This is a genomic window from Psychrobacter sp. TB20-MNA-CIBAN-0197 (assembly GCF_040309765.1).
GTDB lineage: Bacteria > Pseudomonadota > Gammaproteobacteria > Pseudomonadales > Moraxellaceae > Psychrobacter > Psychrobacter submarinus.
On sequence record NZ_JBEOPC010000007.1, the window covers coordinates 1 to 57,671 of the forward strand.

Annotated in this window: 46 protein-coding genes (1 of these 46 running past the window's edge); 17 read left to right on the forward strand and 29 right to left on the reverse strand. The window is 44.3% G+C overall.

All coding sequences use genetic code 11. From position 1 onward, the window contains the following. Positions 1 to 151: 151 nt before the first annotated feature. Positions 152 to 1,708 carry a transcription antitermination factor NusB gene (locus AAEY83_RS03310; protein WP_025645302.1) on the reverse strand — a complete coding sequence of 519 codons (1,557 nt, stop codon included), beginning with the start codon at positions 1,706 to 1,708 and terminating at the stop codon, positions 152 to 154. 98 nt (positions 1,709 to 1,806) lie between these two features. Beyond that, positions 1,807 to 2,847, reverse strand: coding sequence for a methionyl-tRNA formyltransferase (fmt, locus tag AAEY83_RS03315; RefSeq protein ID WP_037059049.1), 1,041 nt, complete (start codon positions 2,845 to 2,847; stop codon positions 1,807 to 1,809). Positions 2,848 to 3,210: 363 nt separating this feature from the next. Here fmt and AAEY83_RS03320 point away from each other — a divergent pair, with 363 nt between their 5' ends. Next, complete coding sequence (locus AAEY83_RS03320; RefSeq protein ID WP_025645306.1) at positions 3,211 to 6,204, forward strand: response regulator; 2,994 nt, start codon at positions 3,211 to 3,213, stop codon at positions 6,202 to 6,204. Here the strand turns inward: AAEY83_RS03320 and AAEY83_RS03325 are convergent. From AAEY83_RS03325 to rpmH, 8 genes are all read right to left on the reverse strand, one after another. Next, entirely contained in the window at positions 6,194 to 6,868 is a 675-nt protein-coding gene (locus AAEY83_RS03325; RefSeq protein WP_025645308.1) for a riboflavin synthase, read from the reverse strand. The two genes, AAEY83_RS03320 and AAEY83_RS03325, sit on opposite strands and share 11 nt — an antisense overlap. Before the next feature lie 383 nt (positions 6,869 to 7,251). Continuing rightward, positions 7,252 to 8,301 carry a bifunctional diaminohydroxyphosphoribosylaminopyrimidine deaminase/5-amino-6-(5-phosphoribosylamino)uracil reductase RibD gene (ribD, locus tag AAEY83_RS03330; RefSeq protein WP_025645310.1) on the reverse strand — a complete coding sequence of 350 codons (1,050 nt, stop codon included), beginning with the start codon at positions 8,299 to 8,301 and terminating at the stop codon, positions 7,252 to 7,254. 161 nt (positions 8,302 to 8,462) lie between these two features. Next, on the reverse strand, positions 8,463 to 8,927 hold the full coding sequence (gene nrdR / locus AAEY83_RS03335; protein WP_025645312.1) for a transcriptional regulator NrdR: 465 nt from the start codon (positions 8,925 to 8,927) through the stop codon (positions 8,463 to 8,465). Between the two features lie 127 nt (positions 8,928 to 9,054). Then, on the reverse strand, positions 9,055 to 10,467 hold the full coding sequence (mnmE, locus tag AAEY83_RS03340) for a tRNA uridine-5-carboxymethylaminomethyl(34) synthesis GTPase MnmE (RefSeq protein ID WP_025645314.1): 1,413 nt from the start codon (positions 10,465 to 10,467) through the stop codon (positions 9,055 to 9,057). A gap of 194 nt (positions 10,468 to 10,661) precedes the next feature. Beyond that, the gene (gene yidC, locus AAEY83_RS03345) at positions 10,662 to 12,344 is read right to left on the reverse strand and encodes a membrane protein insertase YidC (RefSeq protein ID WP_025645316.1); all 1,683 of its coding nucleotides are present in this window, start codon (positions 12,342 to 12,344) and stop codon (positions 10,662 to 10,664) included. A 307-nt stretch (positions 12,345 to 12,651) separates the two neighbouring features. Then, a complete protein-coding gene (gene yidD, locus AAEY83_RS03350; protein WP_025645318.1) occupies positions 12,652 to 13,047 on the reverse strand; it encodes a membrane protein insertion efficiency factor YidD in 396 nt (131 codons plus the stop codon). 1 nt (position 13,048) lies between these two features. Next, on the reverse strand, positions 13,049 to 13,420 hold the full coding sequence (gene rnpA / locus AAEY83_RS03355) for a ribonuclease P protein component (protein WP_025645320.1): 372 nt from the start codon (positions 13,418 to 13,420) through the stop codon (positions 13,049 to 13,051). Positions 13,421 to 13,599: 179 nt separating this feature from the next. Continuing rightward, entirely contained in the window at positions 13,600 to 13,734 is a 135-nt protein-coding gene (gene rpmH, locus AAEY83_RS03360) for a 50S ribosomal protein L34 (protein WP_007394757.1), read from the reverse strand. Between the two features lie 682 nt (positions 13,735 to 14,416). On the opposite strand from rpmH, the gene dnaA reads away from it, so the two are divergent. The 5 genes from dnaA (at position 14,417) to AAEY83_RS03385 (ending at position 22,369) form a co-directional block, all read left to right on the forward strand. Then, positions 14,417 to 15,916, forward strand: a complete 1,500-nt coding sequence (gene dnaA, locus AAEY83_RS03365; RefSeq protein ID WP_025645322.1) for a chromosomal replication initiator protein DnaA — start codon at positions 14,417 to 14,419, stop codon at positions 15,914 to 15,916. 195 nt (positions 15,917 to 16,111) lie between these two features. Beyond that, positions 16,112 to 17,287 carry a DNA polymerase III subunit beta gene (dnaN, locus tag AAEY83_RS03370; RefSeq protein WP_025645323.1) on the forward strand — a complete coding sequence of 392 codons (1,176 nt, stop codon included), beginning with the start codon at positions 16,112 to 16,114 and terminating at the stop codon, positions 17,285 to 17,287. A gap of 25 nt (positions 17,288 to 17,312) precedes the next feature. Beyond that, entirely contained in the window at positions 17,313 to 18,560 is a 1,248-nt protein-coding gene (recF, locus tag AAEY83_RS03375) for a DNA replication/repair protein RecF (RefSeq protein ID WP_025645325.1), read from the forward strand. 438 nt (positions 18,561 to 18,998) lie between these two features. Further along, entirely contained in the window at positions 18,999 to 21,626 is a 2,628-nt protein-coding gene (gene gyrB, locus AAEY83_RS03380) for a DNA topoisomerase (ATP-hydrolyzing) subunit B (protein ID WP_025645327.1), read from the forward strand. A 134-nt stretch (positions 21,627 to 21,760) separates the two neighbouring features. After that, positions 21,761 to 22,369: a manganese efflux pump MntP gene (locus tag AAEY83_RS03385; protein WP_025645329.1), complete on the forward strand. Its 609-nt coding sequence runs from the start codon at positions 21,761 to 21,763 to the stop codon at positions 22,367 to 22,369. Positions 22,370 to 22,469: 100 nt separating this feature from the next. Here AAEY83_RS03385 and rlmF read toward each other — a convergent pair whose 3' ends face one another. Together rlmF and AAEY83_RS03395 are read right to left on the reverse strand one after the other, a co-directional pair. After that, positions 22,470 to 23,504 carry a 23S rRNA (adenine(1618)-N(6))-methyltransferase RlmF gene (rlmF, locus tag AAEY83_RS03390; protein ID WP_025645331.1) on the reverse strand — a complete coding sequence of 345 codons (1,035 nt, stop codon included), beginning with the start codon at positions 23,502 to 23,504 and terminating at the stop codon, positions 22,470 to 22,472. Between the two features lie 65 nt (positions 23,505 to 23,569). Beyond that, positions 23,570 to 24,232, reverse strand: a complete 663-nt coding sequence (locus tag AAEY83_RS03395) for a LysE family translocator (protein ID WP_025645333.1) — start codon at positions 24,230 to 24,232, stop codon at positions 23,570 to 23,572. Between the two features lie 199 nt (positions 24,233 to 24,431). Between AAEY83_RS03395 and AAEY83_RS03400 the strand changes: the two genes are divergently transcribed. The 3 genes from AAEY83_RS03400 (at position 24,432) to AAEY83_RS03410 (ending at position 30,335) form a co-directional block, all read left to right on the forward strand. After that, positions 24,432 to 25,229, forward strand: a complete 798-nt coding sequence (locus AAEY83_RS03400; RefSeq protein WP_025645335.1) for a crotonase/enoyl-CoA hydratase family protein — start codon at positions 24,432 to 24,434, stop codon at positions 25,227 to 25,229. A 67-nt stretch (positions 25,230 to 25,296) separates the two neighbouring features. Further along, a complete protein-coding gene (locus tag AAEY83_RS03405; protein ID WP_025645337.1) occupies positions 25,297 to 26,460 on the forward strand; it encodes a MalY/PatB family protein in 1,164 nt (387 codons plus the stop codon). A gap of 95 nt (positions 26,461 to 26,555) precedes the next feature. Continuing rightward, positions 26,556 to 30,335 (forward strand): YobI family P-loop NTPase, encoded by a 3,780-nt coding sequence (locus AAEY83_RS03410; protein WP_198013340.1) that lies wholly within the window; start codon positions 26,556 to 26,558, stop codon positions 30,333 to 30,335. A 242-nt stretch (positions 30,336 to 30,577) separates the two neighbouring features. On the opposite strand, the gene AAEY83_RS03415 is transcribed toward AAEY83_RS03410, so the two are convergent. The 4 genes from AAEY83_RS03415 to AAEY83_RS03430 all read right to left on the reverse strand — a co-directional run bounded on the left by AAEY83_RS03415 (position 30,578) and on the right by AAEY83_RS03430 (position 36,638). Then, positions 30,578 to 32,146 carry an FGGY-family carbohydrate kinase gene (locus tag AAEY83_RS03415; RefSeq protein WP_025645341.1) on the reverse strand — a complete coding sequence of 523 codons (1,569 nt, stop codon included), beginning with the start codon at positions 32,144 to 32,146 and terminating at the stop codon, positions 30,578 to 30,580. A 186-nt stretch (positions 32,147 to 32,332) separates the two neighbouring features. Beyond that, on the reverse strand, positions 32,333 to 33,979 hold the full coding sequence (locus AAEY83_RS03420) for a glycerol-3-phosphate dehydrogenase/oxidase (RefSeq protein WP_025645343.1): 1,647 nt from the start codon (positions 33,977 to 33,979) through the stop codon (positions 32,333 to 32,335). Positions 33,980 to 34,206: 227 nt separating this feature from the next. After that, positions 34,207 to 35,958: an FAD-binding oxidoreductase gene (locus tag AAEY83_RS03425; RefSeq protein WP_025645345.1), complete on the reverse strand. Its 1,752-nt coding sequence runs from the start codon at positions 35,956 to 35,958 to the stop codon at positions 34,207 to 34,209. Positions 35,959 to 36,143: 185 nt separating this feature from the next. Next, positions 36,144 to 36,638, reverse strand: a complete 495-nt coding sequence (locus AAEY83_RS03430) for a cupin domain-containing protein (protein WP_025645346.1) — start codon at positions 36,636 to 36,638, stop codon at positions 36,144 to 36,146. A 367-nt stretch (positions 36,639 to 37,005) separates the two neighbouring features. On the opposite strand from AAEY83_RS03430, the gene guaA reads away from it, so the two are divergent. After that, a complete protein-coding gene (guaA, locus tag AAEY83_RS03435; RefSeq protein ID WP_025645348.1) occupies positions 37,006 to 38,616 on the forward strand; it encodes a glutamine-hydrolyzing GMP synthase in 1,611 nt (536 codons plus the stop codon). A gap of 60 nt (positions 38,617 to 38,676) precedes the next feature. On the opposite strand, the gene AAEY83_RS03440 is transcribed toward guaA, so the two are convergent. The 7 genes from AAEY83_RS03440 to AAEY83_RS03470 form a co-directional block, all read right to left on the reverse strand. Next, positions 38,677 to 39,483 (reverse strand): hypothetical protein, encoded by an 807-nt coding sequence (locus AAEY83_RS03440; protein ID WP_025645350.1) that lies wholly within the window; start codon positions 39,481 to 39,483, stop codon positions 38,677 to 38,679. Positions 39,484 to 39,491: 8 nt separating this feature from the next. Continuing rightward, positions 39,492 to 40,022: a hypothetical protein gene (locus AAEY83_RS03445; RefSeq protein ID WP_025645352.1), complete on the reverse strand. Its 531-nt coding sequence runs from the start codon at positions 40,020 to 40,022 to the stop codon at positions 39,492 to 39,494. Then, complete coding sequence (locus tag AAEY83_RS03450; RefSeq protein WP_025645354.1) at positions 40,019 to 40,810, reverse strand: TIGR04255 family protein; 792 nt, start codon at positions 40,808 to 40,810, stop codon at positions 40,019 to 40,021. Before AAEY83_RS03450 ends, AAEY83_RS03445 begins: the two co-directional genes overlap by 4 nt. A 174-nt stretch (positions 40,811 to 40,984) precedes the next feature. Further along, a complete protein-coding gene (locus tag AAEY83_RS03455; protein WP_025645356.1) occupies positions 40,985 to 42,004 on the reverse strand; it encodes an oxidoreductase in 1,020 nt (339 codons plus the stop codon). 42 nt (positions 42,005 to 42,046) lie between these two features. Then, complete coding sequence (locus AAEY83_RS03460; protein WP_025645358.1) at positions 42,047 to 43,027, reverse strand: zinc-binding dehydrogenase; 981 nt, start codon at positions 43,025 to 43,027, stop codon at positions 42,047 to 42,049. A gap of 323 nt (positions 43,028 to 43,350) precedes the next feature. Then, positions 43,351 to 44,328, reverse strand: a complete 978-nt coding sequence (locus AAEY83_RS03465; RefSeq protein WP_025645361.1) for a zinc-binding dehydrogenase — start codon at positions 44,326 to 44,328, stop codon at positions 43,351 to 43,353. 221 nt (positions 44,329 to 44,549) lie between these two features. Further along, positions 44,550 to 44,774, reverse strand: coding sequence for a DUF2798 domain-containing protein (locus tag AAEY83_RS03470; RefSeq protein WP_025645363.1), 225 nt, complete (start codon positions 44,772 to 44,774; stop codon positions 44,550 to 44,552). A 175-nt stretch (positions 44,775 to 44,949) separates the two neighbouring features. Between AAEY83_RS03470 and AAEY83_RS03475 the strand changes: the two genes are divergently transcribed. Further along, positions 44,950 to 45,678: an aspartate/glutamate racemase family protein gene (locus AAEY83_RS03475; protein ID WP_025645364.1), complete on the forward strand. Its 729-nt coding sequence runs from the start codon at positions 44,950 to 44,952 to the stop codon at positions 45,676 to 45,678. Between the two features lie 57 nt (positions 45,679 to 45,735). Here the strand turns inward: AAEY83_RS03475 and AAEY83_RS03480 are convergent, their stop codons facing one another. Continuing rightward, complete coding sequence (locus AAEY83_RS03480) at positions 45,736 to 45,894, reverse strand: hypothetical protein (protein ID WP_156923954.1); 159 nt, start codon at positions 45,892 to 45,894, stop codon at positions 45,736 to 45,738. A 306-nt stretch (positions 45,895 to 46,200) separates the two neighbouring features. Here AAEY83_RS03480 and AAEY83_RS03485 point away from each other — a divergent pair, with 306 nt between their 5' ends. Next, positions 46,201 to 47,145, forward strand: a complete 945-nt coding sequence (locus AAEY83_RS03485; RefSeq protein WP_025645366.1) for an alpha/beta hydrolase — start codon at positions 46,201 to 46,203, stop codon at positions 47,143 to 47,145. Between the two features lie 715 nt (positions 47,146 to 47,860). On the opposite strand, the gene AAEY83_RS03490 is transcribed toward AAEY83_RS03485, so the two are convergent. The 3 genes from AAEY83_RS03490 to AAEY83_RS03500 form a co-directional block, all read right to left on the reverse strand. Then, positions 47,861 to 48,409: an acyl-CoA thioesterase gene (locus tag AAEY83_RS03490; RefSeq protein WP_025645368.1), complete on the reverse strand. Its 549-nt coding sequence runs from the start codon at positions 48,407 to 48,409 to the stop codon at positions 47,861 to 47,863. Between the two features lie 40 nt (positions 48,410 to 48,449). Beyond that, the gene (locus AAEY83_RS03495; protein WP_025645369.1) at positions 48,450 to 49,496 is read right to left on the reverse strand and encodes a YheT family hydrolase; all 1,047 of its coding nucleotides are present in this window, start codon (positions 49,494 to 49,496) and stop codon (positions 48,450 to 48,452) included. Between the two features lie 239 nt (positions 49,497 to 49,735). Then, entirely contained in the window at positions 49,736 to 50,335 is a 600-nt protein-coding gene (locus AAEY83_RS03500) for a YigZ family protein (RefSeq protein WP_025645371.1), read from the reverse strand. 91 nt (positions 50,336 to 50,426) lie between these two features. Here AAEY83_RS03500 and AAEY83_RS03505 point away from each other — a divergent pair, with 91 nt between their 5' ends. Together AAEY83_RS03505 and AAEY83_RS03510 are read left to right on the forward strand one after the other, a co-directional pair. After that, the gene (locus tag AAEY83_RS03505) at positions 50,427 to 51,131 is read left to right on the forward strand and encodes a pseudouridine synthase (protein WP_025645373.1); all 705 of its coding nucleotides are present in this window, start codon (positions 50,427 to 50,429) and stop codon (positions 51,129 to 51,131) included. A 261-nt stretch (positions 51,132 to 51,392) separates the two neighbouring features. Next, on the forward strand, positions 51,393 to 52,454 hold the full coding sequence (locus tag AAEY83_RS03510; protein WP_227501920.1) for a disulfide isomerase DsbC N-terminal domain-containing protein: 1,062 nt from the start codon (positions 51,393 to 51,395) through the stop codon (positions 52,452 to 52,454). A 145-nt stretch (positions 52,455 to 52,599) separates the two neighbouring features. Here AAEY83_RS03510 and AAEY83_RS03515 read toward each other — a convergent pair whose 3' ends face one another. Then, complete coding sequence (locus tag AAEY83_RS03515; RefSeq protein WP_025645376.1) at positions 52,600 to 53,256, reverse strand: DUF2939 domain-containing protein; 657 nt, start codon at positions 53,254 to 53,256, stop codon at positions 52,600 to 52,602. Between the two features lie 529 nt (positions 53,257 to 53,785). Here AAEY83_RS03515 and dnaJ point away from each other — a divergent pair. The 3 genes from dnaJ (at position 53,786) to AAEY83_RS03530 (ending at position 56,848) form a co-directional block, all read left to right on the forward strand. Next, positions 53,786 to 54,916 carry a molecular chaperone DnaJ gene (dnaJ, locus tag AAEY83_RS03520; protein WP_025645377.1) on the forward strand — a complete coding sequence of 377 codons (1,131 nt, stop codon included), beginning with the start codon at positions 53,786 to 53,788 and terminating at the stop codon, positions 54,914 to 54,916. Positions 54,917 to 55,101: 185 nt separating this feature from the next. Continuing rightward, positions 55,102 to 55,932: a 4-hydroxy-tetrahydrodipicolinate reductase gene (gene dapB, locus AAEY83_RS03525; RefSeq protein ID WP_025645379.1), complete on the forward strand. Its 831-nt coding sequence runs from the start codon at positions 55,102 to 55,104 to the stop codon at positions 55,930 to 55,932. Between the two features lie 55 nt (positions 55,933 to 55,987). Beyond that, positions 55,988 to 56,848: a secretin GspD/PilQ domain-containing protein gene (locus AAEY83_RS03530; protein ID WP_025645381.1), complete on the forward strand. Its 861-nt coding sequence runs from the start codon at positions 55,988 to 55,990 to the stop codon at positions 56,846 to 56,848. A gap of 229 nt (positions 56,849 to 57,077) precedes the next feature. Here the strand turns inward: AAEY83_RS03530 and AAEY83_RS03535 are convergent, their stop codons facing one another. Continuing rightward, positions 57,078 to 57,671: the 3' portion of a type III PLP-dependent enzyme gene (locus AAEY83_RS03535; RefSeq protein WP_025645383.1), read on the reverse strand. It continues 582 nt past the right edge of the window; the window shows 594 of its 1,176 coding nt (coding positions 583–1,176); the start codon falls outside the window, past its right edge; it ends in the stop codon at positions 57,078 to 57,080.

Here is a 57,671-nt window from a genome sequence, read left to right on the forward strand (position 1 = left end):
CTTACCATTTTTATCTGCAAATCGCCTAAAAAATAGTCTCTGTCAGTGCCATGGTCGAATGTTCAACACGCCCTAATTAAACTACTAATTTGCCAATGGCTTTTGTAGGCTGACGCAAATCACGATTATCCATCTGTAATTTAAAGCACGTTTACTTAGCTATTTTTTGCAACAACGCATAATAAAAGCCATCCCCGCCTGTGCTATCTATCGGCAAGCACTGACGGCCGATGTCCTGCTCAATGCCCCAATTGCTGTCATCGGTAAACTCGATAGCTGTCGCATCGTTATTTTTGCTTAAAAAATCCTGCATTTGTAGCGTGTTTTCTTGCTTCAATATCGAGCAAGTCACATAAAGTAAATAACCACCGACTTTGAGCTGTGGCCACAGATTATGCAAAATATCCGCCTGCAACGCAGCGGTTTGCTCGATGTCTTCTTCACTACGCAAAATACTGATATCAGGATGGCGACGGATGACCCCAGTCGCAGTGCACGGCGCGTCTAAAAGAATAGCGTCAAACACTGCTAACTTATCAAAGCCCTTTTCAGCCAATTGCCAACGCGTCGCATCCGCACAGACAATATCTAGATCGATACTATTATTGGCTTGCTCAAGTTTTAAGCGCTGCAAGTTATCGTGAATGCGCTCTATACGCGGTGCTTCATTATCAATAGCGACTAGCTTGATATTAGCATCGTCAGCCTTATCTTGTTTCACATGAAACAATGCTGACCCATCTTCACTATTTAATAGCTCAAGCCAGTGGGCCAGCTTACCACCGGGAGCGGCGCAAGCATCTAATAGCGTAAGCTTAGACACCGCCCTGTTCTCGCCTACACTCGCCTCAGTAGCTTCTTTATGCACAAGCGCTTGTTGGATAATAGGCGCGGCTAGCTGAGCGTATAGATCTTGAATACTCAAGCCGCCTTCAGCAAAACTAGGTAAACCGCTGACTGCTCTGCTCTGCTCTAAGCGCAGCGCTTGATGATCAATGACTGTGTTTACTCTATCCTTATTATCAGTAGCTTGTGATAGTGACAGACCTGTTTTCACCTCTACCCATTCAGCGCTGATATCGGCTTGCTGTAGCGTTTTTTGGTAGTCACTTACTGAAGCATCAACCGTATTTACTCGCAAGAACATCGGTGCAGGCTGGCGTAGACCTCGCATCAGCTCATCGTAATGCTCAGACCAATCTTGCTTAAGCTGATAGGCCAACCAGTTTGGCAGGCTGTGTTTTTTGTCGCACTTTTTACGGAACTTGCTCGGGTTCTTAGCGACTTTGCGCAAGATAGCATTGGTCAGGCCGCTTGCGTGCGCAAACTCAATCTCCTTAACCGATTCAACCGTTTCGTGGATAGCGGCATGATCAGCGACTTCTAGATACAGCAGCTGCGTCAGCCCCACTAGGATAGTCGTACGCACCTCGATCTCATCGATAGGATTATCCGCTAGGCTATCGAGCAGACGCTCAAGCGCAAACCACTGGCGCAAAGTGGTCAATAGTAGTGCATGGGCAAAGCCTTTATCGCCTTCGTACAAGCTGTTCAGTAGAGGGTCGAGTACGCTTGAGAGTGACTGACCGTTTTGGATGGCAAGCAAAGTACGAATGACACGTACGCGCACGCTACCGACCATTTTTAGATTACTTGAAGGTTTGGGAGTTTTACTATTGGGGTTAGACGCTGTTGACGGTTGTCTCATTAAGTTTTATTTCCTTGACGTTTGATTAGTAGCGTCATGTTTGGCTAGAGTTTGCCGATCTTTGTTATTGACTAGCTGTTATTACTGTTCAGCTGTTATCACTGATCAGGATTGGCGGTGAATCGATCGCCATCGTCTAATTGATTGCCATGGCAGACTTGCTCGGCGCTGACAGGCTTGCTACCGGCAAACTGTAGCTGAGTAATCGCTAGAGTCCCTGCTTGTGTTTGATCATCCTGTTTTCCACAAGCGACTAAGATAGCCTTGCGGCCAACACTAATGACAGTACCAGCAGGTTTATCTGTAGGCTGCGTCTCATTGACAGGCAAACTGGCTAGAATCTTGACTCGCTGACCCTGCAAAAAGGTATAAGTACCTGGCCAAGGATTTAACCCGCGTATCTGCCGCTCAATAGTCGCCGCCGACTGCGCCCAATCAATCTCACCTTCTGACTTGACTAATTTTTCGGCATAATTGGCCTCGGCATCATTTTGCTTGATGGCTTTGGCCTGATAACTCTCTAAGTCTTGCATGACGGTGATGATCGCCTGAGCGCCTAAGTCTGCCAGCTTGTCGTGTAAGCTTGCCGCGCTATCGTCTTCAGTAATCTCAGTGCTCACTTTATAGAGCATATCACCGGTATCAAGTCCCTTGTCCATCTGCATAATGGTAATGCCTGTCTCTTCATCCCCAGCGAGTAGCGCGCGATGAATGGGCGCAGCCCCGCGCCATCGTGGCAGTAATGACGCATGAATATTTAAGCAGCCTAAAGCCGGCGTCTTTAACACACCAATCGGTAAAATAAGTCCATAAGCGGCGACAATCATTACATCAGGCTGGTAGGTACGCAGGGTTTGCCGAGCGGCCATGCCCTCGGCGCTAGACTTCTTGAAAGTAGCAGGCTGCTCAACTACGATATCGTTATCTATAGCCACTTGCTTGACTGCCGAAGTACTGAGTTTTTGACCGCGTCCTGCTTTGCGATCGGGCTGAGTATAGACCGCAACAATCTCTATACCTAGCGACTCTTGCTGTGCAATAAGCGCCTGTAGGCTAGTCGCTGCAAATTCAGGGGTGCCAGCAAACACCACACGTCTTTTAGCTGTAGAGAGTGGTAAACCAGTATCAGCGTCATTCATCAATGTATCGTCAGTAGCAGTCATTCTTTTCCTTATAATTCTTATAGCTTTTGCCAGTACTAAGCCCTAACTATCGGCTACTGGTAAACATGATATTATAGTTTGTCATATTATAAGTGAGTTTGAGGGCTTGTGCCATGTCTGTTAGCAAGGGACTAAGCACCTTGAGCGTCATGCTGATGATTAAGATGAGGTTATCTACAAATTTCTTGCTATTATAATAGTGGTCTTAGCATAGCAAATAATAACCCTAAGGTTTTAACGCAAAAAACATGCTGCAAATTTGTAGCCCGCTCTAACTCTCAGACTCTAGTGATCACTGTATCCGCTTGCCTTTTTTTGCAAGCATAGGATTATAATCTTATGCAAAATTTTCAGTCTCTAAAACGCCTACTGCTCTTTTATACTTTGACCTTAGTGATCCTATTGTCTTCGTATTATGCAGCGCTTTATATGGAGCTTAGGCATCATAGCGAGAGACGTAGTCTGGATATTTTTAATAATTTGCAGTATGACGTGACTGAACATGCAGCGATAACCAATGACGATGTCGAAAACATACTAAAAAAGCCTTATTTCCAAGACATCAGTTATCAGCTGATTTTTATGCTGCCCTCAGGTCAGACATATATCTATAATCACACGCGCCCAAATGAGACTGCGCTTGTTGCTGTTAGTTTTCCAGCGACTACCTCCAATGCAAAAAACTTGTATCAACTAGACAACCAAACGCTCAGAGCGGATATTAGCCTTAAAGGAGGGTATCAGCTCTACCTTGTTTTGCGCCATCATATACCGGATGTCAACTGGACATCTTACCGCTATTGGCTACCGTTGATAGCCGCTCTTGTACTTTTTATAATAGCGCTACTTTATGTGCTTCGCCGTCAAGCGAACTGGCAGCAGCTGCTACTTTATACTGACACTCTAAGTGAGGATGCTAAGGAAGCCTATACCCCAGCACCTTTTCCATTAGAGAAGACTACCTCTGAATTTTTACGCTTAGGGCATGCGCTTAGCCGTATTAAGTATCAGCTGCATAATGACCATCGGCGCATCAACACCCTAAGACACCGCTTGGAGCGTTTGGTGGATGGCGCGCCGCTACCTATGCTGACGATCACCCGGCAAGGACAAATCAGTTTTTTTAACCCACGTTTTGAGCAGGTTTTTGCTACCGTTTTTCAAAGTGAAGTCAGTTATAGTTTAAGCGACTTTTTGACAGGTAGTGACAAAGCCACGCAGCAACTATTATTAGATCTTAGCGCTGAGCGCGTCACGCGTACACTACTGGTTTATGGTCTAGAGAACAACCAGCCTTATCAGCTGCATCTCTCTCCTTGGTTCGGCGCGCATGGTCAAGTTCGCGGATTTACGGCGCTGCTGAATAATGTTAATTCCTTTGTCAAGAAATGCGAAGATCTACGTCTAAAAAATCACACCCTTGAGAGTCAAGCCAAATCATCTACTGAGCTTAGATCTGTCATTGGCCATGAGCTACGTACACCGCTAAACGCTATTATTAGTACATTAGACATGGTAGACAAGGACAGTTTGACCACCGCGCAGCGCGAGACTTTAGCCATTCTCACTCAGTCTAGTCACTCTATGCTGACTATGCTGAATGATATGCTCGATATGGCCAAGATAGAGGCCGGAAAAGTAGATATCCTTAACGAATCTACTGATATCTTTAAGCTTGGACAGCAGGTTAGCGATTTGATGATAGGCAACAGCCGTCGTCGAGATATCGATATGTTGTACTATTTTGAGCCTCATTGTCCTCGCTATATCACGACCGATGGCCAGCGCCTATGCCAGATACTATTGAACCTTATGGACAATGCCGTTAAGTTTACCGATAGTGGCTATGTGGCACTCATTGTAGAAGCGGTAACAATGCAAGAAGTGGCTGAGCTTGACCCAGCCCCATTGAATAAGCTCAGCACCGCAAACGCTGCTATCAGCGCGCCAGACTCCGCGTCTAAAACGTCTACGTCTAACGCTTTGACTCATACTCAAGATAGTACTCGTGTTAGTAGTCGCGTTAGTAATCAGGATAGCGATTGTGGGTGGATTCGTTTTAGGGTTAAAGATACGGGCATCGGCATGACAGCGACGGAGCAGCAGCAATTATTCGCCTATTTTAATCAAGCCAATCCCCAGATCACAAAAACGTTTGGTGGTACCGGGCTAGGTTTGGCTATCTCAAAAAGCTTTGCGCAGCTGCTTGGTGGTTTCATTGCTGTTGAGAGCGCAGCGGCATGCGGCAGTACTTTTGATCTGTATATCCCTTGCCACGCGCCTATCTATCAGCCGGTCTATCATTTTCATCATAGCCTGCTTAGCATTCATCTAATCGCAGTTGTCGATCAAGCGCTACGCGAGACTTACTTGCAGCGTATCGGCGATTATTTGTCGATGACTATCAGTGTTTATAACGAATTAAATGCAGCAACGCTAGCTCATCTAGAGCAGGAGCTTACGCCCAGTGAGCCAAGCTTGACGCCTATACTCTTGTTAGATTATGAGTTTTATGAAGAATATAATGCTACGCGACGCTCCTCTTCAAAGACAATCGAGGATATACCTGGCGACGATCGCTCAGACACTGACCCTGATGATGCACTGCCTGATGCCTTATCTGAAGCATCGTCTGATACTAACAATGCCCTAGATGCAATCATTAATAATAGCACTGCAACAAAGATTCTGCTAAGTAGGAAGCCCGAGCGCGGCATACCTGCAGCGTTGCTAGAAAAGTTTGATGGCTTCTTAGACAAACCTATCAATATTACCTTAATGCTCTCTGAGCTGATACGCTTGTCTCAGTCTCAGTCTCAGTCTCAGTCAGCAGCGCCGCAAATATCAGATCTAGCGCCAATAGGATTACAAATAGAGAAAACAAATTCCGCCAGCGAAAATCTAGCAACTAAAGACCAACAAGCTAACGCTGAAAGGGTTAAACAAACACTTGCTGAAACGAAGGCTACTACCCCGCTGATACTAGTCGTAGAAGACAATCCAATCAATCAAAAAGTCACTTGCAAGCTTTTATCTAAGCTCAACTATCGCAGTGTGGTTGCAGAAAACGGTGAGCAGGCACTCGCTTTATTAAAGACGCATCGTCAAGAGGTTGCGCTTATTTTGATGGACTGCCGTATGCCGGTGATGGATGGATTAGAAGCGACGCAAGCTATCAGAGATGCAGGCGATGATATTGCTATTATCGCCTTAACTGCTAATGACAGCGCCGAGGATAGAGTGAACTGCCAACAAGTAGGCATGAACGAGTTTTTGACTAAGCCGGTGCAAAGAGACAAACTCCAAGACGTACTGCAACGATTTATTTCATAAAGCCATTATCTGCCAAAAAAGCCTCAGTGATATTCGTTTGCGGGTTAGAGATAGTATTCGCTGAGCGGTTGTCTTTGTTTATTAAGCGCTCTAGATAGCGTGCCACGATATCGACCTCGATGTTTACTTTATTCCCTAACAGCCAATGTTTGCCAATATTTGTCACTTGTGCGGTATGCGGAATGATGTTTAAACTGACGATATTATCGCGGACTAAATTAGTGGTTAAGCTAATACCATCTACCGTAATTGAGCCTTTGGTTGCCGTATAATGCGCCAGCTCCTTTGGAATCTCGATCTCAATGTAGATGGAGCGCGCGTCCTTTTCTACTTTACTAATGACGCCAACACCATCCACGTGCCCTGCGACAATATGACCACCGAACCGTGTTGTCGGCAGCATAGCCTTTTCTAGATTGACAATATGACCGGGTTTTAGGGACTCTAATGCGGTACGAGCGATAGTTTCACGTGAAACATCTACCGAATAATAATTACTGCCCATAGCGACTACTGTCAGACAAATGCCGTTCGAAGCTATAGAATCGCCTAATTTCACATCACTGAAGTCTAAGTCATCAGACTCTATAGTCAGGCGAATGTCACCACCTACAGGTTGCATAGATTTGACATGACCAACACTTTCGATAATTCCTGTAAACATATGACCCTCTTTCTCTATAAGATTATGACATTAAATAGAACTGACTTATTTATCCTTAATTGAGCAAATAATATCATTTTCAATGCTGGGGATAACAAGGCTAAGCTGTGGATAACTTAATAAGGTTATAGCTATTTTCACGTGAAACTAAGAATATTTAAGAAGTTATCCACAATAAAGGTGCTGTTTTCTAATTTACTTCTAATCGTTTTTAGTTATAGTCAACCAATTGATTTGGTTAGTATTTTTTTCAAAATAATGATCATTTTTTAATAAACAATGTTTCATATGAAACAAACTAGTATAAGTTATCCACACTTTACATCAGTTTCATGTGAAACAGTGAGGCTGGTAGTATTTATCCCCATCTTATTAAGGGGCTGCTATAAAGGTTGTAAAGTCAGCTTTAAGTCGCTGCCAACTAATTTAGACTCAGTATATTGAAAGCGTAGCTGCTGCGCCAAGGACAATGGGTTCACTTCAACCATAGCTCGTGCTTGCGACCCTAAGACACAAGGAGCTTGATAAACAACTAACTCATCGACCAATCGCTGATTAAGAAAACTACCAGCCACACTAGCCCCCGCTTCTACTAACACTTCGTAGCACTGATATTCGCTAACTAAATGCTTAAGCAGACTCAGTAGATCATCCTCGCGCCAATATAGCGTTTGTTGCTCCTGACATAACTCATAAGCGGAGTCAGCAGCATATATTAAGCGCTGACGCCTATCGAGCACGACAACTAAAGGCTGAGGAACTTGCCCGATATCAACTCCTAACTGCGATGAGCGCACATTGAGCTTTGGGTTATCGGCGATGATAGTTTGACTACCGGTAATGATGGCGCCGCTTCGCGCTCTAAGCCTTTGCACGTCTTCGCGAGCAGCAGCACCCGTTATCCATTTCGACTCTCCATCTGCCATCGCAGTACGGCCATCTAAGCTCGTCGCTATTTTTAGCCGGACATAAGGCAGTTGCGTGCGCATCGCTTTTAAGAATCCAAGGTTTAGCTGCTCTGCTTGCTCCTCTAATATGCCTATTGTGACCTCTATGCCTGCCTGCTCTAACAGTGATACTCCGCGTCCCGCCACTTGAGGATTGGGATCGAGACCGGCGATGACGACACGCTTGAGTCCGGCATTTATCAACGCAAGCGCACAAGGCGGCGTACGCCCGGTATGACTACAAGGCTCTAAAGTGACGTAAGCAGTTGCTGCTTTTGCCTGCGATCCTGCTGCTCTTAAGGCGAATACTTCGGCATGCGGCTCGCCAGCTTTTGGGTGAAAGCCTTGTCCAACAATCTCCCCTGACTGCACTATAACGCAGCCTACTGCAGGGTTAGGCCTAGTGGTGTACAGTCCTTGTTTAGCCTGTTCAATAGCCAACATCATAAAGTAGTTATCTTGGGCATGCTGCGCATGATCGGATATAGACATAATAAAAGCTTAGTGTGATTGGAGTAGGTAAAGGTATTGGCAAGCTTGTTGATAAGTTTGTTAATAAATAATGACGCTGTTAAACCTATAAAAGTGTTTCACGTGAATAAAGCACATGAAGCTGATGGTAAAGCCAGTCACAGAATAGCAGCTAACTAATCGTTTTTATCAGCAGGACGTATATTAGCCAGTTCTTGCTGAAAAGCATCGATGTCTTGAAAATCACGATAGACACTAGCGAAACGCACATAAGCGACGTCGTCTAAGACTTTTAGCTCACTCATGATAATTTCGCCCAACACTTTACTACTGATTTCACGCTCACCCATCTGTCTGACGCGCTTTTCGATACGGCTAATCATCGCCTCTTGCTCATCAGTGGTAATCGGACGCTTCTGCAGTGGCAATAAAATAGAGCGACGTAGTTTTTCATTGTCATAGGGCTCTATTTTGCCACTAGATTTGATAATACGCGGCATCACCACTTCTACCATCTCAAAGGTAGTAAACCGCTCTTGACAGCTACTACAGAGCCTACGGCGACGCACCTGCGCCCCTTCTGCAGCTAAGCGTGAGTCCATCACCTTGGTCTCTGAAGCGTTACAATAAGGGCAATGCATAATTTATCCTCTCCAATTCTAGCCATTATATTTGCTTGAAAGCTACAGCGGCTTCACACAAAAGAGTATGATTATAATGGTGTGCTACTGGTATGGTTGTTACGTTAACTTATCTGCCCATGCGGATTTATTTACCAATACAAAAGCTGCCGAATATCTTACCCAAAAGATCATCGGCGCTAAACTCACCGGTGATCTCACCTAAGCTGCCTTGTGCTTGTCGTAGGCTCTCAGCCACTAACTCTCCTGCCTTAAATACTATTAGTTGCTCATGAGCTTCTGATAAATAGCTAGCAGTACGTCTTAAAGCGTCTAGATGCCGAGTACGGGCGATAAGACTATTCTCAGGTGGATGAAAGCCCACTTTAGCACATAACGCGTCTACTAAGTCTTCGATACCCGCACCTGTTTCACATGAAACATTGATCTGCTCATAGCCTTTATCCTGCATCTTAATTTGTGCAGCTGTTAATAGACTATCGCTGCTAGACGTCGCTAATAAGTCGCTTTTATTAGCAATAATCAACAGACGCTTAGCTTCTGGTAACTCGCCGAACAGTTGCTCTGCAAGTTGTAATGGAGTGCTCTCGCCTTCAATATCACGAGTCACATCATAGACCAGTAGCAAAATATCAGCTTGCATGATAGCCGTACGGGCACGCTCAATACCGATACGCTCGACCGTATCTTCAGTGTCACGTAGACCAGCAGTATCAGTCAAATGCAAGGTTAAGCCATTAAGTACTACAGTCTCACTTAGCGTGTCACGCGTAGTGCCTGCGACTTCGGTGACGATAGCGCGCTCTTGACCAGCAAGGCGATTGAGCAGGCTTGATTTACCGGCATTGGGTCTGCCCGCTAACACTACGTGAATACCATCTCGCAGCATTTGGCCTTGCTTAGCGGTCGCTAGTACTTGCTGTATTTGAGCTTGGGTTTGTTCAAGCTTGTCTTGGATTACCCCGTCAGATAAGAAATCAACGTCCTCTTCATCAGGAAAGTCTATCGCCGCCTCGACGTGTAGACGCAGGTGAATAAGCTGCTCTAATAGCTGATTGATTTTATCTGAAAACTCACCACTCAATGAGCGAATAGCGCTGCTTGCAGCGGCAGCACTAGTAGCATCGATAGCGTCAGCGATGGCTTCAGCTTGCACCAAATCTAGCTTATCATTATCAAAAGCGCGGTAAGAGAATTCTCCTGCCGTCGCCTGCTTAGCGCCTAGCTCAAACACTCGAGCTAATAGCAAGTTCTGTAGTATTACCCCGCCATGGCCTTGAAGCTCAATGACATCTTCGCCCGTAAATGAGTGCGGAGCTTTAAAATATAAGACCAAGCCTTCATCAATGATAGTACCGTCAGCCTGATAAAAGCGGCAAAAACTCGCTAGACGCGGTGTAAAACTACTTTTACCGGTTAATTGACAAGCGATGTCATAAGCTTTTGCTCCAGATAGACGAATAATACCGACACCGCCGCGCCCTAATGGCGTAGCGATAGCCGCAATCGTAGTCAACCCTGCTTGAGCTTTTACTGGCATTTGCATAGCATTTACAACCACTCTCAATAACCAAAACCTCTATTATAGACGCCTTATCTAATACTGACAAAGTAAAGTTGAAATAGGCCGTCTCGGTACTCTCGCTTTGCTTAGTAAACAATCATAATAAACTCAGCTATAAAAAAACCACCGCCTAAGCGATGGTTTTAGATGACTACATCATCAGAACTTAATTAACTTAGCACCTTAACGGTACGACGTTTTTGTTCTTCTTCCACTTTCTTATTGACGATATATTGCTGCGTCATACTAAACAAGTTGTTCACTGTCCAGTACAGTACTAGACCCGCTGGGAAGAACAACATAAAGGCGGTAAAGATAATGGGTAAAAACTTCATCACCTTAGCTTGCATTGGATCAGCAGGCTGCGGATTTAACTGCTGCTGGATGTACATCGAGACGCCCATTAATAACGGTAAGATGAACCAAGGATCCATTGCAGATAAATCTTGAATCCATAGAATCCACGGCGCGTGACGCAGCTCAACACTCTCAACCAGTACCCAATATAGCGCTAAGAAGATAGGCATTTGCATCAAAATCGGCAGGCAACCCGCCATCGGATTGACTTTCTCTTCCTTATAAATACTCATCATCTCTTGCGACATCTTCATTCGATCGTCGCCATGCTCTTCTTTTAGAGCCGCTAAGCGCGGTGCCAACGAGCGCATTTTCGCCATTGAATAGTAGCTCTTATTAGAGAACCACATCAGCGATATCTTCACTAAGATAGTCAGTACAATAATAGACCAACCCCAGTTGCCTAATACTTTATGAATACCATCAAGAATAGCAAAAAGTATCTTCGATATCGGCCACAATAAACCATAATCGACAGTTTGATTCAGACCGACAGCAACTTCTTTGAGCTCAGACTGTACTTTCGGACCGGCATATAAAGTGGCGTCTAAAGTTAGCTGCTTATTTGCAGCAATATTGACAGGCTGACTATTAAAACCGATGAAATAGTCGTTACCTGTCTCGCGGCTGAAGAATTGACCGGTGAAGTTATCCGGTGTCCAAGCCGATACAAAGTAATGCTGGACGATACCAACCCAGCCCTCATCACTAGCAACATTGAGCTCATCATTACTAAACTTGTTGAACTTAAGCTTATTGTACGGATCATCCGGCGTACCCCAAGCACCGCCTAGATAAGTCGCCATACTCAGCGCGCCTTTATCAGACATTCCGGGATCTTTGCTATCATCACGTTTGAGCTGAGCAAACATCTGCCCTTGCCACGGCTGCTCTGATCTGTTTTGAATCTGATAGCTAACATCGATGGGATATTTGCCATGAGTGAAAGTATACGTTTTCGTTACCGTGACGCCATCTTGTTGATAAGTTAACGGTACTGATAAGGTCTGTTGCCCCTCTTTCATCGTATAGCTATCAGCTGCAGAACGATAACTGGCTCGGCCATCAGCAGTATCGATACCGTTTGGACCGATTAAGCCTGACTGAGCAACATAGACACGATTACTATTATTCTCTAGTAACACAAAAGGCTCATCGCTATCGAGCGTCGCATCGTATTGCTTTAGTGCAGCATAAACAATGTCGCCGCCTTCAGGATTGATCTTGAGATCATAACGATCGGTGGTCACAGAGATAAGATTGGTGTCTTGCGCCGGAGTAGTGGTCGCAAGACCATTGTCAACCGGTATCGTCTGTGCCGGAATGTCACCTGCAGCGCCAGTGGTAGAGGGAATATCACCTCCTACTGTAGTCGCCGCGTTCGGCGTCGTTTCTACAGCTGGCGCATCAGCATAATCATCTCGCCATGCCAAAATCAGCAGATAAGCGGTAATTAGCATCGCAATGATGATCATTACCCGTAATATCTTTTGCATAAACCTGTCCTAGATTAAATATTAGGGAACTAAAATTAAAGCACGCATCACGATTACTCACTAAATCGTGAATCGTGATGCTAGCAATAGCAGTGTTAGCAATCATTAACATAAAATGTGCATTATTTTACTAAAAATTGAGCCTAAATGATACCAAGAGTGTGGATAGGCTGGGGATAACTGAGCATAACTGGGAGTAACTTGGATAAATTGTGGATAACTATCGAGATATGAGTATCTCTGGGATAAGCTGTGGATAACTATAACAAGTTATTGAGATGAAAAGTTATCCATATCTAAGACTTTTTTAGCGCATAAGGTAGTTTAGCCGTGCGACATAGCTACTGTTATCGCGATAGACGCTACTAGTTAGTCGACGACTAGCGTCATTTAACTCATTTTTCTCATCTGTTCCTGTCACAGCTGAATATAGAGGCATGTAGTGATAGCTAGCTAAGGGAATAGGAACAAAATCAATGCCATGCCCACCCCAAGGCTGACAGCGGCCAAGGCGTTTTAGTAACAGCCAACCTCCTTTCCAAACGCCATGCCAAGCGAGCGCCTGCTTGCCATAATTCGAACAAGTAGGGTAATAGCGGCAGCGTGCTGGTATCATCGGACTTATTATTTTTTGATAGATATTAATAAAATTGAATAAAATAAAATAAAAAACCCTATTAACTAAAATCTTTAAATAAATCATTTTATTTTTTTTCGATTTTTTTAAATATATTATTTATCTCTTTTATCAACTCTTTATTTTCTAATCCTTTTATAGATTTTTTAACGATGAAAACGATATCTTTATTTTCTAGGTTATCCGCTTGCTTACGAAAACTTTCTCGAATTAAACGTTTGACTAGATTACGACTCACCGCAGTAGGTACTTTACGCTTAGTAATCGCCATCCCAACCCGAGGCTGCTCAAGAGTGTTGCTGCGTACAAAAGCCATAAGATGACTTTGATGGAGTTTACGCTCAGGAGCATCGAACACCTCACGAAAAGCCGCTGGAGTGAGTAGGCGCTGCTCTTTAGTAAAGCAGAAGGTCTCGGTAGCTAAAATAGGGTTGGACATAGTAAGGCCTAAAATGAGAGCTCTACGATAGTTATGAAATGAGCAACTACCGCAGCGTTTGATGAGGGTCTTAAGTATAAATTAGATACGAAATATAGAGACAAAAAAAGCGCCAATATAGGCGCTTTTAATAGATGGCTATCTCTCAGTTATAGTTATCTGCTGAGATTATCTGCCAATTACACAGTAAGACGATGACGTCCTTTAGCGCGGCGACGTGCCAATACTTGACGGCCTTTTTTCGTTGCCATACGTGCACGGAAACCGTGAGTACGTTTACGCTTGATCACGCTGGGTTGGAATGTACGTTTCATAACTCACCTATCAAAATAATGGACTAAATTCAAAATAATGCAGGATTATACCATTGTCACAAATTCAGGTCAACGAACTAATGCATTGTTTTCCTAGCGCTTTTGATCGTTACACTGTTGATAGATTCCAATAGAGCTCAAAGCGCTCTTTTAGTGTCGTTAAAGACGTTAACAAAAGAGACTTTGCTAGTTATCTGCGTCGTTCTAGTCGTTATTATTACAGTTACTTTTGTCACTGTTTTAAAAAGTTATCCACAGATTTCAGCGTTCTCTATAATAATTAACTATTAATATATATAAGTATTGTTGTTATTGGGAGCCGGTTTTTCTGAGGATAACTCTACTATAATGTTATTTATCAAAACGATAGGCTATGGGTAACCCTGTGGATAAGCTGTGGGTGAAATGTGGGTAAGTTAAGGTTGTGAGTTATCCCCAAAACTGTCCACAGAGTTATCCCCAAAATATGGGATGTTATCCACAGGCCGTTTATGGTAAATTAGCCGTCTTAGGCTACCGAGGTTTCTAGCAAGAGATCTATTTAAATTGTTATTACTAAGCTTGCAGATATCAGTCCTTATCAAGAAGTGGTAGCTAGGATTTTTGGCTGTGAATACTGCTATTATTTTAAATATAAGCGCTAAGGTACTTGTTGAGTACAAGCTAATGAGGTTGGTTTTTTATGATAGACACGGCGACACTTTGGGATAAATGCTTGGACGATTTACGTTATCATGTCAAAGATAACGTCTTTACGATGTGGTTAAGACCTTTGTCTGCGCATGAGGAAGCGCAAACCCTTGTTATTAGAGCGCCTAACGATTATTTTGTTTCTTATATCAAAAAAAACCACTTAGAAGACATTCGTCAACTGGTCGCTAAACACAGTCAAGGTAGTATTATTGACGTGGTAGTCCGTGTCGATAATGCCAACCAGAGCACTCAAGTCGAAGATCAGAACCAGGCACAAGGCGCTACAGATATCAACTCTAGCGAACATGCCAACTCTCAAGATACTTCGTTTAATAACGACCCTCATCTCCCCTCCCCTACCCCAGCGTCATCAAAAAATAATACTAGTAACTTTGGTTCTGACCCTAAAGTAGATGCTGGAAATAACCAACAATATGCAGCGTCCAATGACTCTGCTGATGCAAAGTCTCTTAGCTATCTAAACCCTGAATTCACCTTTGAAACCTTTGTCACCGGCAAGTCGAATAACCTCGCCTACAAGGCTTGCTACGAGCTGAGCAAGCGTCAATCAAAAAATAGGCATAATCCTTTATTCATATATGGCCCTTCAGGTCTGGGAAAAACACATTTAATGCATTCTGTTGCTCAGCGCTATGTGAAAAATAATAGAAGTTTTTATTATTTCACTTCTGAGAAGTTTATTAATCAATTAGTATATTCTTTAAGAAATAATAAAATAGAAGATTTTAAAAAGAAAATAAAAAAAGTGGATTTATTAATTGTTGATGATATTCATGTATTAGCTGGAAAGACAAAAAGTAGTAATGAGTTTTTGACATTATTTGCAGATTTCACTAGTGGCGATAAACAGCTTATTCTGGCCTCGGATCGTCATCCGTCACAAATGACTGAATTTGATGAACGCTTTCGCTCGAGGTTCTCTTGGGGACTGACAGTCGCTGTCGAGCCTCCTGAGATTGATACTCGCGTACAAATATTGCAAAGAAAAGCTGCTTCTTTTGGGATGATACTACCCAAAGAATGCGCTTTGTTTATCGCACAGAATGTAGTCTCTAATGTGAGAAGGTTGGAAGGCGCACTCAATCAGGTATTTGCCAACTCTAATTTGACTGGAGCTCCAGTGACGCTTGAGATGGTACAGTATGCGCTCAAAGATATCGTGGCTATGCGCGTACAAGCGGTCAATATGGATAATATCCGCAAAGTAGTCGCTGAATACTACGATATCAGCGTCAAAGATCTAATGGGCCGCAAACGTACTCGTAGTATCGCCAGACCACGGCAAATAGCGATGGCCCTGTCTCGGGAGTTGACAGGTGATAGTTACCCAGATATAGGTCAGTCTTTTGGTGGCCGCGATCATACAACGGTTATGCATGGCTGCGAAAAAGTAGCGCAGTTACGCGCTGAGGATCCTACGGTAGACAAAGACTACAAGGCGCTAGCGCTGATGCTACAAGCCGGATAACGTGAATGAGTTAGATAACACAATAAGCAGGAACAGGCAAAACAGTAGCGCGGTATTTTAGCGACTAAATATAGTTTATAATGAGTACTATTTAATCACTTAAACTTAAGGTCATTCTAAGGATAGATGTCTTAGCGATATCACTTTGAGCCTAAACTCCTAAAAAACAGATTTTCTAAAATAAGAGTACCTAGCATGCAATTATCGATTAATCGTGAGTCGTTATTAAAAGCTATTAACTTAATCGCTAAGGCCGCTGATAAGCGCCATAATATGGTGATTTTGGGTAATATAAAACTGCAACTCTCTGAGTCTGAGCTGATACTGACCGCTTCGGATCTAGAAGTTGAGCTGACTTCCAAACTTAAGCTGCCTGCTGGTGCTTGTATTGAAGCGGGTACAACGACTTTGCCAGCGATAAAGCTAAAAGATATCTGCAAATCGTTACCCGCACAAGCGCAGATTAATCTGACGACGCAAGAAAACGAGCGCTGCTTACTCACGAGTGGTAAAAGCCGCTTTACTTTAGGCACTCTACCAAGCGAGGACTATCCGAGCTTAGGGAATCCTGAGAATATCACTGCCTTGACGATTAGCCGTAGCCGACTGATAGATCTTATTCATAAGACTCAGTTTGCGATGGCGATTCAGGATGTTCGCTACTATTTGACTGGTATGCTTTTTGATGTGTCGCAGCAGCAGCTAACCACCGTAGCGACTGATGGTCACCGGTTAGCGCTAGCGCGTAGTGTGATCGATATCGATAGCGATTTGAATATGCAGGCGATTTTGCCGCGTAAGGCAGTGATTGAGCTTGAGCGCTTGGCTACTGAGCTGGGTAAGATGCTAGGAGATAAGGACAATAATGTTACCTTAAGTTTCGGTCGTGAGTTTTTGCAAGTTAGTCTACCGTTCGGTGAGGTTGATAGCACCGGACAAGTCAGCACGGACTTGATGGTCACTTTTACCGCGCGTCTGATTGATGGTAAGTTTCCTGACTATCGCCGAGTTATGCCTAGTAACACTGATAAGTTGGCTTTGTTTAGTAAAGAAAAGATGACTGATGTGCTGCGCCGAGTGGCGATTTTGAGTAATGAGAAGTCACGCGGAGTAGTATTTAACTTTGCTAGCGATGGTATGGTTGAGATACGAGCTAACAATGCCGAACAAGACGAAGCGGTGGAGATGGTACAAGCTAAGTATCAAGGCGAGCCTATGGAGCTGTCTTTTAACGCCGCTTACTTGCAAGATGTGCTCGGCGTGGTACAAGGCGATGTACAGATGCATATGAGCCAATCTAACGCCTCGGTGCTAGTCAACCAGCTAGGCGATGAGTTCCATCAATACGTTATTATGCCGATGCGTATCTAAGCTTGATAAGGTTTTCGTAATCATTATGATTGAACGTTTACAAGCGACAGACTTACGTAACCTTCAACAAGTCAAACTGCAAGCAGCAGCATGTAATGTCATCATCGGAGAAAACGGTAGTGGCAAAACGTCGCTGTTAGAGGCGATATTCTTATTGTCACGCGGTAAGAGCTTTCGTCATAGTCAGCCTAAACGCTATGTTCAGCACCATAGGCCATCGGCCATTGTCCATGCTGTCTTAACCGACGGCGCTAGTTTAGCGATTCAAAAGCAGACTGACGCTACTACCGTCCTGCGCCTCAATCAAAATACCGTTTATAACCAAAGTATCCTCACCGAACAACTACCTACATTACTGATAGACCCCTCATCGATGGACATGCTCGAGCAGGGCAGTGCGAGTCGTCGTCAGCTACTCGATTGGTTAGTGTTTCACATGAAACAAAGTTTTCATCCCCAGTGGATAGCTTATCAGCGCTTATTAAAACAGCGTAACAGTTTACTTAAGCAAAGTAGAAGTCTAACCCAAGTGCAATTAGCAGAAATTAAGTCCTGGAATAAAGCTCTAGCTAACCATGCGGCACTTATTCATCATTATCGTGAGCAAGTATTTCTAGCTTGGCAGCCTTATTTTGAGAAAAGCATTGCGCAGCTGCTACCGTCTTATGCTCAGCAAATCAGTCTAAGCTACCATGCAGGCTACGATGTCGCGATACCACTAGATTTACAGTTAGACGAGCGTCTTGCCCAAGATCTACAGCTTGGCTATACTCGTATCGGTAGCCACCGTGCCGATATTCATGTGCATTGGCGCTCCCAGAGTGAGATGGGTGTAAAAGATGAGAAGTCTAAATCAGTAACGGAGTATCAGACGAGCACAACTGAGCTGTCCGCGTCAAAAGAGCAAAAGCTACCTACGTTAAAAGAGCAAGCTGCGAACGTCTTATCTCGCGGCGAAAAGAAGCTACTTATTACCGCATTACGCCTGTCGCAATTACCACTATTGCTCAACGATGACTCTGCTGAACAATCGGCCAGTCAAAACCTGCAAACTGATAACCAAGCCATAACTACACCAGTTGTACTATTAGATGATATCACCGCTGAACTAGACGATAGAGCGATAGATATTTTATTATCCACTTTGGCTAAGCTGCCTTGTCAGGTGTTTATGACTAGCTTGACGGCGGATGTGTTACCGATAGTCAATCAATATTGGTCGTCTCCCAATATGTTTCACATGAAACAAGGTGAGTTAACACCTTTTGAATAACTTATAGGTTTCATTAACTACAGATCTAATTGAGCTTTACTCATTTAATCTGTTTATTGTCTTGTTTTTATAACTATACAGCCTGCTAGTAACTACTAATTGTAGATTATAATCCTAATCACTCAATTACAGACAAAGCTGCTGTCAAAGACACTGCTAAAGGTGCTATAAATCACCAGTAAACAGTGACTTACAGCCAAAAAAATGTTAAAATAAGGCTTTATATTTGCCCTATTTTCAGCGACTATTCTATAGCTTTTATTTCATAATTTTTATTACCAATAAGATGCTAAGTTACTGGTAATAAGACCGTGGAAATCAATTCCTACAGTTAAAATTTGAAATCTAAGACATATTGTAAAGATGCTGGCTTTATTCTGATTTGTATAAAGCTGACGCACAATTATTAGCTGATCACGGCTTGATTAAGGAATGCACATGAGTGATTCATTACCTATCGATAACGAGCAGTTGGATACAACCAGTTTAGACAGTACGCTTGAGACTGATACGCTTGATACTGTAACCCCTGAAGGCTTGCCCTCTGATTATAGCTCCAAGGACATCCGTGTTTTACGCGGACTTGAGGCGGTGCGCGTACGTCCTGGCATGTATATTGGCGATACCGATGATGGTACTGGCTTACATCATATGGTGTTTGAGGTTGTCGATAACTCTATCGATGAGGCGCTCGCCGGTCACTGTGATCAGATTGATATTATCATTCATGAAGATGAGTCGGTCAGTGTCAGTGACAACGGTCGCGGCGTACCTGTAGATATTCACCCTGAAGAAGGCGTGTCAGCGGCGCAGGTCATCATGACGGTGCTGCACGCGGGCGGAAAGTTCGATGACAACAGCTATAAGGTCTCAGGCGGTCTACATGGGGTAGGGGTGTCCGTAGTGAATGCCCTATCCAAAAAGCTTGAAATGAATATTTGGCGTGAAGGCTACCATTACAGCCAAACTTATACTGATGGTGTGCCGGACAGTGAAATCCAGCAGATGGAAGCTACGGATAAGACAGGGACCCAAATCCGCTTTTATCCCAGTAGTGATGTGTTTACTGGTACTGTTTTTGATTATGATATCTTAGCGAAACGCTTACGCGAGCTGTCTTTTCTTAACTCAGGGGTGCGCATTGTCTTGACTGATGAGCGTATCGATAAGCGTCATGAGTTTGAGCATAAAGGCGGCCTGTCTGAGTTTGTCAGCTATATTAACGCAGGCAAAGAAGGCATCAATGAGGTCTTTCATTTTACCAGTGAGCAAGACGACGGTATCGCGGTCGAAGTGGCGCTGCAATGGACAGATACCTATAACGAAAAGGTGTTTTGTTTCACCAATAACATCCCGCAGCGTGATGGCGGTACGCACTTATCAGGGTTTCGCTCAGCGCTCACGCGTGGTCTAAACAGCTATATGGATCGCGAAAATCTGTTCAAGAAAGAAAAAGTCGCGGTCAGCGGTGATGATGCACGAGAAGGGTTAAGTGCGATTGTCTCAGTGAAGGTGCCTGATCCGAAATTCTCTAGCCAGACCAAAGACAAGCTGGTATCGAGCGAAGTCAAGTCAGCAGTCGAATCGGCGATGCATGATAAGTTTAATGATTATTTGCTTGAAAACCCAAGCGCGGCTAAAGCGATTGCCAATAAGATTATCGATGCCGCTAGAGCTCGTGATGCTGCCCGCAAGGCACGTGAGATGACGCGCCGCAAGACTACGTTAGATATTGCAGGTTTGCCTGGTAAATTGGCAGACTGCCAAGAAAAAGATCCATCACTATCAGAGCTTTACATCGTGGAGGGTGACTCTGCGGGGGGATCGGCAAAGCAAGGTCGTAGCCGTAAAACTCAGGCTATCTTGCCGCTTAAAGGTAAAATCTTGAACGTCGAGCGCGCACGTTTTGACAAGATGCTATCGTCAGCTGAAGTCGGTAACTTAATCACCGCACTTGGCTGTGGTATCGGACCTGATGAATATGATCCGGATAAAGTTCGCTATCACAAAATCATCATTATGACTGATGCTGACGTCGATGGGTCACATATTCGCACGCTACTGCTGACCTTTTTCTTCCGTCAAACGCCGGAGCTGATTGAGCGTGGTTATATTTATATCGCACAGCCACCATTGTATAAAGTGAAAAAAGGTCGTCAAGAGCTGTATCTAAAGGACGATGAAGCACTAAAAGCTTATCTATTGTCCTCAACGATTGATAATACCAAGCTGCACGTCTCTGAAGACGCGCCAGCGATTACTGGTCAAGCGCTTGAGACACTGCTTAACGACTATAACCAAACGCAGCTGATTAAAGCTCGTTTGCAAATTCGTTTCCCAGCGACGCTGTTAGATGCGCTAACGCATACGCCGAAACTGAGCACAGACATGACTTATGATAAGTCAGCGATGCAGGAGTGGCAGGCGCAGCTACAAACTCAGCTGAATCAATTCGGTGATGAGCTAAGCCCTGAGATTGAACTGGTCAATATCCATGAGCCGCAACCAGAAAATATGGACGCTGCTGCCGCTGATCTGCTGGGTATGACCCCCGCATTGACTGCTGATGAGAGTGAGGCGGCTGATAGCGATGCCTTATCGACCAAGGCCCAGTGGCTACCGCGTATCACGGTGTATGTGCATCAGCTGGCGCATCATTACTTGCTCGATGCTAGCTTTATCAACTCGGGTGAGTATAGCAAGCTGCTGCGTTTATCAGCGGAGTGGAATACTTTGTTAGAAGATAGCGCCTTTATTCGCCGTGAAGCGGGTGGTGGTACTACTAAAGATATTCCGATACGCGATTTTGATTACCTCTGGCAGCAAATGATGCTCGATGCGCGCCGCGGCCTAGCTATCCAGCGCTACAAAGGTCTAGGTGAGATGAATGCTGATCAGCTTTGGGACACGACGATGGACCCAGAGAATCGCCGTATGCTACGCGTCACCATCGAAGATGCTATCGCTGCCGATCATATGTTCACCTGTCTAATGGGTGATCATGTCGAGCCGCGCCGCGTCTTTATCGAAGAAAACGCATTAACGGTCTCTAACCTTGATATCTAAGGTTTAGCGTTTACATTAAATATAAAATACCGCTTTGGTTTCCAAGGCGGTATTTTTTAATAATAAGTTTGTTTCACGTGAAACTTTTATAAGTAAATTGTCATAAGCTGGCAATTCTAATTGATGGACATCAGATGATCGAAGTACTGTTACTCGCTATTGCGCTAGCGATGGATGCTTTTGCGGTGTCGATAGGACTGGGCGCTAAATCCCAACAACAAAACCCACGCTATACCTTGCGTTTGGCTATTTATGCGGCGTTATATTTTGGTATTGCGCAGGGTGTGATGCCACTTATCGGCTATTTGCTGGGAGCGGCACTGTTAGGTTGGTTGGCTGCTGCTGCGCCTTGGATCGGTGGATTTATTCTTATCGGACTGGGTAGCAAGATGCTCTATGAAGTCTTTTTGGCAGATGAGGAAGAGAGCGTAGATAAGGGGCTACGAGTAAATTATGAAGCGGCTTCTATAAACGATAGCCGAAAGAAAAACATCAGTCATCGCACCATGTTTACCCTAGCGATTGCCACCAGTATCGATGCGATGGCCGCTGGTTTTACACTTAACCTGTTGGCGCTCAATGCGTGGCTAGCGTGTGTAATCATTGCGATTGTCACAGCTGTTTTTAGCGCTATCGGCATCTATCTAGGTAAAAAATCAGGTACGTATCTTGAAGATAAAGCAGAAGCAGTCGGCGGCATCGTATTGGTTTTGATTGGGCTCAGAGTCATGTTTTTTAGCTAAATAGAGACATTATTTAATACTCATATAAAAAGCCGCTATAAAGAATTATAGTGGCTTTCATTGTTTCACGTGAAACGCTAGCATTACGCTTTAGCAATAATTACGCTTCGTCAGTATCAAAACGCCAAGCTAAGACCCGCGTGCTCTTTTGACCTTGGCTCATCTCAATAATACGCATTTGCGCCACATCAAGATCTTTTAGTAGTTGCTGTAAAGGTTTCACGTTTTCAGACTTAGACACTAAGCTGGTAAACCAGCCTACATGTGCAGCAAACTGCTGGCTTTCTCTTATCATATTACTTAAAAAAGCAATCTCGCCGCCCTCACTCCATAATTCTTTATGTTGACCGCCAAAGTTAAGGTTTTGCGCGGCATTGCCTGACTTTGTAGAGTGACGACTGATTTGCGCGCTTTCGTTTTTGCCGCGATGGCGCTGCAAATTATGCTGTTTACGGCTATTGGCCTGCATCGCTTCTTCTAATGAGGCATGAAAAGGTGGGTTACATATGACGACGTCAAAGTAGTCTTGACGACCGATAATATTTTTAAAGATATGCTTAGGTTCAGGTTGCAGTTTGATCTTAATCGCGCCTTTGAGCTTGGGATTGGCTTGGCTAATTACCGTCGCCGTATTCACTGAGACCGGATCGATGTCGCTCGCGGTAAAGCGCCAGCCATAGCTTTGGCTGCCAACAATAGGGTAGATAGCACTGGCACCAGTGCCGATATCAAGTGCATGAATATCTTTGCCTGTAGGTGGCGTATTGTCTTCGCTCACATGAGTAGTCTGCGCCAACAAATCGGCAATATAATGAATGTAATCGGCGCGTCCAGGAATCGGCGGGCACAAATAACCTTCAGGAATATCCCAAAACTTGACGCCATAATAGTGTGCGAGTAGTGCTTGATTAAGCACGCGTACGGCCTTGGCGTCGGAGAAATTAATCGTTGGCTCGCCTTTCGGGTTGGTAATTGTGTAATCGGCAAGTTCAGGTAGCGCGCGGGTCAATACAGCAAAGTCGTAGCGACCTTGATGCGGGTTGCGCGGATGCAGCTTGCCAAGTTTTTTGGCGGTCGCAGGCGAGCGGTTTCTATGCGCTGTATGGGGCTTATTAGGGTTTGGTCTGCTAGTCATAGTAGTAGGCTATAAAGTCTGAAGATAACCGTCTAGTTTAGCAGATTTCATCAACGCTAAATGGTTTATCGGCTACGGAAGATCAGGTTTAAGCCCAATACAATCATTGCTGTACCGAGTACGCGATCTATCCAATGCTCAAAACGCTGAAAACGTTTGAGGATGACAGGAATCGACAATAGCATCACCACCGTGCTAAACCAGGCCATCTGTAATACCATCATCCATACGCCGTAGATAGAGAGTTGCCAAAGTGGAATATCGGGTGATAATACTAAAGTAAATATAGCGACAAAGTAGACTGGCGCTTTGGGATTAAAAACGTTGCAAAAAAAACCACGGCGCAGAGTAGCAAAGCTAGATTCAGTTTTATCTGTAACATTGCTATTACTGTTGCTATTATCATTATTAGTAAAAGTGGTCGTTTCTACTGGTTGTTTGGGTTTAGCGCCAATTCCTTGCCAACCTAGATAAATAAGATAAGCGCCGCCTAACCATTTGATAGCAGTTAATAGTGGCTGCGAGTGCGCTATCACTGCCGCCAGTCCTAATACCGAGTAAATAATATGGACAGCTAAACCTAAGGTAATCCCTAAGCTACAAATCAAGCCGGTACGTCGACCTTTGGTTAAAGTTTCACGTGAAACTAAAACAAAGTCAGGGCCAGGGGAGGCAGCCGCCAGTAAGTGAACGCTGGTGATCAGTAAAAAGCCGTGCCAAAATTCCATAAAATGCTCTAGTAGTTACTAAGGAGTATCGTAAGATTAATAATAGTGGCAGCTATTAATTTTAAGGTCAACTGCTACCGATGCTAGTGCTTTTCATCTTGTGTTATAGGGTAAGGCTGTCTATATTAAAAGTCAGTAGCATTATTTTAAAAATGAGATCACACCCTACGATAACGACAAACCTAAAAAGGATATAACCATGACCACCCAAAACGATACAAGCAATCGCATCACTTATGAAACTGACGGCTACATTTGTCTCATCGGGCTTAATCGCGCCGACAAACGCAATGCTTTTGACAGCCATATGATCAAACAACTCTCCGAGGCGTTAACAGATTATGAGAACGACGATAATCTACGCTGTGCGCTCATCTTCGCACATGGCGAGCACTTTACCGCTGGTCTTGATCTGATGGAGCTGCAAGATAAATGGAATAAAGGCGCGTTTGAATTTAATGATAAGGAAATCGATCCATGGGGTATCGGCGGTAAGCTGCGCACCAAACCTGTCGTGGTGGCGATACAAGGCACCTGCTTTACCGCGGGAATTGAGTTGATGCTTAACAGTGACGTGGTTATCGCAAGCGACAATTGCAACTTTGCCCAAATGGAAGTGCAGCGCGGTATCATGCCGTTTGGCGGGGCGACGGTACGCTTTGTCGCGGCGGCAGGCTGGCAAAAAGCCATGCCGTACTTGCTGACAGGTAAAAACTTTGACGCACAAACCGCCGATAAACTAAACCTAGTCAGTGAAGTTGTACCCAATGGTGAAGAGTACGAGCGCGCGCTAACGATTGCCAAAGAGATTTGCAGCGCCGCGCCACTTGGGGTAAAAGGGCTGCTATCCTCGGCGCAAGATGCCAGCCGTAATGGCGCAAAGTCAGCGCTGGCTAATATTCATGGTTATCTACCGCATTTATTTCATTCAGAAGATGCTCGCGAAGGTGCGATGGCGATGGTTGAGCGCCGCGAGCCTGAGTTTCAGGGTAGGTAGAGACTCGTAACGCTACCGAACGCATGATGTAAAGCTTTCTTTAACCGTATGACCAAGGACAATACCAGTGCAATATAACTTCGACGAAATCATCGATAGACGCGATACGGGATCACTTAAATGGCACTATAGTGACGATACCATTCCGCTGTGGGTCGCCGATATGGACTTTAGAGCCGCGCCGCCTGTTTTAGATAGTGTGCAGCGTGTCGTAGATCACGGTATTTTGGGTTATACCAAACCGACTGTTGCTTTGTATGAGGCGATTATCAACTGGCATAGCAATCGTTATGGCTTGGATTTGACACAGGATAATATCTTATTTTCGCCAGGGGTGGTGCCAAGTCTAGCGCTGATGATGCAGATATTCACCGAGGTAGGCGATGCGGTAATAGTTAATGATCCCATTTATACGCCGTTTACGACTAAAGTAAAGCAAAATAAGCGCACGCTTGTGATGTCTGCGTTAAAAGAAGTCGATGAAAAATATCAGTTAGATCTAAAAGATATCGAAGCTAAAATTATCGAGCATAAAGTTAAGCTATATCTATTATGCAATCCGCACAATCCGGGCGGGCGCGTCTGGACTATTGATGAGCTTAAAGCACTACTGGCGCTGTGTCAAAAACACGATGTCGCCATCATCAGTGATGAGATTCATCAAGATTTAACCTTGACTGGTCATAAATTTACGCCTTTATTAAAGCTAGCAGAAGCGGCAGGTTACGAGCACAAGGTGGTCAGCCTGACCTCCATGACCAAAACCTTTAACGTGGCGGGTATCAAAGGCTCAATGATCTTTGCCAAAGATGACGCTTTAATCAAAAAAATCAGTCAGCAGCAGCAGCTAAATGATGAATATGAGCTGAATTTATTTGCTTATACGGTGATGCAAAGCGCTTATGAAGAAGGGGGAGAGTGGCTTGAACAGGTGCTGGCTTATATTGAGAAAAATATTGAGATTACGTTAGACTTTTTAGCAGGGCATTTACCTGATATTAAGGTCATGCGTCCTGAGGCGTCGTATTTGATTTGGCTCGATTGCTCGGCATACGGTGAGGACAATCAGGCGCTTTATAACAAACTGCGCGCGGCGAAAGTTGAGCTAAATTCTGGTATTAAATACGGTAGCGAGGGTCATCTGAAAATGCGTATCAATGTGGCGTGTCCTGAGGCACTGCTGCGTGAGGGGTTGAATCGGGTTTATGCTGTGTTTAGTGGTGGGGTTTAGACTTAGTGTTTTTATAAGGCTAAGTTTGTAACGCAGTGAAATTAAACCTTTCTTTGAAATTCTATAGCAAACCCCTGAAAAAGGAAATTCAATTAGTGGAAAAAATAATACTCAACCATAGAGTAAAATTAGAAAAAATCAGTAATTCTAAAGTAGAGAATGAACATCAAATTCATTCTCTATCTCCTTTAAATAACTTAGATGAAGGAGAAGGAAAAGAGAGCTATGAAAGGTATGAAAATAGATTAATATCTGCACTGAATGAAGAAAGTGTCTTCAATATAGCTGTAACAGGAATATATGGTTCAGGGAAAAGTAGTGTCTTAAATACCTTTAAGAAAAAATATAAAGAAAATAGTCAATGGGAATTTTTAGATATTTCTCTTTCTTCTTTTCAGGTTAATAAGGATACCTTATCGGATAACAAAGACTTAAATACTATTGATGAAAACGATAATAATATAAAAATAAAAGAGGAGTTAACGCCTGAGCAGATTCAGCTTATAGAAAGAAGCATACTACAACAGTTCTTTTATGCTGTACCTCAAAATAAAATTCCCTTATCAAGATTTAAAAGAATTACTGGTAATGCCTTAACCAACAGGATTACAGCCTTATCAGTGATAATACTAGTTATAAGTGGATTAATAGTTTTTGATAAGGTTGGTTATATTGAAGCTATATACTCCCTACCTACTTGGCTACCAGAATTGGCATTTTGGTTTTTTTTAGTATGTTCTATACTATTACTTTACAAGCTGTTGAATATCTCTTTTGAATTATCTGAGATTAAGCTTAGCTTTCATAACTCAGAATTTAATATAAAGAATGAAAAAGATAAGTCTATTCTTAACGATCATTTAGATGAAATTTTATATTTTTTTGAGGCTACTGGAAAAAATGTTGTCATTATCGAAGATTTAGATCGGTTCAATAATAACGAAATTTTTGTAAGGCTACGCGAACTCAACTCTATGATAAACAAGTATTGTGAGGATAGAGTGGTTTTTATATATGCTATTAAAGACGATATGTTTACTGACAATGAAAGAAGTAAATTCTTTGAATATATCATACCTATTATTCCGATCATTAATCCAACAAATGCGTATGACTTAATCCAAAAGAACTATAAAGAAGTGGTAAAAGATATAGATAAACGTTTTTTAAGGAATACTTGTTTATATTTTGATGATATGAGACTGGTGAAAAATATTTTAAATGAGTATCAAGACTATGATAATCATTTAAAATATTTACAGCTAGATAAGAACCAAGTTTTTGCTATAATTGTATATAAAAACTACTATCCAAATGATTTTTCAAAACTGAATTCAAACAGAGGTCTGATATACGATATATTTAATAATGTAAAAAACAGTTTAATAGATAAAAAGATAGCGGGAATTACTGAAAAGATCCATGAACTAGAACGAAGAAAGTTAGAGCTTTCAAATGAGATGCTATTGTCTATTGATGAGCTTAATGCTGTTTATAGCTACTATTTAAATAGTTTGATTCGCAAGAAACATGATGTGGTTAAATACATAAAGGTAGATGGTGAGCCGGTTGATATTGACAAATATGACGAAGATTTATTTTTAAAGCTTGAAAGTTTAAAAAATAAAAAAATTGAATTTAGCGCCGAAAATAGTAGCCATTACTGGTTTGATTCTAGTGGTGTGTCTTTTTCGGATGTTGAGGATTCAATTAATTCGCAGCTTATCTATAGTGAGCGATTAGCTATTATAAGAGCTAAAACCAACGAGGAGAAAAAACAGATATCTAATAATTTAAGCAGACTCAAGGATAAGCTTTACACTATTAAAAATAAGACGATAAAAAGACTGCTTCAAGATATAGATATAAAGCAGTTACTTCAAGATGAAGAAATACCAGATATTCCTGAACAGTTGATGTTTTTTATTATAAATGGCTATATTAACGAGAACTATCCTGATTATATTTCTTTGTTTTTTGAGTCTTCTATATCGAGATCAGATAAGAACTATGCGATGGTTGTCAATGGACGTCAAATGCCTAAGTTTGAACTAGAGTTAACTCATCAAGGCGAACTGTTATTAAGTTACTTATCAGAAGATGAGATGAGTACATCTAGTGTTTTAAATATTAGCATGTTGGGATATTTGTTGGAAACTACTAGTTTTATAAAGCATAAGCAAAATTTCATACAAAAAATATGTGATAAATCAGATATCTCAATTGAGTTTTTAGCTATTTTGTTCAATAAGGACGTCAGTTATCTAAGCTTACTCATTCCTATACTTATAAAGCAAGATGATACTGTTTTTGATGAGATACTAGATGATATTGAAGACGAACAGACAACTAATAATTACTCAAAAATTATCAGATATGGTATTGATATTCTAGATACGTCTAGCTATCTATCTGAAAAAATTAATATATTTTTATCACAAAGGAACGATTATATTGATTTTGTAATGAACTCCCTTTCAAAGAATGAAGGAAAATTCAAACAGCTCAGTCTTTCCATACAACCTAAGTTCTCTCGCCTAGATGCTACAAACCTTGATTTATTCAACTGGCTTGGTGAACAAGGATTTTTTTCTGTCGAGTTGGATGTAATCAAGGCTGCCTTGATGGGTAATTTATCACTATCACTAGATGAACTAGATAATAGGCTTAAAAACGCACCATTAACAACAATATGTGATTCTGAAATCAACTATTTAGTTGAAGATATTTGGTCTGAAAATCTATCAGAATATATAAGAGTTATTTTATTAGACGCGGATGATAATACTTCATATCATGAAGATGAAGATATCTATATTAAAGCTCTCAACGGTCTTGATAGTCGCAATTCGATAACAGAAAAATTTATTGACCTCAATTCTACTAAGATCAAAGATATAGGTGCAGTCAAAAACTATCGAATTCAACAATATCTCATAGGCAGCTTAAAAGTCCAATACTCATGGTCAAACGTTTTTAAGTATTTTTCTGAGTCTTATGAAGATCAGGATGATCAAGGTGCTTATCGGGAGATAGACGGTTCGCTCGTCAAATTCTTGGAGAATGGACAAAGTTATTTACAAATGATTAATTACACTGAATCAGATATTTTAGGCATTGAAGACTGGGAAGATACTAAGGCTGAGTTCGATAAAAATATTTTTTTATGTAATGAGTTAAGTGATGAAGCATACAAAAATCTAATTAGGATTACGGATGGAGACTGGAATAACGCAAGCTTAGAATACTTAAATCAAGAAAAAATTCTATCTCTAATTGGTCTCGGTAAGCTAAGTTTAACACCTGATAACTGGAATCAAGTTAAAGAGCATACATCAAACAAAGTCATAGAAGCCTTTTTAGTCAAGTATCATAAATTGATAATTGAAGACCTAGGTTATATTAAACTCCGTGTGGAAGACGTTGAAGTATTACTTGGTTCTAATAGTGTCAGTAATAAAGATAAAAAAACACTAGCTGAAACCGAGGCTATTGATTTAATAGAAGATAGTACAACGGTTCGTGAACAAGTTATTGAAATATATAAAAGTGATAAAATGCCCTCTTCTATTTATGAGCAGCTTATTAAATATGCAGACTCAAGCGAACTTAAGAATTTGCTTCTAAAGCAAATTAATTATTTGAATAAGCAGGCAATCGTAGAGGTGTTGAGTTTGTTGGATGATCCTTATCGAAGGTTAGCTAAAGGCGAAGAGGTTGAATTTGCAAACACTGAAGAAAATCGAAATCTATTAGGCGCTTTAAATAATGCACAGATAGTAGTAAAAGTTCCGAAAGCTAAAAGGCCGAAAGGCAATCTAATGGGGCAAAAAGTGCTTACTACAAGATTACAATTGCACGTTCTAGGAAACTAACAATAGTCGCCTCGGGGAGCGTTTTAGCCGTGACTGACGCGGTATACTGTGCGACTAAGCGGGTTGCGGGCACTTGGCTAGAGGGGGGTCGCTCGAATGTTGGAACGCCTCTAGCTTTAGTGCCCGCCACGCTTAGGGGTACAGATACAAGCAGAAGGCGCGATCGGCTCCCATAACCTTTTAGCCACAATCATCCCACCTTCTAACCACTCCCAATAGCCGACACCTTGAACTTGTGCATATTACTTGGCGGGGTAGCCTGTGATGTCTTGAATGCTCTGATACAACGGCTTTAGGCGCTCGTACATCTTCAGATAGACCTCGTTATACAGACGCTTGTAGAGTTGCACGTTGGCTTCAATCGGGACGAATTCGTCGCCTAAATGGGTCATGGCGTCGCTTGCTGTCGCGTGGTCGGGATAGACGCCGAGACCCACCGCGCAGTTGATGGCCGCGCCGAGGCCAGTGGCTTCAAAAGTGTGCGGGCGGTAGGCGGGCATGGCAAAGATGTCGGCGGTGAGCTGCATGGCGGCGTCGCTTTGCGAACCGCCGCCTGAGACGCGCAGGTGTTTGATGGGTTTGCCGGTGCGCTTTTCAATCGTATCAAAGCCAAGTTTAAGCTCATAAGCCAGCCCTTCTAAGATAGCGCGGTAGACGTGGGCGCGGGTATGCACATCGCCAAAGCCAATAAGCGCGCCTTTGCCCTCAAGCCCCGGATGACGCACGCCCGGTGACCAATAGGGCTGCATAATGAGTCCCATGCTGCCGGCTGGAATGCCTTTGACGGCGGCGTCAAGGAGCTTTTCGGTATCGATGCCTTGGGTTTTGGCAAGTTGTTGTTCGTAATGGGCGAATTGTTCTTTAAACCAGCTGACCATCCAAAAGCCGCGATAAATCATGTACTCGTGATTGTAGTAATGCGGGGCGGCGGCGGTATAGGCGGGCATGTGTTTGAGAATCTCGACATAGTCGGGGGAGATGGTGTTGATGGTAGCGGTGGTGCCAAAGCTAAGGCATGCGGTATCGGCGGACAGTCCCGCTGCGCCTAGGGCTTCGCAGGCTTTGTCACTGGCGGCGGCAATCATCGGTGTGCCCTCTGGGATACCTGTGACTTTGGCAGCTTTGGCGCTTATCTCACCGAGAGTTTGGCCTGGTGGGATGATTTTGGGCATTTGCTCGGGGGTACAGCTAAACAGCCGCCATTTCAGGGTGTTGGGTTTGAGCCATGTTTGCGCTTTGTAGTCATACGGCAGATAGCCGACCGAATGACCATTTGAGTCGATAAGTTCACCTACTAGCTGATAGGTGAGGTAGGCGGAGAGATTGACGTAGTGTGCGGTCTGTGCCCATATCTCAGGCTCGTTTTGCGCGAGCCAATTACAGCGGGCTTTTTGCTGGGCGTCTTTGACTAATTCGCCCATGCCGATGAGTTTGGTAAGCGGGCCAAGAAAGCCGATATCACCAGTCTCAGCGCGGCGCAAATCCATCCAAACGATAGCGGGGCGTAGCGGCTGCATGTCTTTATCGAGACATATCATAGTATAGCGCTGGGTAGCGAGACTGACGCCTGTGATTTGCTCAGGTTTAATCTTGCAGCTTTGCCAGAGCTTTTGACAGGCCTCTGTCAGCTTTTGCCAATAGTAGTCGGCGTGCTGCTCGGCATAATTGGGCTGCTCGGAGAAATACGGCTCGATAGGTACGCGGGCTTTGGCGATCTCGCTGCCAAACTCATCAAATATCAGCGCGCGGACGCTTTGAGTGCCGTTGTCGATAGCTAAGAAATAAATCGGGTTTGCAGAATTATCGGTCATAGTCGTCCTTAACTATACTCAGTTCTAGTTAAAACTGATACACATTTGCTATGTGCTGCTGGGATGCTCCTTTTGAGATAGTTGCGCAGCATCGAAAAGTGACGAAGTCGCACAGCAAGCAAGGAAAATTTATACCAGCCGCACAGCATAACTCTTAAAGTATCTTAAATGTAGGTATAAAAAGCACTAAGCTGCAGGCAAATGATAATAACGCTGCCATAACTCGCTATAGCGAGCGACTTCTTGTTGCCACTTTTGCTCATCCCAGCCCAGCTCCTGCTGGCAAATTTGCTTCAGTCTGGCACTAATCAAAGGTGTCATTGCGCCATGCGGTAGGATCAACCCCAAGCGCGTCCGCCGCAGTAGTAAATCATCTAAATGTATGACTTGTTCAAAGCGCGCTGCAAAGCGAATCTCCGCCCAAATGGTGTTGCTATCGGTGACATAAGCCAAATCATCGTCATGTGCTAGCGCTAATAAGTTATCGAGCTGCAGACCATAAAATCCTTGCAAGCGCTGCTGTAAGAGTTTTGGTAAAGTGGCAAACTTGGCATGAGTCGGCGTAGGATTGTTAAAGACTTGATCGCTATTCGTTTTTAAGTTTTGAGTAGCAGAGTCATCAAGGTCGAGCACTTCTTGACATTTTGCCAGCACATCAAGCGCAATCAGGCGAAAGGTGGTGAGCTTGCCGCCGCTGACGGTCACGAGATTATTATCGAGCCAGACGCTATGATCGCGCTTCTCTTTACTGGGGCTGACGCGTTTGCCATCACCGCTATCAGAGATCAGCGGTCGTACGCCTGCCCACGTGCTGATGATATCTTCTCGATTGAGATCGGTATCATCAAACAATGAGTTAGTTGCTGCTAGTAGATAATCGACCTCTGCGCTAGTGATACCGACTTCTTCGTCATTAAGTGGCGGATGATCTAAGTCGGTGGTGCCAAGTACCGTACGGTTCTCCCACGGGAAGACAAACACCGCTCGTTTATCAGCAGGATGCAAAAAGGTATAGGCTTGCGAGGTAGGTAAGCGCTCTTGACTGACGACTAAGTGACTACCGCGTGAGGGACGTATTTGCTTGTTGAAGCTTTGCTCAGTTTGCTCGCGGGCTTGCATACGTAAGGTATCGGCCCAAGCGCCGGTGGCACTGACCACCACTTTGGCGTGAACGTCCAAAGTCTTGTCACTGTCTTTAGACGCCGTGTCTTTTAAAGTTGCACCGACGACTAAGCCTTGCTCATTAGTGATGAGCGACTCGGCTTTGAGATAATTAATAGCGTGCGCGCCGTCATGAATGGCTTCGTCAAGTACGCGCATGACCAGTCGCGAATCATCGGTGATCGCATCGCTAAACTGGCTGGCACCCAAAAATTTATCTTGCTTGATATTAGGGTTTAGCCGTAAAAAAGCGTCTTTTTTAAAGTATTTAAAGTAGCGTTTGCCCGCTATCTTGTCGTAGACGCGCAGCAAGGTATTAAAGATCCACGGCGGCGGAAACTTGCCTTTATAATGCGGCATGACGTAATGCATCTCGTTAACTAGACCTTCTGCTTCGCTTAGCATACGTTCACGCTCACGCACGCTAAGCAGTGTCGTTTTATAATCGCCTGAGGCAATGTAGCGCAGGCCGCCATGCACCATTTTGCTTGAGCGGCTGGAGGTGCCCCAAGCAAAGTCTTTTTGCTCGATAAGCAATACGGCAAGGCCACGCCTTGCTGCCTCGCGGGCAATGCCGGCACCCGTGATACCGCCGCCGATAATGAGCATATCCCAAGGTTCAGATCGTGCTAGGGGCGCGAGTGCTTGCTGGCGTTGTGTGAATTGGGTCATAGAAGACTCATCTTAATTGTTAATTAATTTTAAGCTAAGTAGTTTATCTAGAAGGTTTAACTTATAGTCGTTACTAAATAAAGTAGATACGTTATATTGTGATGCGCGACTGATATTCATTTTTTTGCGTGCTGTGCCTACGCCGACAGAGGCGGCGCAAAACAAATATCAGTCACGCTGTAGCGCTCTTCCACTAAACTGTCTATAAACAAAGCTCTTAATTAAAATTAATCTTCAAGCAATACCCCTGGATTCATACGCTGCTCAGGATCTAGACTTTTTAGCATATCACGAGTCACTTGAATCCCAAGCTTACCTTTTTCGGCAGCAAGGTACGGGGCATGATCGCGGCCAACGCCATGCTGATGTGAAATGGTGGCTTTACCATGGGTAAGGCTCATACTGGCCGCATGTTTGATTTTCTGCCAGCGCTGTAAGGTAGTCGCGTGATCTTTGGCGGCGCGGAAGAAGTAAGTGGTGTATAGACTCGCGCCTTGTTTATAGACATGCGAGATATGAGTAAAGGCCATCACTTCCTCACCCTCATCAGCGAGCGAGGTTTTTACCGCGTCTTGCATCTGTGCCATTTGCTCGTCAATACGGCTCCAGTTGGTAGCGGTCTCAAAGGTATCAACCATAATGCCTTTATCCCAAAGCGTACCGCGCAGATATGGGAATTTAAAACGCCCGTGCGCCCAAACACTACCCATGATATTAGTGATTTTACCCGTGACACTACCATTTTGCTTTAACAATTTATTAAACTGCGTCACTGCTAGTTTATTCTGTGCTTTATCGCCTGAGAAACCATAAGTGAGCATCACTTTATCTGAGCTGAGTCCGCGCGCTTTTAGATAAGTGCTAATCGCTAAAAACTGGCTTGGCGTCGTACCTAGATGCAAATGTGCATCAGTCTCTACCGCGTTGCTTAGGCGTAGCATAGAGAGGCGAACATTGTTTTGCACCGCTTGTTTGAGTACCGCTTTGCCCGCTTCCCAATTCGGCAAAAACGCCACTTTAAATAGCTCTTCTTCAGGTTGTGATTGCACGCGCATCTTGACTTCGGTAAAGATACCTACGCGGCCTTCAGTACCCATCATCATCTCACGCAAATCAGGCCCTGCTGAGGATGCAGGAATGTCAGCAATCTCTAGCACGCCTTGCGGGGTCACTAAAGTGCCGCCAGCAAACATCTGCTCGATACGACCATAGCCCAAGGACTGCTGACCACTTGAGCGCGCCGCAATCCAGCCGCCAAGCGTCGATAGCTCCCACGACTGCGGATAATGACCTAAGCGATAACCGTGCTCGTCCAATTGTGCCTCGACCGCTGGCCCTTGCGTACCGGCACCAAAAGTAGCAATTTGACTCTCGGTATCCAAATCCATCAGCCGATCCATCTGACTCATGGCGATAGTCAATACCGGGCGCGCGCCCTGTTGCGGATTGATATGTCCGACTACGGAAGTACCACCGCCAAAAGGAATAACAATCAGATCGTGCTCTTGGGCAAGTTTTAATAACTGCTCGACATCAGCGGTCGATTTTGGGTGCGCCACGCCGTCAGGGAAGACTTCAAAGTCGCCGCTGTGCATCGCGATCCAATCGGGGAAGCTTTGCCCACGTGCGTGTCTGAGTCTGATCTCTCGGTCAGTAGAGACGATATCAAGGTCAGTAATAGCGGCAGGTAGGCGCGATTTGGGTACGGTTTTTAGTACTTTTTGTAGACTAACCGAAGGAAGTTTTTTGGTTTTGCCGATATGCGATTTGATCAGTTTTGCGCCATGCGGTGAGACTTTTTTATTGATATTGACATTGCCCCAGCCATTCCAACGCGTTTGCTCGATGGGGGTGTTAAGAGAGGTATTGGTTTTTGCAGTCATGTCTAGGTTGGCGTTATCGTTGTTGTCGCTATCAGAGATTTGCAGAGTAGAGGAGGGTTTAGCGTGTTTACGGGTAGGGAGTTTGAGTTTGCGCATAGAGACATACCTGTCGATTGTAATCACTGTACTTGTGGTTAGAGTGTAGCGGCTAGTTGGGTTAAATAGCTCAGCATAAATAGCGTTTATTAATCACCATACTAATGTTTTTGAATGATAGCAACAAAAAAACTATTGTTTATAAGTTATAACTAGACATGCCCTTTTTGTGTTTGGATAACCCTTTAAACTTTACCCAAATCTTCTAAATCGACAAATTCCTTTTCTCCATGGATCTTGTACATTCTACGTTTGATGTCTGGATAGTTGGTGATATCAATCGGCGGTCTGCTTCCGCCCATAAGGTAGGTGACGTCGCTATCGCTATCATTACGCATCGAATGCGCTGCACCGTACGCTGGAAAACCAACAAAATCGCCAGCACTTAAAGGATAAGTCTTATCGCCATAGCGCAGTGATAGCTCGCCTGATAATACGTAGATAAACTCATCTGACTCTTCATGATAGTGGTGCTGGGTGGTTTCATCGCCCGGCTCAACGCGTACTAAATGTAAGCCAAAGGCGTTTAGTCCAACAATATCGCTTAGAGATACCGTATGACGAATGGCGTTGTCGTTAAACTGATGCACGTGCTTGGTTTCAGGAATCGCGGCGATATCGGACTTAGTTAGGATATAGTCTTTTGGATCGTCGAATTTGGGCTTGGGTAGGCTAGTCATGGTTTATCTCCGTTATTTTTTCAGACTTAAGCTTATATAGTCAATATGAAATAAAATCGATACGTTAATAATACCGTGCTACTGGTACAAATTTTCCTTGCTTGCGGTGCGCTTCGCACTTTTTGATGCTACGCAACTGTTATTCAAAACAAGTATTCCAGTAGCACGGTATCGGTTTTAAAGTGAATTAACTATAGTAGCGAATATTTTTTGACTTTATGTAGTTAATTGGGTAGGTACGCTTATGATTTATTTGCAGATGAAACGCTTTTGTTTATTTACCTAATCCACGTTATCTAGTCGCCCATGATTGGCTTAAACTTGTTAAAATAGGCTAATAATTTTACTTATTGATGGATATCGATTTATGACCACTGCCGCTGCTATCCCTACTATCAAAGAAGATCGTATTCTTATTCTTGATTTTGGCTCGCAATATAGCCAGCTCATCGCTCGCCGTGTGCGCGATTCTGGCGTGTTTTGTGAGATGTTCCCTTATGATATCGACAGCGACCGTATCAAAGATTTTGGTGCCAAAGGTGTCATCCTATCGGGCGGCCCTGAGAGTGTGCATGCGGACAATAGCCCACGTATCAATGACGCTGTGTTTGAGCTTGGTGTACCAGTACTTGGCATTTGCTACGGTATGCAGGCGATGGCAGATCGTTTTGGCGGTAAGGTACATGCCAGTGATATCCATGAATTTGGCGCGGCGACCATTAACGTCAATGGTCATTCAAAGCTTACTGATGGCATCGAAGATAGCGTCAGTGAAGACAAATCGACCACGCTAAACGTCTGGATGAGCCATGGCGACAAGGTCATCGAAGCGCCACAAGGCTTTGATATCATCGCCAGCACACCAAGCTGCCCGATTGCCATTATGGCCAATGACGACAAGCAATACTATGGTCTCCAGTTCCATCCCGAAGTCACTCATACCCTACAAGGTCAGGCGCTGCTAGGCCGCTTTGTGCATCAAATCTGCGACTGTGCTGGTGAGTGGACGCCGGACAATATCATCGATATGCGCGTGGCGCAGCTCAAAGAGCAAATCGGTGACAAGCAAGTACTGCTCGGTCTCTCAGGCGGAGTCGATAGCTCAGTGGTTGCCGCGCTACTGCATAAAGCCATTGGCGATCAGCTCACTTGTGTGTTTGTCGATAATGGCCTCTTGCGCCTGCACGAAGGTGATCAAGTGATGCAAGTGTTTGCCGAAAACATGGGCGTCAAAGTCATCCGTGTCGATGCTGAAGACTTGTTCCTAGACGCTCTAGCAGGCGAGTCTGACCCTGAAGCCAAACGTAAAATCATCGGTAAAACCTTTATTGATGTGTTTGCCAATAGTGCCCGCGAAATCAGCGCACAAAGCGATGGCAAAACCATTGAGTTCCTAGCACAAGGGACGATTTACCCTGACGTGATTGAGTCCGCCAAATCGCACCAAGGTAAGGCGCACGTGATTAAGAGCCACCATAACGTTGGTGGTCTACCTGATGACTTGGCGTTTGAACTCGTTGAGCCATTACGCGATCTATTTAAAGATGAAGTGCGTAAACTGGGTATCACGCTTGGCCTACCAGAGAAGATGATTTACCGTCATCCGTTCCCAGGCCCAGGTCTAGGCGTGCGAATCCTTGGCGAAGTGAAAAAAGAATATGCTGATATCCTGCGCCTTGCCGATGCGATCTTTATGCAGGAGCTTGAGCGTTCGGGCTGGTATGACAAAACCGCGCAGGCCTTTGCGGTATTCCAACCGATCAAGTCTGTTGGCGTGGTCGGTGATGGCCGCCGCTATGCGTGGGTGATTGCGCTACGTGCGGTTGAGACCGTGGACTTTATGACCGCGCGCTTTGCCCATCTGCCGTATGATTTGATTGAGACAGTATCGAATCGCATCATGAATGAAATCGCTGATGTCTCACGCGTGACGTATGATGTATCGAGCAAGCCGCCTGCGACGATTGAGTGGGAATAATCTCTACTCAGTACTTAGCTGACGTAAAAAAACACCCAACTAAGTTGAGTGTTTTTTGTTTTAAATTTCTGTGTCAGGTGGTAAAGGGTTATTTTCTTCGTACGAAAGATATTCAAAATTGATACGTTGATATTGACGTAGGGTTCCTACAGAAACTTGAAATTCAGTAACTACTTTAGGAACAGAGACGTCCATTCCAGCATCTTCCAATATATCAGCATAGTCATTAAGTGCATCAGTAGCAGAAGTAATAGACTGATCATTAGAAGCTATACCTAACAAGTTCACTGAATAAGTTTCATCATCATTGATCTCTCGATTTGGATAAATCTCAACATATATACCAGTTAAATATTCATTAGCTCGCTTAGCAATCTTTTTTCTTTTACCTTTCTTATCAGAAGACGCGATTAGCTGATCGAATTTAGTAGGTAATGCTGGTCTTTTATAACGACCAGCTAGCCAATCAATATACTGATTTAGGTTCCCTTCTAAAAAGTTAATTGAAGAATCAGGTTTAAATTCTTCAAGAAGTGACTTTTTTATTTGAATTTTTTCGTGAGCTTTTAGCTCTAAAATAACCTTCTCATCAGAGCTGTTTGAGTTGGCTTCTATATGCAATATTCTAGGATGACGATTATGGCTATACTGTTTATTAAACGCTTCAGCTGATAAAGGCCGGACAATAGAGAGCTCGATGTATTCTTCTTGCGAGGAGGCAACGTCGCATGATTGCGAGGCAACAACCAACAAGTTGTTAGCAGATATAGTGAACGTACTATCTATGTCACCTATTAGCTTTGCAACTGATTCAGGTTTGACAAAGCTGCCTTGTCGCCATCCTAATGCTTCGAGTATACGCTGCATTTAAACCTCTAAATCAAACCTAATTCAGGCGTCAGTGATTGATGAGCAAGACGTCGACCTGCAAAAATTATTTTTTCTCTATCAAGCTTTTCGTCTGTCAACATTTGCATCACGCTAGTAGAACCTAGGATAGGGGTAAACAGCTTTTCTTTATCAGTAGGAAGCTTATTATAACTCCAGTCTTCTGCGATAACGCTTAACTCAAACACTCTTTGTCTATCTTTTTCTTTACTAATCCCTTGCTTCTCCCAGTTGTACAGTGTTTTTCTTGAGACACCAACAAGGTTAGCAAGCTCTTCATCACTCAAATCAAAATACTCTTTTATTGTCGAAAGCTGAGACTGGCGAGTATTGTACTTAACATTAATACTTGATCCGCTTGCTTGGCTCATTTTGTCAATTATATAACGACTGTTATCGTAACTGGTTGATTTCTTAAAAGCATAGGCTGGAGTAGTGGCAAGAATAGAAGCGCCTATAAAAGCGGTAGTAATGTTCTTATTTATCCAGCTATTTGCTCCATAACTGTTTTGTCTCATTTCCATGCCTCCTTGGCTTGTTCTGTTGTTACATTCCAAAATGCTTTTCGACTGATTTTATGCATGTTTGATAGCTTACTAAGTATTAATCCTTTATTAAAATCTAGTGGACCGGACTCTTCTTCCTGAGCATTCCATACATGGTCGATATCCAATAGTAGTCTTTTGACAGGCTTATCAGAAGATTTTTCTATTGCAATGGGTAAATTCTCTGCATCAGGCCAAACTAAAACTTTATCCTCACCGTATATCGAACGAATAAAAATAGCCCCTTCTGTGGTTCTCCATAAAGTTTCATTAGTCTGTCTTAGTAAGCTCCCTGACAGTTTTAAATCATCGTTGTTGTATAGTCTAGGCTGAACAAAATCTTCTATTGAGCCTTTGCCTTCAATGTTAAAAATGGTATCACTATAACGTAAGCCAAGACCTAAACATAGGCTTGGGTTAATAACATCTATAATAGTTTGTAATAAGAAATCACAGTTCTCTTCAAATCCATTAAAGCGTTCATATTCACTAGTCATAAACAATAAACGATTCTGGTTAACCGAAGCTGCGGTATGACTATTTTTAGAGATAAACTCCCAGTTGGCTTGAGCCTCTAAGCTTATACCGTTAGGCGACACCGTAATTTCTTGGGTCTCAGTGTTTCTTAGAATTGGTAGCTTATTTCTCAAAGCATCTTGAATCTTAGGTATGTATTCCTTTATACCTAGTATAGGAGAAAATCTAAATTCTGCTAATACAAAGACCAAAGGTTGATTTGATAACTTTTTATAGTCACACATGTTGAACTCTCAGTAAGCTGATAAGTCTATTTAAAGTTATTATATAATACACACTATGTGTAATTAGTTGTGTAATTAGTTGTGTAATTTTTGGAAAACAGTTGAGAATTCCAAAAAAAGCAGCACCCCAAAAGAGCACTGCCATTATCTAAAAACCATCTTCTAAACCAAACCCTAACCCCGAACATTCACCACATAACGTCCCACTGCTTTACCATCAATAAAGCGGTCTAGGTATTCTGGGGTTTGCTCAAGGGTGTTTTCTTCCGCGTATTGCTCCAGATTGGGTAGTTTCATGTCCGTTGCCACGCGCTGCCAAATCGCTTTTTTGTCCTCAAGTGGAATAAATACCGAGTCGATACCCAGTAGCGATACCGCACGCGTGATAAACGGCAACACGGTCATCGAAAATGATGCTGATGCTGCAAGGCCACAGGTCGTCACTGCGCCACCTGGTTTGGTTTGCTTGAGTAGGTTGGCAAGATAGTCACCGCCGACGGTATCGATGGCATTGGCCCATAGCGGACGGCCAACAGGGCGATTGCCGACTTCATTGATGGTGTCACGATGGCGCACTTCGGTGGCGCCCAACTCTTTCAAGTGTTCGCTTTGCTCAGGCTTACCAGAGAAGGCGATAGACTCGTAGCCCAGCTGCGAGAGGATAGCGATACTGATAGTGCCCACACCGCCTGTCGCGCCTGATACGGCAACGGGGCCATCGCTTGGTTTTGCGCCCATTTTTTCCAGCTTTTGGATGCTTAGCGCCGCCGTTAGGCCGCCTGTACCATAGATCATCGCTTCTTTTAGGCTAAGCGCTTCAGGGCAAGGCAATGCCCAGTCGGCAGGGATGGCAATCATTTGCCCAAGACCACCTGCGGTGTTCATACCTAAATCATAGCCGAATACCACGACTTCTTGACCTTCGCTAAAAGTGCCTGACTTGTCGCTGACCACCACGCCTGCCGCGTCAATACCAGGGGTGTGCGGATAGTTTTTGGTGATGCTCTTGTTGCCTGAGGCCGACATGGCATCTTTATAGTTGAGCGAGGAGTAATGTACTTCGATCAATAGATCATTGTCAGGCAGGTCGCTGACGTGGCGTTCTTGAATGTTTTTTGCGAACGTGCCTTCGCTGGTTTCTTCGACCACTAAGGCTTTAAAGGTTTTATTATCAGAGTTTGTTTGATTGGACATAATATTATTCCTCTTTTGGTAAATAAACTTTACGGCGATACATTAAGGCTTAATGAGTATCTTACCTTTTTTGTCTAATTGCACCTCATCAGAGACCGCTTTTTGGATATCGTTTAAATCGTAAACACCGCCAGTCGGTAGTTTTAGAGTGCCATTAGCGGCATTTTCGATTAGCTCACCAGTTAAGCGCTGCATATCTTCTTTACTGAAGGTTTGCATCATATCGCTCGCCCAAAAGCCTTTAACTTGCGCCAAATTAAAAATCAGATTGCTAGGATTCAGCATCAGCGGTTTACCTGACATTGCGCCGAGTGACGCCATGACGCCATGTTTACCCAGCATTGATACTAGCTCGCCGCCTGGCTGACCACCAACGGCATCGACTGCGCCGCTAATTTGAGCATCGCCAACGATTTTTTTGACTTGCTCTTTCCAGTCGTCATTATCAGTCACGACGTTGTTGTCAGTGATACCTAAATCGATCAGCTCTTGCTCAGATTTTTTGCTGCGTACTAGATTAATGGTATTGATTTTACGAGTAGGAGCGAGCATCGCCATCGATTCACCGACCGCGCCATTGGCAGCGTTTTGGATGATCCATTGCCCCGGCTTGATGTTTAAAAACTCAATGAGCAACAGCGCGCTCATCGGCATAGCGATTAATTGAGCGGCCATCTCATCATCGATAGCGTCTGGTATCGGGATTAGGCTTGAAACTGGGGCGATAAAATACTCCGCCCACGTGCCTTGTACGCCTGAGACTACGACGCGCTGACCTTTTTCAAAGCCTGTAACCTCACTGCCTAAAGCATCAATAGTCCCTACCGCCTCACTACCGCCTGTCGCAGGCAGTTTAGGTTTATTACCGTACTCGCCTTTGATGGTAACAAGGTCGTGATTATGAATGGAAGATAAGATGGTTTTGATACGGACTTCGTTGTCTTTGGGCTCTGGAGTCGGGCTGTCACTCACGCCAAGCACGTCAGATGGTTTGCCAAATTCGTTATAAGTTGCAGTGCGCATAGAAGTATCCTTTTTATTATTTATCAGTTTTAGCACTTAAAGAGATTATTGAGTACTCAAAGAAATTAAGTTTAACAATTTGCTTTTTATAAACGATAACAACTCAGACTAAGCGTTCTCAACTTGATTTTGGTTACTTAACGTTGTGGCTGACTTAGAATTGTAAGGGAGTCGAGATTAAGCATAAGGCTTTCTTAACGAGTGCTACTTTTGCACCAGAATTAACATTCTGCATAAAAAAACAGCGCTTCTATCATAAGAAGCACTGTTTTGAGTGAACTGTTAAAGGACTTTAGATCAGGTAATTTACGCGTAGCAAATTCTTATGGCTTTAACAGCACCTTACCATTTTTACCTGATTGTAGTTTGCCATCGACGGCCTTTGTGATATCTGCCAAATCAAACACAGCCTCCACAGGCAGATGGAGCTTGCCACTGGTCGCGCGTTCGATTAGCTCATCGATTAAGCGCTGTTTATTATCCACGCTCATCTCTTGGCTGATTTTACTGCCCCAAAATCCTTTTACGATGGCTTGTTTAAAGATAAGATGCGTCGGATTGAGCGTCATGGGCTGGCCTGACATGATGCCAAAGGACGCCAAAGTGCCACCATGACCGAGCAGTGATAATAAGTCGCCACTGGCGTCGCCGCCGACTGAATCGACCGCTGCGCTGATTTTATCCTCGCCAAGGATGGCTTTGACTTGCTCTTTCCAGTCCTCATTATCAGTGCTGATGTTATTTTCTGCGCCGATTGCTTCTAGCTCTTTTATGGCATCGCTGCTACGGACCACATTGATAGTGTTGACGCCGCGCGCCGCTGCTAGCATCGCAAGCGATTTACCGACTGCGCCGTTCGCCGCGTTATGGATAATCCATTGTCCGCTCTTGGCTTCTAAGAACTCCAGCAGCATCAAGGCACTAAGCGGCATAGCGATCAGCTGCGCGGCCATCTCATCATCCAAGCTCTCAGGGATGGCAAACACCATATCCTCATCAGCGACAAAATACTCCGCCCATGTCGCTTGCACGCTGGCCGCCGCCACGCGTTGCCCGACTTTGAGATTTTTAACCTCGCTACCCACAGCATCGACTACGCCGACCGCCTCGGAACCTGCGATAGCAGGCATCTCTGGCTTAAAGCCATACTGACCGCGAATGGTTAACAGATCATGGTTGTGGATAGAGGCGAGCACGGTTTTTACGCGCACCTCGGTAGGCTTAGGTTCTGGGATAGGGCGATCGCCTAGGCTCAATACTTCGGTTGGTTTGCCAAATTCGTTATAAGTTGCGCTGCGCATAATATATTCCTTGATTTATGGAGGTATTATTTATAAAAGTACTATTTATAAAAGTACTATTCATCGTTAAGTTGTGAGCCACAGTAACAAGCGCCACCTGTTTGACGCAATATTAATTTAGTTACTTATGGTGTTTTAGGCGTCAAGTTCTATGGTATAAAAAACACAATTTTAGTTTTTTGTTGTCGTCATATAAGCGCACAAGTATCCTCATTTATTGTTCAGTAAAACTCAATACGGCTCAGTACATGCTCTTGGATAAAATATGCGCAGAGATACGCACTTGGCCATGCAAAAACAAAGGCCAACCCCCAAGAGTGTAGCAGCTCGCCAAAAAAGCCATCGACCAAGCCGACCTTTACCAGTAATAGGGCAGTTGAGATAATAAGCGACATCATCATGGCCATTAGTCCAGTAAATACTAGGCGATATAGTTTGCGGCTCATACGTATTCTTAGTTTCGGTAGTGCCATAACGCATTTTTGTCCTAAAGGTTTTATAGAGAGCTATCATATAACCTATATGTAACTAGGTAAATTGGTTATTATCAAACACCAAGTTCTTTAAATGTTAACGATATCGATAGCATAAATAAACCAGACCAATCAATAAGAATAGACTATGAAAAGTAACGATAAGGCTAGACCACAACGTACATTAGGCATCATCGGTGGCATGAGTTGGGAGAGTACCGAGAGCTATTATCGACTGATCAATGAAGGGGTCAAGGCTGAGTTAGGTGGCCTGCATTCAGCGGACCTGCTTATTCATAGCTTAGACTTTGCGCCGATTGGTGAGCTGCAAGCAAAAGGCGAGTGGGCACAGATGGGCGCGATATTAGCGAGTAGCGGCAAACGTCTGCAAGCGGCTGGCGCGCAAGGCTTGCTTATTGCGACTAATACCATGCACAAGGTAGCTGATGAGGTACAGGAGGCCACAGGCTTACCGATTATTCATATTGCCGATACAACCGCTAGTGCGATTCAAGCGCACCGTTTGACCGAGATAGGTTTGCTCGGTACGCAGTTTACCATGACGCAGGGTTTTTATAAGCAGCGCCTGACAGATAGCGGTTTGCAAGTGGTGATACCTGAAGAAGACGCAAGGGTAGAGGTGCACCGAATTATCTATGAGGAGCTGTGCCAAGGGCAGTTATTGGATAGCTCAAGAGAATATTATCAAAGGGTCATTGAGCAGTTAGCTGATGCAGGCTGCGAGGGGGTGATTTTGGGCTGTACTGAGATTGGCATGCTGATTAAGCAAGCCGACAGCCCCATCCCTGTGTTTGATACCACCGCTATCCATGCGCGAGCTGCGGTAAGGTTTTTAGTGGATAAGGCAGTCGGCTAAATACTGCAAAGATAGCATAAAGCCTGCTGCGACCGTTTAGCCTTTATCGTAAGTTGGTTAATGGCTACCATGAACCTTTTTATGCACTTTGATGATACGGCGCAGCGGTAACCGTCTCCATGGTGTCGTTGGCAAGGCAAATAGCAGCATGGTTTTGGCGATAGATCCTTTGGTAAGGTCACGCGATTTACTGGAGGGCGTACTCGTGTCGCTCAAGGTGCATCCTTTTATGCCACTTTGATTGGGCTTTGATGAGTATCAGTTGGGTTTAATTAAGAATAGATAGTGAGCTTAGGGTTGTAGTTATAACCACTACTGCTATAAAACGCTCCTATTATAAATAACAATGCCTAAGCTATCTGGGCTAGAAAGGTAAACAAGAGCTAACGATAGTCTTGTATATGAACATAGAAGATAAGGTTTTGACTAGAAAGTTATAAATTAAAAAATCTAGGCACAAGTTTAGCGCTAAAATCAAAGTCAGATTTTGTTTCCACCTTAATTCTAAACAAGGATGCCTCCATGCTATTTAAACGCTTAGGCCTTGCCGCACTATTTAGTCTCTCTATCGTAGGCTGTACCACAGCGCCCAATACGCTTGCCGTTAACACTACCCAAAAAATCATTCAATATGAGCGCAATAAGTCTGATCTGGATGTCAAATCATTTACGCTAACTTCTGGCGACAAGTTAGTTTATGCCGAAAACGCCAACCTAACAGGCGAGCCCTTACTCCTTATTCACGGTTTTGGCGGTAATAAGGACAACTTCACCCGTATCGCTGACGAGTTAGAGGACTATCATCTGATCATTCCTGATCTGCTGGGTTTTGGCGAGTCGAGCAAACCTATGAGCGCAGACTATCGCTCACAGGCACAGGCCACGCGCTTACATGAGCTGTTGCAAGCTAAAGGATTAGCAAGCAATATTCACATCGGCGGTAACTCGATGGGCGGCGCGATCAGTGTCGCTTATGCCGCAAAGTACCCAAAAGACGTCAAGAGTCTGTGGCTTGTCGATAGCGCAGGGTTTTGGTCAGCAGGCGTGCCAAAATCGCTTGAGGGCGCAACCCTTGAGAACAACCCATTGCTGATCAATAGCAAAGAAGACTTCTATAAGATGTACGATTTTGTCATGTATAAGCCGCCTTATTTGCCCAAGTCAGTCAAAGCGGTATTCGCACAAGAGCGTATCAATAATAAGGAGTTGGACGCCAAAATCCTTGAGCAAATCGTCACCGATAGTGTCGAGGAGCGCGCTCAAATCATCGCGGACTATAATATTCCAACGCTCGTGGTTTGGGGTGAGAAGGATCAAGTCATCAAACCTGAAACGGTCAATGTGATCAAAGACATCATCCCGCAAGCGCAAGTCATTATGATGGAAGATATCGGTCACGTACCGATGATAGAGGCAGTAGAGCAAACGGCTGAGGATTATAAAGGGTTTCGGGAGGGGATTAAATAGTAGCTATTCCCGCTTTACGCTACTATCTTAGCTGCCACTGTGGCGGTGACTAATAGGCAGTCGTGCTCCTGTTGCCTCGATATGAGGAAGGAAACAGTAAGTGTCTGGGAGACACTTACCCTGACGCAAGAGAAAATCTATGATTTTCTGGAAAGCCAAGTCCCCGCAACACAGTGTGCAGCCAAGTATATCCGCTGCAATCGGGGCTAAACCGCTCTCCAAGTTCACCTAAAATTGCAGTGCAATTTTTTAACGGTGCTCAGGCTAAACTGCTTCCCATGTCAACCTCTACTACTTTTACAGAATTTGACTACAAGTTTGTAGTCAATATGTTTGACTACGGTTTTGTAGTTGAGTGTTCCAAACCGATATAATTAAACCTATAAACTTGAAAGAATTTAGAATCTCATGAACAAAATAACTCAAATCACTCGACGTCATATATTCGATGCTATGCAGGTAGAAGGTATTGATTGAGCTGGAAGATTAGATGAAACCGCGTTTTTGTCTAGACTATATGATTTAGAAGATATTCCGTCAACTGACAGCGAAACTCAATTTCACTGACCTCATTTAAGGCTAGCCTCTGACCCTTTTTGACTTGCGAAACAGCTTGTATAAGTGAGACGGTATGACGAATAAAGGGGTACATGGTCTGCTCTCAAAGCTTAAGGTAAAGGAGGATAAGGTAGTCAGAGACTTATCGTAGAGTATTTTAGTCCTTAGCCATCGGCGGCCAGCGATGATCCTTATTGGACGCTATCCACTCTTGCACCCACGGCTCAGGTGACATGACTAAATTAGGCTCACCTAACGCCTTTAACACTTTGGCGGTTTCAATGACTTTGCCGCCTTTGGTGACGCCCGTGCGTAATAGCACCGAGGAACAAGGTTTGCCTTTAACCCACATCGAATGCTCAAGATAGAGCCAGCGCTCATCTATACCGACGAGCTTCGTCTTGATGGTCACTTTATCAAACAGGCGGATACGCTTACGGTATTGAATGGTGCTGCCTGCCACTACCATACCCCAACGGTTCTTTAGCAGCTGCTTGGCAAGCCCCGTGCGAATGATAAAATCTGTACGGCCAATATCATAGACGGTCAATACACGGCCATTATTCATCTCAAACATTGGATCGATATCGGTAATACTACAGCGCACAGTGACTTCGCTGACCTGATCAAACGCTAACGGTTGAGCTTTTTTATTAGTGATAAACGCATCAACGATCGACTTAGTGTAACGCAAGTAAGGATACATAATAGAGTCTCAAAAGTTTAAGGATAGGTCAGTTGCGCAGTTATTTTGACTTGACGGTAGCGTCCACACCGATGGATTGAAAGTAGGCGCTGACGGTTTCGGGTAGCCAATTGATATCGAATCTGGATTTTTTATCACGGCCCTGAGCTTGCTTGCTATCCGAGCGATAGCGAATGTAGCCGACGTGCCCGCCGTGCTTGGTATCGATAATAGTGACGCAGTCGGAGACATCGTTCGCGGTGGCGGTAAAGCCCAAAAACGGATCGTCTTTGGCGCTAATCAACAATAAGGGTTTTTTGACATCGCGCAAGTAGGGCAGGGCTGAGGCGCTATGATAGTAGTCGTTGTTAGAGCGGTAGCCATGACGCGGCGCGGTAAAGATATCGTCAAAGTCGCTGATACGATTGACCGCTTTGATAGAGTCGATCTCCTCTTTGCTGATGTCGTTGGCAAGGGCTTTTTTAATAATTGGATTAAGCAAATAAGGCGTATAAATGCGATGACTCAAAAAGCTGTGCATACTCAGCGCCGCTGATGACATATCGACAGGGGCGGAGATAACAGCCGCGCCTTTGCAGAGCGCTTTCTCGCCGTATTCGCCCATGTATTTGGCTAAGGCATTACCACCCAGTGAGACGCCGACCGCATACATATTGGCGTATTTTTCGCTTAGGTTTTGCAGCATGTGGTGCACTTCGCCCGTATCACCCGCGTTATAAAACACCCGTCCACTAGCTGGAATACCACCACAGCTGCGGAAATGGGCGACGACAAAGTGCCACCCTTGCGCGTGCATCTGATAAGCCAAAGCGCGGGCATAATGGCTATCGCTACTGCCTTCCATACCGTGGAACAAAACGATTAATGGCGTTTGTTCAAGTTCACCATTTTCTAAGTTTTCTGAATGTTCTATAGGATGCGCATCATAGAAATCATAGGCAATATCACTCTCGTCCAAGGAATCTTTACGCACCACTCGTCTGTACTCGGGTGCTTTTGGCGCAAAAAACTTTGGCAGGATGCTTTGCAAGTGCGGATTAGTCAGCCAAAAAGGCGGTTTAAATGCGTTATAGGTAAAGGTCGTCATAGTAGGGTTTCTAAAGTTGTAAAATAAAAGTATAAATAGAAAATATGAGTGTGATTTAAATAGCTGGTTCCACGTGAAACAAAACAGCTCTATAAGACTGAGTCTATACATTGTTAATTTAACGAATTTATTATCATACTAAGCTCGCAGCAAGCTTCCAATAGATTTCGGTGAACGGCTCAGTGAACAGATGATTACTGTATTATTTAATTAAGCTCAGTTTACTTCTTTAGAACATACTAATCTGTGGGCTCTATCACTTTACCTGCCATCGCTAGTTCAGTTTTTAAGGTCTCAATATCAACCTCAGCAATAGTGACAGTTAAGGTGACTTGTTTGCTATAGGCGACATCTTCGATAGTGCCCTCTAAGCTCTCAACCACATAACGACACTGAGCTTCAGTCGCAAAGTCCGCTAGTATTTGCACTTGCGTCATCGGCACGTAAGGTTGCAATATCATCTGATCGACTGCTGCTTGTGCAGAGCTTGCATAGGCACGAGTGAGACCGCCTGCGCCAAGCTTAATACCACCAAAGTAGCGTACCACGATAATGATAATATTGCCGATAGATTTATGCTGCAGCACGCCTAGTATTGGTCGCCCTGCGGTACCACTCGGTTCGCCATCATCATCGAAACCTGCGCTGGTAGTATTATCAGGGTCGCCAATGATATAGGCCCAGCACCAATGCCGAGCATCAAGGTACTTTTCTCGTAGTTGTTCCACATGAAACATCGCTTGCTCACGTGAATTTACAGGATAGGCATAAGCAATAAACTCGGATTTTTTAATCTCAAGCCGTGCGGTCACGGGGTTTTTTAAGGTTTGATAGCTCATATTGCATCGATGGTACACTTAGGGTTAGATGGGATATGTTAAACTGACACCACTATAACAAAACCCTATATGACTAAAGGTAGTAAAAAGTATGCGTCTCGATAAATTTATCAGTAAAGCCACTGAGCTGTCACGCAAAGAGTCCAAAAAAATCCTCCACGCCTCTGAGGTCACCGTCAATGATGAGGTGGTCAAAGACCCTGGCCTACATGTCGATATTATCAATGATGAAGTGCTGTGGGCAGGCGAGCCGCTCTCGGTGGCGACGGGTAATCGTTATATCTTGCTGCATAAGCCTGAAGGTTTTGAGTGTACGTTAAAGGCCAAAGAGTATCCTATCGTCACCGAATTGATTGCCGTACCAGAGCTAGGCAGTTTACGTATCGCAGGTCGCTTGGATGTCGATACCACAGGCGCACTGCTGCTTAGTGATGATGGCGGCTGGCTACACCGCGTCACAAGTCCCAAGCACGAGCACGCCAAAGTCTATGAGCTAACGCTTGCTGATCCTATGAATGAGGAGGAGCAAGCCCGCGCAATCAAAAAGGTGGGCGAAGGTATCTTGTTAGAGGGCGACTATGAGCCGACCAAACCGGCTACCCTTGAGTTTATCGATGAGACCCATGCGCGTCTAACCTTGGAGCAAGGCAAATATCATCAGGTCAAACGTATGATGGGCTACTTCGGTAATAAAGTCGTCGAGCTGCATCGCGCTAGCATTGGCCATATTACTTTAGACGGGTTAGAGCGTGGCGATAGTCGCTTTTTAACGCCCGAGGAAGTAGAGAAATTTTAGGGATATTTATAAGTATATTTTTAGATTTACGGTAGGGTGCGCCTCGCGCACCTGACGTCTAAGTTGAGCTTTATAACTTGTTTTATCGGCCTCTATTGCGCCTCCCTCAAGCTCAAGTAGCGATTTGCAAAAGTAACTGGCAAACCCTCCGAAAATTTAGCTAATGTGCTAAAGTCCTGATATCTTTTCACTCTACTTTTTTAGATAGTGTTTTAAGACGAAATGCTGATTGCTATTGGTATATAAACGCTACTTGCTAGGATGACTGCTGTGAAACCACCTCTACTTAAACCTATTAGTTTTATTAGTGCGCTGCTATTAACGGCGACGGCTTGCGCCCAGCCTGCGACTTCAACCGATGAGAATATTAAGATGACGCAAAGTGCGGCAGCGGACAAAGTCAGTGCTGACACTGATAGCCATCTGCGCCAAGTATTGACCGAGGTTGGTATCAAAGCGCAAATCTTATCTATCGAACCCTCTAATTTGCCTAATATGTATCAGGTCAATCTAGCAGGACAGCCGCCACTCCATATCACCACTGATGGCAAATATGTCATCCAAGGCGAGCTACAAAAAAATCCAAGCCCACGTAAAGTGAAGCAAACCCCAACGCGAGCCACTAGTGCGCAAGCAGGCGAATATGTCAGCGCGGCGGTGAAATCATCGTTACTAGAGAATATGAGTGCGCTGAAAAACATGAGCGCTAAAACGCCGTTTTTTTATACCGCAGTGCCGGGCGTGATTTGGGGCGCAACATTAGAAGGCGTGCCGTTTTTACTCTCAGATGATGCGCAATACATTACTGATGGCGAGATATCGGTGATAGAGAATGGTCAATTCACAGGACTTGATGAGACTTTTGAAGCGAATAAAAACAAATCTGTCTTTGCCTCACTAGATGAGTCGCAGCTGATTACTTATCCGGCAACGACTACCGAGCGCGCCGTTATTTATGTTGCAACTGATGTGAATTGCCCGTACTGCCGAATGCTACATAAGCAAATGGCAGATCTCAATGCCAAAGGCGTCACCGTCAAGACTATCGGTTATCCTATATATGAAGCGTCACCTGCGCAGATGCGCGGGATCTGGTGTCAAGCGGATGAGGGCAGTCGCCGTAACGCTCTAGACAAGGCAATGCTACAAGGCCAGATGACGCCAGCGCCTGCCAGTTGTAACACGGATTACGTGACACCTAATCGTGAAAGGGCGGCAGGACTTGCAGTGATAGCGACGCCAGCGATATATCGTGAGGATGGCGTTTTATATCAAGCGAGCTTTGAGAGTCCTGAATTCTTAGAGTTTTTGGGCGTTCAGTAGTTAGCTCATTCACAGCTATTTTAAAATCTAAAACCCCATAGCAAAAGCGCGCTATAACTTGATAGTTTATAGCGCGCTTTTTGTGCGAATTGGTTTTAGAACTTAAATAGCACTTATGCCTTTAAAGTTCATAGAGAATCTTGATTTAAGGCAATACCACATCGATGATTTGCCAGTCAATAAAGCCCTGACGTTGCATCTCAACAGTGATGGGATAGCCTTTGACTTGCCCGCTAATGGTAAAGCAATTGATACCGCAATAGCTCAGACTAGGTTCGCTATCTTCTCCTTGCGCCGCTTGCTCCTCAAGCTCGCTGGCTTGTTTTTGCATGACCAGCTGTATTTGGTTTTTGACTACTGCATTGATATCACCGCGCTGAATGATGAGATCTTGAATGAGGTTTTTGAGATCGACTTGATTACTAGCGATGGCCCAAGCCGCAGCCAGCTCTTTGGTCGCGGTATTGGCTTGACCTTGGGTATTAATTAGGGTTTTGACATTGTCAGGGGTAACCGCGCCTGCCACTGCTTGACTGATAAAACTATCAGCCGCTTGCTCTAAGGGCGCGCCGCCAAGCTCAGCGACTAGTGGATACTTGCTCATGGTCAGCGCAAATTTATCCGTCAGCTGTCTATAGACGCTAGGACGGACTTGCTCGTAATCGATGGCTGCTGCGATAGTCGCGCCATCTTTAGCATCATAAGCGTTCTTTAGTTGATAAGCGCTGTAATAGGGCGAGCCGGCATAGACCACGACTGCCATAACGATGATCAATAAGATAAAGGCCGTTAGTTTTTTCATAATCAATGCTCTCTTACACCGAATTTCAAGTATGAACGCCTGCTTATAGGGCGCTAAATATTAGCACGACTTTAGCGCTTGATGTTATGAAAAACTAAATAATAATCAAGCTAAGAGGATATATAGTCGTTTCACTCTAAAAATGACATAGCGCTGCTGGGATGAATTTTATGCAGCATCGAAGGAACGCAGCACGCAAGTAAAATTTATACCAGTAGCGCACTTAATCTCATAACAATTTTACTTTAAACTGACTATAGGTACGATTATCTGCAGAATAAAACTACGCAGATAATAATTTCACAATTATTAAGCTTGATAAATCGCTGAGGCACCTCCATTAACAGGCCAAACTTTTATATCTTTATACCTTTATTTATTAATTGATTTGGTTAGCGCAGTACGTTGCTGATTTTACCGATACGCTATGATATTGATTTTGTGTTTCACATGAAACACTTTTGATGATTGAGGCGTAGTAGACGTAAGATTATTAGCAAGCATCACTGTGATGACGATAGGAGAGCTCATGAGTAAGCGCGATTTTTATGAAGTGTTAGGGGTCAGCAAAACGGCTGATAGCAAAGAGATAAAAAGAGCCTACCGCAAGCTGGCAATGAAATACCATCCCGATCGCAACTCTGATGACCCTGATGCCGAAGAAAAATTCAAAGAAGCGTCGATGGCTTATGAGGTGCTTAGTGACGAAGATAAGCGCTCAGCCTACGACCGTATGGGTCACGCTGCCTTTGAGAGCGGCATGGGAGGCGGTGGCGGCTTCGGCGGCGGCGGTAACTTCCAAGACATCTTTGGTGATATCTTTGGCAACTTCGGTGATATCTTCGGTCAAGCTCGCGGCGGTGGTAGTCGTACGCGCCGCGGCTCTGATCTTCGTTATGTCATCGAGCTAACGCTTGAGGAAGCGGTGCGCGGTTGCCAAAAAGAGATCAGCTTCACCGCGCCTGCGCCTTGTGATACTTGCGATGGTAAAGGGGCGAAAGACGCCTCTGATATCGTCACGTGCCAGACTTGTCATGGGCAAGGCCAAGTGCGTATGCAGCAAGGCTTCTTTGCTGTGCAGCAAGCGTGTCCGCAGTGCGGCGGTAGCGGTAAGCAAATCAAGAACCCATGCCCAGACTGTCATGGTAATGGCGTCCAAGAAAAATCTCGCACGCTTGAGGTTTCTATCCCAGCCGGCGTCGATGATGGCGACCGCGTGCGTCTAGCAGGTGAAGGCGAAGCGGGCGGCGCAGGTGTACAGAACGGCGATTTATATGTTGAAGTACGCGTGAAACCGCATGAGGTCTTTACTCGTCAAGGCGCAGATCTGTATATGGATGTGCCAGTGAGCATCACCGATGCCGCTTTAGGTAAAGAGGTCGAGATCCCAACTTTAGATGGCAAAGTCAAAATCAAAGTCGCCGAAGGCACGCAAAGCGGTAAGCTGCTGCGAGTACGCGGTAAAGGTGTGACGCCAGTGCGTACGACGATGAAAGGCGATCTGATTTGCCGCGTCATTATCGAAACGCCAGTCAATCTCACTCGCGAACAAAAAGATCTGTTACGCGAGTTTCAAGATACCTTGGACGGTGATAGCAAGCATCAACAATCGCCGCACAAAAAATCTTTCTTTAAAAAGATTGGCGAACTATTCGACTAAGCGTTAACTTTTGAGCTTTTTGACGTTATCAACAGGCCTAATAGTTTCATGTGAAACTATTAGGCTTTTTTATGTTTGCCTGTTAGTCGCAGCAAAAACAATTCATGCTATGATAATTAACATAACGCGTGCTAACAAGGCACTGCTAACCTATAAATATAGACCATGAGCTTTAGGACAAAAGTATGAGTAAGACACAAGCAAAAGAGATGATAAATATTGGCGTTATCGGAGCCGGCGGCCGTATGGGCCGTATGCTGATTGAGGCGGTACAGGACAATCCGCAAACGTCTCTCAGCGCTGCTATCGAGCGTGAAGGCTCAAGTCTGATTGGCACTGACGCTGGTGAGGTCGCCGCTATCGAGCGCTTAAATATCAAAATCGTCGATGATTTAGTCTCAGTGATCGATGATATCGATGTGCTCATTGACTTTAGCTTGCCGGATGCCACTGAGCAAAACATGCAGACTTGCGCTGAGCATAAAGTCGCGATGGTCATCGGTACAACAGGCTTCAATGAACAGCAGGAGCAAGTGCTCACCGAGGCCAGCAAACACATTCCTATCGTCTATGCGGGCAACTATTCAACTGGGGTCAACCTATCGCTCAAGCTACTAGGTATGGCTGCTAAAGCCTTTGGCAATGAGGCTGACGTTGAGGTCATCGAAGCGCATCATAAACACAAGATTGACGCGCCATCAGGCACTGCTTACATGATGGCCCAAGCCGTCGCTGAAGCTCGAGGGCAAAACCTAAAAGAGGTTGCAGTCTATGGCCGTGAAGGACAAACAGGCGCGCGCGAAGCAGGTAGCATAGGCATTCATGCGATACGCGGCGGCGAAATCATTGGCGATCACACTGTCATGTTTATCGCTGATGGCGAAGTGGTCGAGATTACTCACAGAGCACGTGCGCGCATGACCTTTGCAGCAGGGGCGGTACGCGCTACCACTTGGGTCATTCAGCAAAAAGCAGGGCAGTATAATATGCAAGATGTACTTGGGTTAAATGAGTAAGGCTGAATGAGTAGAGTTGGATAAGCGAGTTTTAAATAATTAGGATAGCTATAAGATGAACCGCTCACTGATGACGCTTTTGTTTTTAAGTGTAGGTACTAGCTTTGTTGTACCTGCGCAAGCCGCCTCTGCTCACAAAAGCGCCCAAACCTATGTCATCGATACTTACGGCGGTGATGCTCTACTGCCAGCCGTACGCCAACAGCTAAACAGTAGCCGTGACGGCGGCACAGTAAGTAGTTATCAAGATAAGCTTGTGCTACAAACCAGCGCGGCGAATTACAAGGCGGTGCAACAGCTCCTTGCGCAAATAGACACTCAGCCGCAGCCGCTGCTAGTCGCAGTACGAGTAGGCAGTAGTGGTAATATACAAAGTAATATCCGCCAAGGCCAAGTGATTATCAGCAAGCGTGGTATTCAAGGGACAGGTATAGTGAACCAAAGCGATAGTCAGCAGCAGAGCAATAGCTTATATCAAGTGCAAACGCTCTCAGGTAGCGCTGCCAGCATTAGCACCAATACGCTATATTCCTTAACGCAAAACTATCAGGCGACGGCTTATCGAAATAATCGCTATCCGTCTTATCATAGTCAGTCAGCTCAGATTATTATTCAGCAGCAAGTGTTATTGCCGAAAACGAGAGGCATTGCCGTCACCCCAAGACTACTGCCCAATGGACAAGTGGAAGTGCAGTTGTCGCAAGCAGAAGAGAAGCTACTCACTAGCCATTCTCGATATTACCAAAAAAACGCTATTGAAACACAAAGGCTAAATAGCACAGTTATCGTACCGCGCGGGCAATGGGTCACTATCGGACAAGTTATACAAAGCGCTCAAAATCAAAGCTCAGGCTTTGCTGGCAATCGTCGTAGTATGACTAGCACCAGTGCCCCGATTCAGCTATTGGTTCAGTAGTTGAGTTCTCCAGAACTAAGATGTTGTAGGATGCGCCATGCACACCATTAACTTAAATATGATGATTAAACATTCTAATCAAAAGTTATCTTAGTAAGTTAACGAGTAATTGCCTTGTTTTAACGACTTTCAGGTACGCGGGGCGCACCCTACGCCAAATATAAGTCATAAAAAAAGCGCAATACTTTAAATTTCAGTATTACGCTTTTTTTATGTAACTAACCAAGTATTAATCAAGATAAACCACTTCTAATGGCGGAAAGCCATTGAACTCGACAGACGAATAAGAGTTGGTATAAGCCCCCGTCGCGAGCCAATAAATTTTATCGCCAATCTCCAGCTCTTGGGGTAGCTGATAGTCGGTCTCTTCATACATGATATCAGCAGAGTCACAAGTCGGCCCTGCTAAAACCACTGTACCTGACGTGGTCGATGTTGCCATTTTTGGAGTATAAACGGGATATTTAATCGCTTCACCTAACGTTTCAATTAACCCTTGGAACAGCCCCACATCAGTATAAACCCAGCGCGTCTCCTCCTCATGCGATTTGCGAGAAATCAGCACCACTTCACTGACTAAGACCCCAGAGCTTGCCACCAGCGAGCGGCCGGGCTCCAGGATAATCTCTGGCATGTCGTCTATACCGTAGCTATCGACTAAGTATTGTTTTACCGATCCGGCGTAGTCTTGTATGGTATTGATTTGGTTGAGATACCGAGCAGGGAAGCCGCCGCCGAGGTTAATCATTTGTAGCTTAATGCCTTGCTCACTCATAAGCTTATCAAAGATATCTTTGACCATGACTAGGGCATCGTGCCAGAC

Bases quoted from the DNA above. Each gene is read 5' to 3' on its own strand.
- AAEY83_RS03385 (WP_025645329.1), top strand. From the start codon at position 21,761: ATGATCGAAGTACTGTTACTCGCTATTGCGCTAGCGATGGATGCTTTT.
- AAEY83_RS03430 (WP_025645346.1), bottom strand. From the start codon at position 36,638: ATGACTAGCCTACCCAAGCCCAAATTCGACGATCCAAAAGACTATATC.
- AAEY83_RS03530 (WP_025645381.1), top strand. From the start codon at position 55,988: ATGAACCGCTCACTGATGACGCTTTTGTTTTTAAGTGTAGGTACTAGC.
- dnaJ (WP_025645377.1), top strand. From the start codon at position 53,786: ATGAGTAAGCGCGATTTTTATGAAGTGTTAGGGGTCAGCAAAACGGCT.
- AAEY83_RS03495 (WP_025645369.1), bottom strand. From the start codon at position 49,496: ATGACGACCTTTACCTATAACGCATTTAAACCGCCTTTTTGGCTGACT.
- AAEY83_RS03395 (WP_025645333.1), bottom strand. From the start codon at position 24,232: ATGGAATTTTGGCACGGCTTTTTACTGATCACCAGCGTTCACTTACTG.
- rpmH (WP_007394757.1), bottom strand. From the start codon at position 13,734: ATGAAACGTACATTCCAACCCAGCGTGATCAAGCGTAAACGTACTCAC.
- AAEY83_RS03425 (WP_025645345.1), bottom strand. From the start codon at position 35,958: ATGCGCAAACTCAAACTCCCTACCCGTAAACACGCTAAACCCTCCTCT.
- AAEY83_RS03470 (WP_025645363.1), bottom strand. From the start codon at position 44,774: ATGAGCCGCAAACTATATCGCCTAGTATTTACTGGACTAATGGCCATG.
- AAEY83_RS03420 (WP_025645343.1), bottom strand. From the start codon at position 33,979: ATGACCCAATTCACACAACGCCAGCAAGCACTCGCGCCCCTAGCACGA.
- AAEY83_RS03455 (WP_025645356.1), bottom strand. From the start codon at position 42,004: ATGTCCAATCAAACAAACTCTGATAATAAAACCTTTAAAGCCTTAGTG.
- rlmF (WP_025645331.1), bottom strand. From the start codon at position 23,504: ATGACTAGCAGACCAAACCCTAATAAGCCCCATACAGCGCATAGAAAC.
- yidC (WP_025645316.1), bottom strand. From the start codon at position 12,344: ATGCAAAAGATATTACGGGTAATGATCATCATTGCGATGCTAATTACC.
- recF (WP_025645325.1), top strand. From the start codon at position 17,313: ATGATTGAACGTTTACAAGCGACAGACTTACGTAACCTTCAACAAGTC.
- AAEY83_RS03515 (WP_025645376.1), bottom strand. From the start codon at position 53,256: ATGAAAAAACTAACGGCCTTTATCTTATTGATCATCGTTATGGCAGTC.
- dapB (WP_025645379.1), top strand. From the start codon at position 55,102: ATGAGTAAGACACAAGCAAAAGAGATGATAAATATTGGCGTTATCGGA.
- AAEY83_RS03460 (WP_025645358.1), bottom strand. From the start codon at position 43,027: ATGCGCACTGCAACTTATAACGAATTTGGCAAACCATCTGACGTGCTT.
- AAEY83_RS03310 (WP_025645302.1), bottom strand. From the start codon at position 1,708: ATGAGACAACCGTCAACAGCGTCTAACCCCAATAGTAAAACTCCCAAA.
- AAEY83_RS03510 (WP_227501920.1), top strand. From the start codon at position 51,393: ATGACTGCTGTGAAACCACCTCTACTTAAACCTATTAGTTTTATTAGT.
- rnpA (WP_025645320.1), bottom strand. From the start codon at position 13,420: ATGTCCAACCCTATTTTAGCTACCGAGACCTTCTGCTTTACTAAAGAG.
- AAEY83_RS03475 (WP_025645364.1), top strand. From the start codon at position 44,950: ATGAAAAGTAACGATAAGGCTAGACCACAACGTACATTAGGCATCATC.
- AAEY83_RS03485 (WP_025645366.1), top strand. From the start codon at position 46,201: ATGCTATTTAAACGCTTAGGCCTTGCCGCACTATTTAGTCTCTCTATC.
- fmt (WP_037059049.1), bottom strand. From the start codon at position 2,847: ATGAATGACGCTGATACTGGTTTACCACTCTCTACAGCTAAAAGACGT.
- gyrB (WP_025645327.1), top strand. From the start codon at position 18,999: ATGAGTGATTCATTACCTATCGATAACGAGCAGTTGGATACAACCAGT.
- AAEY83_RS03490 (WP_025645368.1), bottom strand. From the start codon at position 48,409: ATGTATCCTTACTTGCGTTACACTAAGTCGATCGTTGATGCGTTTATC.
- dnaA (WP_025645322.1), top strand. From the start codon at position 14,417: ATGATAGACACGGCGACACTTTGGGATAAATGCTTGGACGATTTACGT.
- AAEY83_RS03400 (WP_025645335.1), top strand. From the start codon at position 24,432: ATGACCACCCAAAACGATACAAGCAATCGCATCACTTATGAAACTGAC.
- dnaN (WP_025645323.1), top strand. From the start codon at position 16,112: ATGCAATTATCGATTAATCGTGAGTCGTTATTAAAAGCTATTAACTTA.
- guaA (WP_025645348.1), top strand. From the start codon at position 37,006: ATGACCACTGCCGCTGCTATCCCTACTATCAAAGAAGATCGTATTCTT.
- AAEY83_RS03450 (WP_025645354.1), bottom strand. From the start codon at position 40,810: ATGTGTGACTATAAAAAGTTATCAAATCAACCTTTGGTCTTTGTATTA.
- mnmE (WP_025645314.1), bottom strand. From the start codon at position 10,467: ATGCCAGTAAAAGCTCAAGCAGGGTTGACTACGATTGCGGCTATCGCT.
- AAEY83_RS03465 (WP_025645361.1), bottom strand. From the start codon at position 44,328: ATGCGCAGCGCAACTTATAACGAATTTGGCAAACCAACCGAAGTATTG.
- AAEY83_RS03500 (WP_025645371.1), bottom strand. From the start codon at position 50,335: ATGAGCTATCAAACCTTAAAAAACCCCGTGACCGCACGGCTTGAGATT.
- AAEY83_RS03325 (WP_025645308.1), bottom strand. From the start codon at position 6,868: ATGTTTACAGGAATTATCGAAAGTGTTGGTCATGTCAAATCTATGCAA.
- AAEY83_RS03320 (WP_025645306.1), top strand. From the start codon at position 3,211: ATGCAAAATTTTCAGTCTCTAAAACGCCTACTGCTCTTTTATACTTTG.
- AAEY83_RS03415 (WP_025645341.1), bottom strand. From the start codon at position 32,146: ATGACCGATAATTCTGCAAACCCGATTTATTTCTTAGCTATCGACAAC.
- yidD (WP_025645318.1), bottom strand. From the start codon at position 13,047: ATGATTTATTTAAAGATTTTAGTTAATAGGGTTTTTTATTTTATTTTA.
- AAEY83_RS03445 (WP_025645352.1), bottom strand. From the start codon at position 40,022: ATGAGACAAAACAGTTATGGAGCAAATAGCTGGATAAATAAGAACATT.
- nrdR (WP_025645312.1), bottom strand. From the start codon at position 8,927: ATGCATTGCCCTTATTGTAACGCTTCAGAGACCAAGGTGATGGACTCA.
- AAEY83_RS03440 (WP_025645350.1), bottom strand. From the start codon at position 39,483: ATGCAGCGTATACTCGAAGCATTAGGATGGCGACAAGGCAGCTTTGTC.
- AAEY83_RS03505 (WP_025645373.1), top strand. From the start codon at position 50,427: ATGCGTCTCGATAAATTTATCAGTAAAGCCACTGAGCTGTCACGCAAA.